The following is a 57292-nucleotide window of genomic DNA, read 5'->3' as shown; positions in this document are numbered from 1 at the left end:
TATTGTTCGTGGCGTGACAGCGCGTATCGAGCGAGTGGTGACCGAGGGCGTCGTCGACGTCGACGGCGTGGAGTACAAGGTCGAGAACAACACGTGGATCGTGGGTGACGACGACGAGGTGATCGTCGTCGATCCCGCACGGGACGCGGAGAAGATTCTCGAGCAGGTCGGCGAACGGGAGGTGCTGGCCGTCATCTGCACGCACGGCCTGCCCGACCACGTCGGCGCGGCGATCGAGGTGGCCAGCAGAGACGAGGCCGTCGTCGCGCTGCACCCCAAGGACAAGCCGCTGTGGCGGGAGACCTGGTCGGAGACCTGGCCGGACATCGACATGGAGGACGACGGCATCTTCGGTGTCGCCGACGTCCAGCTCGACGTCATGGAGACGCCCGGCGTCACCCCCGGCGGCGTCTCGCTGTACTGCGAGGCGCTCGAAGTGGTCTTCACCGGCAAGTCGCTGCAGGCCGACGGCCCCGGCAAGCTGGCCGGGGAGTACCCGCGGCTGGCCGACCAGCTGACCGCGATCGGCGGTCGGCTGTTCACGCTGCCGCATGCCACGCGCATCCTGGCCAACCACGGCGACGAGGTCACCGTCGGAGACCTGGAGCCCCACTTCGACGACTGGGTCTCCGGCTCGCTCACGCGGGTCGAGACCGGCGAGGTGGCCAACGAGGGGCCGCTGACCGACGCGTCCAAGATCGCCGGGATCAAGCTCAACCCGGACGACTGAGCGTGTACGACCAGCTTCCGCTGGAAGGGATGCCGCGGCGGCTCTACTCGTGCACGCCGTCGCGGCTCAACACGTGGCTCGACTGCCGCCGCCGCTACCGGTTCACCTATCTTGACCGGCCGCAGCCCGCCAAGGGGCCCGCGTGGGCGCACAACTCCGTGGGCGCCAGCGTGCACAACGCGCTGGCGGGGTGGTGGCGGGAGCCGTACGAGCGGAGGACGCCGCTGACGGCGGCGATCCTGCTCACCAACGGGTGGATCACCGAGGGCTTCAGGGACGGCGAGCAGTCGGCGCAGTGGCTTGGCCGGGCCCGCGACCTCGTTTCCGGATATGTCGCCACTCTGGACCCATCGGATGATCCGGTGGGCGTTGAGCGCACCGTGGCCACGCGGACCAAGGTCATCGCCGTCTCCGGCCGTATCGACCGCCTCGACCGGCGCGGTGACGAACTCGTCGTGGTCGACTACAAGACCGGCCGCCGGCCTCTCACCCAGGACGACGCGCGGTCCTCGCTCGCGCTGGCCATCTACGCGATCGCGGCGTCCAGGATGATGCGCACCCCGTGCTACTCGGTCGAGCTCCACCACCTGCCGACCGGCGAGATCGTCGAGTGGCGTCACACCGACGACACCCTGCGCCGCCACCTGTCGCGTGCCGAGGAGATGGCCGTGGAGGCCGCCGACGCCGACGAGCGCTACCGTGCGGCCCTTTCCGACGTCCCGGCGCCGCGTTCGGGCTCTGGCGCCGGTACGGCCGGCCGTACCGCACCCAGGACCCCGCGGCCCCAGGCCGACGGCCCGCTCCAGCCGGCCGCGAGCGGGCGGGCGACGGCGGTGTCGGCGGAGCTGGACGACCTGTTCGCGCCGAGCCCGGGGCCGATCTGCGGCTGGTGCGACTTTCGCCGCCACTGCCCCGAGGGCCAGGCGGTCGCCCGGGAACGCCGCCCCTGGGACGGCCTCGCCGACTGACATCTAAAGGAGCATCCTCCCCCAGCGACATCCCGGGCCGCATCGGTCTTCCAGGATGGGACCGGCCAGACATCCGATGATGAACGTGTGTGGGCGGCCTTTTGCCGGGATCGGGGGAAATTTCGGGCGATAGATCCGATCACAGGGATTGACGGAACGCCTCTGCCGAAGTCAGATCGTGGGTAACCCCCCCGTTTCGCACGGAAGGCAGGTGCACATGGCTCAGCCCAAGGACCCCGGCAAGAAGCAGCCGCCGAGGACCCACTCCAAGAAGGTCCGCACCCGCGGCGAGGAGACCACCTGGCACAAGCCCGACTACCAGGTCGTCGAGGCGTCGATGGAGATGTCCGCTTACTTCCTCGCCACCAGGTAACCGGACGCCATGCGCCTGCAGGTGCTCGGCACCGCCGCGGGCGGCGGCGTACCCCAGTGGAACTGCGCGTGTCCCGGTTGCGCCGGGGCACGCGCACACCCCGCCTGGCGCCGCCGTCACGCCAGCCTGGCCGTCCAGCTCCCCGGCCGTGCCGCCGTCGTCAACGCCACGCCGGACATCGCCGCGCAGATCGAGGACTGCCCCTGGTCGGCGCCCGACCGCGGCCACGCGCCGCTCGTGGTGCTCACCGACGCCGAGCTCGACCACACCCTCGGGCTCCTGCGGCTGCGCGAGGCCGCCTCCCTGGACGTCGCCGCCACTCTCCCGGTACGGCGGGCGCTGCGCCCGTTCGAGGAGATCCTGCGCCCGTACGCGCCCATCCGCTGGCACCCCATGGACACGATCGCCGAACCGATCCCGGTCTCCGCCAAACGCCCCCGCTACGCCGCCGCCGAGGAAACGGACGGCGCGTGGGTCTCGGCACTGAGGTTCACCGACGGCAGGTCGAACGTCGTGTACGCGCCCGCCATGGGAGTGTGGACACCGGAGCTGGACACCGCGTTCAGGGCCGCCGACTGCGTGATCATCGATGGTACGTTCTGGGACGACGAGGAGCCGCGCCGTACCGGCATATCCAGCAGGACGGCGACCGGCATGGGGCACCTCCCGATCGAGGACACCATGGAACGCCTCGCCGCGCTGCCCGGCCGCTGCCTGTACACCCATCTCAACAACACCAACCCCCTCGTCGACCCGGACGCGCTCCACCACAAGGTGCTGGCCGAGCTGGGCGTCGAGGTGGCAGCCGACGGAATGGTGATCGAGCTGTGAACTCCTTCGAGGCCGAGCTCCGGGCGGTGCCCGAGCAGCGCTACCACCACCTGCACCCGTTCAACCTGCGGATGCACGCGGGCGAGCTGTCCCGGGAGGAGCTGCGCGGCTGGATCCTGAACCGCTTCCACTACCAGCGCCACATCCCCGTCAAAGACGCCCACATCCTCGCCAAGCTGCCCACCTCGGACCTGCGCCGCACGTGGCTGCGCCGTATTCAGGACCACGACGGCAGGGCCCCCGGCGAAGGCGGGATCGAACGCTGGCTCCGTCTGGGCGAAGCGGCCGGACTCGACCGCAAGGAGCTGCTGTCGGGGGAAGGCGTCCTTCCCGGGGTACGGCTCGCCGTCGACGGCTACGTCAACCTGTGCCGCCACGGCACCCTGCTGGAGGCGGTCGCCGCGTCGTTGACCGAACTGTTCGCCCCCGACCTGATGCGCACCAGGATCGCCGCCTTCGAGAAGCACTACCCCTGGATCGACGCCGAGGGCCTTCGCTACTTCCAGATCCGCGTCCAGCAGGGCCGCCAGGACAGCGGAGAAGCTCTGGCACTGGTGCTCGGCTGGGCGCGGAGCCGTACGGACGAGGAGAAGGCGGTGGCGGCGCTGCGCTTCAAGTGCGACGTCCTGTGGGCGCTGCTGGACGCGGTGGACGGAGCCTACCGATGACCGACTGGCGCCCCGCCCTGTCCCGCTCGGCCATGCTGCGCCATTGTCCGGTACGGCAGGCCGAACTGCTCATCGTGCCCGAACGGATCGTGGTCCTGAACGACGAGGCGGCCGAGATCGTCGGCCTGTGCGACGGCAAGCGGACCGTGGCGGAGATCGTCGCGGAGTTTCCTGTGGAGGCGGGGGAGGACGTGACCGAGTTCCTGGACAGGGTGCACGCCGAGGGATGGCTCCAATGACCCGGCCCGCCCCCATCCCTCCCGCGCCTGGCCCGGCTGCCTCTGCCTCGCCCGCTCCCGGCCCCGCTGCCTCGGTCCCGCCCGCCCCCGGCGCATCCACCACCGCCCCGCCCCTCCCCGGCCCATCCACCACCGCCCCGCCGCTCCCCGGCCCAGCCGCCTCTGTACCGTCCGCCTCCCGCCCGGCTGTCTCGGTCCCGCCCGCGCCGGCTTCGAGCCCGAAGAAGGTGGCGCCGCCCTGGGCAATGCTGGCGGAGCTGACCCATGGGTGTCCGTTGCGGTGTCCGTACTGTTCCAACCCCACCGAGCTGGTGGCCAGGGCGGCGGAGCTGGAGACCGGGGAGTGGGCCCGGGTGTTCGAGGAGGCCGCGGCCCTGGGGGTGGTGCACGCGCACCTGTCCGGTGGCGAGCCGCTGCTGCGACGGGACCTGGTGGAGATCGTCGGGGTGGCGCGCGGGGCCGGGGTGTTCACTCAGCTGGTCACCAGCGGTGTCGGGCTGGCGGGGCGGCGGGTGGCGGAGCTGGCCGAGGCCGGTCTGCACAGCGTGCAGCTGTCGGTGCAGGCGGCTCAACCAGAGGAGTCCGACCGGATCGCGGGGCGGCGGAGCTTCATGGCCAAGGAGCTGGCGGCGGCGGCCGTGGTGGAGGCGGGGCTGCCTCTGGGCGTCAACGTGGTGCTGCACCGGCACAACCTCGACCGGATCGAGGACCTGATCGAGCTGGGCATCGCCTGGGGCGCGGAGCGGATCGAGCTGGCCAACACACAGTTCTACGGGTGGGGGTTACTCAACAGGGAGGCGCTCCTGCCGACAAGAGAGCAGCTTTCCCGCGCTGAGTCGATAGTCACGAAATATCGGGAAAAGACGGGTGTTGAGTTGATCTGGGTTGTTCCGGATTACTTCGACGGGGTGCCCAAGCCTTGCATGGGCGGGTGGGGTGCCATCTCGATCACCGTGGCGCCCGACGGGCGGGTTCTGCCCTGTCCCGCCGCCTATGATCTGCCGCTCGACCTGCCCAACGTCCGCGAGCATGCCCTGGGCTGGATCTGGGAGCGCTCCGCCGCGTTCAACGCCTACCGCGGCACCGCCTGGATGGCAGAGCCGTGCGCGAGCTGCCCGCGCAAGGAGCTCGACTTCGGCGGCTGCCGCTGCCAGACGTACGCGCTGACCGGCGACGCCGCCAAGACCGACCCGGCCTGCCGGCTCTCGCCCGACCACCATCTGATCACCCGGCTGACCGCCAGGGAGCAGCCGTTCGTCTACCGGGAGCTCAAGCGGCCGCCCAGCGCCGCGGATCCGTCAGGCCCTTGAGCCCCTTGCGGACGTCGTAGCCGAGCACGCCGAGCCGGTCGCGCGAGGCGTGCAGCATCCGCCGGGTCGACGGCATGAACGCGCGGTCGTGCACCGGCTCCGGCAACGCGTTCATCGCCAGGCTGAACGCCCGCAGCCCCGCGGTCACCGCCGCCCGCGGCGCCTCGGGCAGCGCGCGGTACATGCTCCGCGCCCACGACGGCAGCGTGTAGTAGCACAGGGCGCCGAAGGGGAAGTAGACCGGCTTGCCCGGCGAGAGCATCCGCATCTCCTTGGGCAGCCGGGGCCACAGCAGGAAGCGTACGGTGGCGGCCGACTCCTCGATCACGCGCAACTTGGGGCGGATCTCCTTGAAGTAGGCGGCCATCTCCGCCTGCGAGCCGGGCACGTCCTCCGGGTGCAGGCCGACGTAGGTGGCGCTCTTGCGCTGCTCGTGGAGGTACTGGTCGGCTTGGCGGTCGGTGAGGGCGAGGCCGCCCCGCCGTACCACCTCCAGGTAGGACGAGACCTCCGCGCAGTGCACCCAGAGCAGCAACTCGGGGTCGTCCACGCGGTGCGTGCGACCCTCGTCGGTGATGCGCAGTGAGCGGTGGATGTCGCGCACACGGCGGCCGATCGCGTCGGCCTCGGCCGGAGTGCCGAACGTGGTGCGGCCGACGAAGTCCGCGGTGCGGCGCAGGCGGCCGAAGGGGTCGTCCTGGAAGTTGGAGTTCTGCCAGACGCCGCGCATGGCCAGCGGGTGGAGCGCCTGGAGCATGAGCCCGCGTACGCCGCCCACCCACATGCACCGGTCGAGGTGGACCTGCCAGGTGGCGCTCTGCGGCCGCTGGACGACGATCTCTTCGATGCTCGCCATAGTAAGTAGATAATTACATGGCATTGGATCCTATGTCCAAGATGCCGACTCGGCGGCGTTCCAGAACCGCACGAGCGCCTGCGCGGTCGTCTCCGGGGCCTCCACGGAGGGGGAGTGGACCGCGCCGGGCACCACCATGCGCTCCGCGCCGAGCCGGGCCGCCATGTGACGCTGAATGTCGGCTGGCCAGCCGTCGTCGTGCTCGCCGAACAGCACGAGGGTCGGCACCTCGATCTGGCGTAGTTCCTCGGTGCGGTCGTGCATGGTCAGCACCTCCTCGGCCATCCGTGCCAGGCCCGTCGGCGAGTTGGCCAGCAGCCGCTTGCGCAGGAACGCCACGATCTCGTCGGGAACGCCGTTGGCCAGCGCCTCGGGTTCGATCCTGGTGTGCCAGATGTGTTCGAGGCCGTGCTCGGGAAGCTCCTTCATGATCTTGCGGCCGTTGTGGGCGCGCTGCCCGGTGATCGCCGAGGGGCCCGAGCTCATGAGCGTGAACGAGGCGAACTTGGTCCGCCCGTCGATCACCGCCTCGCGCGCCACCAGCCCGCCGAAGGAGTGGCCGACCAGGTGGACCGGCTCGCCATGGCCGACCACCTGCGCGATCGCGTCCACGTCGGCGCCGAGCGCGCCGCAGGTGTAGGCCTCGGGGTCGTCGGGGCCCGGCGTCTCGTACTGCCCGCGAAGGTCGATCGCCAGCACCCGGCGGCCCGACTGCGCCAGCGTCTGCATGACCGCGATGAAGTCTTCCTTGCTCCCGGTCAGCCCCGGCACCAGCAGCGCCGGCCAGCGCTCCACGACGCCGCTCACCGGCAGCGCCTCCAGGACCGCGAACGCGCCCAGCGGCGTCTCGATGCGCTGCGGGGCGACGCCAGGCGGCAGGTTCAGGAATCGCGGCGTACTCACGTGGGGCAACAATACCCAGAGGTCAAGGCGACAACACCGGCTAACCAGGTACGGCGGTGCGAGTTCTGGGGAGTTGTGAGGTATGAGCAAGGTTGAGATCCGGCCCGCGGACTCGTGGGCGGACGTGGAGAGCGTCTTCGGCCCCAACGGCGCGTACGGCGGCTGCTGGTGCATGTGGTTCCGCGCCACGAACGCCGGCTTCCGCGCCTGGCCCCAGGCGGAACGGCGCGAGCGCCTGCCCGTGCTCCTCGGAGACGACGAGCTGCTCACCGCCCATCGCGATCGCCGCTCCCGGCCGGCCGCCGGCGTCGGTGACACGGCCGAGCCCGCGTCACGCCAAGCGGGGCGGTTCTTACAGGCGGCGCAAGCCGTACCGGAACGAAAAAGGCGCGCGTCCCGGAAGGACGCGCGCCTGCGATCGGCGGGGTGGCTAGCCTGCCCGGCGACGGTTGCCGCCGCCACCACTTCCACCACGCGGGGAGCGGTTGCCACGGCGCTGGGCCTGGCGCTCCGAGGCCGCGGACGGGGCGATGTCGTCGTCGTCCGTGGCCAGGTCGGGTGACTGGAAGATCACCGTGAACGGGTTGGGCGGGATGATGCGCTCGTGCTCCACACGGACCTCCTGCACGCGCTCGGGCGCGCGCTCCGGTGCCCGCTCGGGCTCCGGCTCGGGCTCTTGCGCCTGCTCCACGACGGGGCGGGCCTGGGTGAGCGCGCTGCCGATGGCCTCGGCCGCGCCCCCACGGGAGCGGGTACGGCGAGCGGGCCTGACGGCCTCCTCCACCTCGGCGAGTACGTCACCGGCGACCGGCTCGGCGGCCACGGCGGCGATCTCGTCGTGAGAGATGATGGCCGGAGTCTCCTCGCTCCTGCGCGGCCGGCGGCGCCTGTCCATGCTCTCGCCCTCCACGATCTGCACAGTCTCCACGGTCTCCGCGACCTCGGTGGTCTCCTCGGCGGAACGGCCGGCACGCGTGCGACGGCGCTGGCGCGGCGCGCGAGGCGGGCGCTCTTCGCGCTCGTCCTTGCGGCCGTCACGCTCGTCCTTGCGACGGCTTCTGAGGCGGGACTTCCCGATCTCGCCCAGGTCTTCGAGCTGCTCGGCCGCGAGGCCGGCCCGGGAGCGGCTGGCGTGGGGCAGCACGCCCTTGGTGCCCTCGGGGATGCTCAGCTCGGTGAAGACGTGGGGCGAGGTGGAGTAGGACTCCTCGGGCTCGGCGAAGTCGAGTCCGAGCATGTTGTTGATCATCTTCCAGCGGGTCAGCTCCTCCCACTCGACGAACGTGACCGAGGTACCCGTCTTGCCCGCGCGGCCGGTACGGCCGACGCGGTGGACGTAGGTCTTGTCGTCGGTGGGGGCGTCGTAGTTGACCACGTGGGTGACGTCGTCGATGTCGATGCCCCGCGCGGCCACGTCGGTGGCCACCAGGACGTCGATCTTGCCGTTGCGGAAGGCGCGCAGCGCCTGCTCGCGCTGGCCCTGGCCCAGGTCGCCGTGCACGGCCGCCACCGCGAAGCCGCGGGTGTCGAGCTGCTCGGCGACCATGTCGCAGGCGCGCTTGGTCTCACAGAAGACCATGGTCAGACCGCGGCCGTCCGCCTGCAGCAGGCGGGCGACGATCTCGATCTTGTCCATGCGGTGCACGCGCCAGACGAGCTGGCGTACCTGCGGCGTGGTCTCGCCCTCGCCCGAGTCGTGCTCGGCGCGGACGTGGGTGGGCCGGTTGAGGTACTTGCGCGACAAGGCGACGATCTCGCCGGGCATGGTCGCGGAGAACAGCATCGTCTGCCGCTCGTCCGGGATCAGCTTGAAGATGCGCTCGATGTCGGGCAGGAAGCCCAGGTCGAGCATGCGGTCGGCCTCGTCCAGGACCAGCGAGCCGATCTGGCTGAGGTCGAGGTGCTTCTGCTTGACCAGGTCGAGCAGACGGCCGGGGGTGCCGACGATGACGTCGACGCCGGCCTTCAGGGCCTCGATCTGCGGCTCGTACGCGCGCCCGCCGTACACGGTGAGCACGCGGGAGCCGAGCTTGCCCGCGGCGGTCACGAGGTCCTCGCTGACCTGGATGGCCAGCTCGCGGGTGGGCACGACGACGAGGCCGCGCGGCTTCTTGCGGTTCTTGCGCGGCTTGCCGATGCTCTGCAGCATCGCGATGCCGAACGCGTAGGTCTTGCCGGTGCCCGTACGGGCCTGGCCGATGACGTCCTGGCCGCTCAGTGCGAGCGGGAGCGCCATCTCCTGAATCGGGAACGGTTGGATGATGCCCTCGGTCTCGAGCGCATCAGCGATCTCTGGTGTGACTCCGAGGTCTCGGAAAGTCGTCAGCGTGGCCTGCCTCAGTCTCAAATGAAGGCGGGCCTGCCGGGACCAGCGGGTCAGTTCAGTAACCAGGGTCCTCGCGGTAGAGCCAGCCCTCTCGCGTCATCGCGACCGCAGGCCCGGGGAGCGGGGAGCATCGGGAGAGAACCCCCCGAATTCACACAGTGCGGTCGCACTTTCACAGAGCAGTGTACTCGATACCACAACGCTGGCCGAGTTTGCGGATGTTCCCGAAGTACGCTGCCTTTCATGAATGAGTCCCTTGGTGTCGCGGATCTCCTTGGTGTACTGGCCTATGCGGAGTTGAGCGCCTTCCTGCAACTCACCGAAGATGCCGGGCAGTTCGCACCGACACTGAGCGACCGGGCCGGGCTGAGCGAGCTCGCCGTGTCCGAGTTCGGACACTTCCAGCTCGTCCGCGACAAGCTCATCGAACTCGGCGCCGACCCCGACCTGGCCATGTCGCCCTTCGTCGAGGCCCTGGACGGCTGGCACACCCAGACCCGGCCGGGTGACTGGCTGGAGGCGCTGGTCAAGGCGTACGTGGGCACCGGCATCGCCCTGGACTTCTACCGCGAGGCCGCCCGCCACCTGGATCCCTCGATCGCCCGGCTGGTCGACGAGGTCGTCGCCGACCAGGAGCGTTCGGAGTTCGCCGTCGAGCGGGTTCGCGCCGCCGTCGCGGCCGATCCGTCGGTCGCCGGCAAGCTCGCCCTGTGGGCCCGTCGCCTGGTCGGCGAGGCTCTCAGCCAGGGCCAGCGGGTGGCCGCGGCCCGTCCGGAGCTGGCACAGCTGCTCGTCGAGGCCGTGGCCGACGACCAGGCGGAGATCTCCCGCCTTTTCGCCCGCCTGACCGAGCAACACGGCAAGCGGATGGCCGCGCTCGGAATCTGATCCTGCGCTTAGGGCGGCGCGAGGGTACGAAACGGTTGTACCGTGCGGTCATGAGGGCCACGCGCCGCTACGGCAGTTGCTTGACCAGATGCGCGCAGAACCGCTGGACCGCACGACCCGTGATGCGCCGTCAAAGTGCCCAGTGCCCCGCTGTGGACCTACGACATGCGCCCCTGCCGCGACGGCGCGGCCGCTGGTGCCGATGGCGCTGCCCGTGACGTGTGGGAGGCGGTGAGCCGCCCCCCACACGGACGCCCCGTGGGGATCAGCGGAGGCCGACCGGCTAGAGCGTGCCGCCGAAGCCGACCGGGCGCTGCTCGTCCTCGCCGATCTCGACGAAGCCGAGGGCGGCCACGGGGACTATGACGCGCCTGCCCTTCGCGTCGGTGAGGGCGAAGACGCCACGCTCGGCGGCCAGGGCGTTTCTGATCTCGTCTTCCACCTGTTCGGCGGTGAGGTCGGTTTCGACAACGATCTCACGGTGTACGGAACGTACGCCGATCTTGACTTCCATCGTGGTGCTCCCTTTCGACGGGCCTGGGTCCATCGTCGTCGCTCCGCTCCACGGAAACGCGGGTAATCGCGTCCAGCGAACGGGTTACGCCGTACGCGGAAAACTCCACGCCGTACGGGGAGTCCTACGTCGTGCGGGGGAAGCCGCTGATTCCCCGCCAGGCCAGCCGCGCCATCAGCTGCTCGGCGGCGTCCTTGGGGATCGAGCCGTGGGTGGTCACCCAGTAGCGGGCGCTGACCTCGGCCATGCCCACCAGGCCGACGCCCAGCAGGTGCGCCTCCTCGCTGGAGCAGCCCGTGTCCTCCTGGATCACGGCGCTGACCATCTCCGCGCACTCGCGCAGCGAGCGCTCCACCCGCTGGCGGACCGGCGCCACGTTGCGCAGGTCGGACTCGAAGACCAGCCGGAACGCCTCACCCTGGCTGGAGACGAAGTCGAAGAAGGCGCTGAAGGTGGCCTGCACGCGCAGTTTGTTCTCGTGGGTGGAGGCCAGGGCCTCGCGGCAGCGGCCCACCATGTCGTCGACGTGGAGGTCGAGCAGCGCCAGGTAGAGCTCCAGCTTGCCGGGGAAGTGCTGGTAGAGCACCGGCTTGCTGACGCCCGCCCGGTCGGCGATCTCGTCCATGGCGGCCGCGTGGTAGCCGTTCTCGACGAACACTTCCTGCGCGGCGCTGAGCAGCTGCCGGCGGCGGGCGAGTCGGGGCAGCCGGGTGCCCCGGGGCTTGGCGTCCGGGGTAGCGGTCACGCGCGTCTCCAGTGGTCTTCGAACATCCGGGTTGGGACATCCTACGTGCGGGTAACCGCCCCGCGGGCGCGGGCGTCAGCGATAGTCGTCGTCATCGTCGTAGGTGACGACGCGGTCCTGCTCGGCGGCGTCGCCCGGGTCGACGTCGATCGGGTACTCGCTACGCCGGTCGTTCCCCGCCTCGTCGCGCAGCCGGCGGCGCTGTTCGGCGGCGTCGGCCTCCGGCGCCTCGGGCGAAAGCTCGTCATCCTCGTCGAAGGGGAGGTCGTCCCCACGTACGTCCATCTCCGACATCTCAGGTCCCCTTTTTCTGTGTGGACGGATCCAGCCTACGCTCAGGTGAAAAGGTCGCCATGTTCCTCCACGCGGGCGAGTACGTCGGCGGAGGTGAACACCAGGTCGTCCGGCCTCTCGCAGGCTTCGACCTCCGGCCACAGCAGCGGTGTCGAGACCGTCGGGCGCTGCCTGGCGCGCAGGGAGTACGGCGCGACGGTGGTCTTGGCCGGGTTGTTCTGGCTCCAGTCGATGAAGACCTTGCCGGGCCTGGCCTTCCTGGTCATCACGCTGACCACGAGCTTGGGCGCCTCCTTCTCCAGGAGCCTGGCCAGATCCTTGGCGTAGGCGGAGGGCTCCTGCCTGCCGTCCCACGCGGCGTACAACTGCATGCCCTTGTTTCCGCTGGTCTTGGGACGGGCGGTGAGGCCGTCGGCGGCGAGCACCTCGCGCAGCATGAGCGCCACCTGACAGCATTCGACGATCGTGGCAGGCGGGCCAGGGTCGAGGTCGAAGACGAGGGTGTCGGGGTCGATGGCCTCGCCGTCCTCGGTCACGCGCCACTGGGGCACGTGGAGTTCGAGCGCGGCCAGGTTGGCGTAGTAGACGAGGCTGGGCAGGTCCTCGATGACGGCGAAGTCGATGGTGTCGCGGTTCATGCTGCTGCCGGGGACGGGCACGGTGACGCGCCTGAGCCAGTCGGGGACGTGGCTGGGGGCGTTCTTCTCGAAGAAGTACTTGCCGTCCACGCCGTTCGGGTAGCGCTTGACGGTGAGCGGGCGGCCTTCCAGGTGCGGGAGCAGGACGGGGGCGACCCGCGAGTAGTAGTCGATGACCTCGGCCTTGGTGAAGCCGACCTCGGGGTAGAGCACCTTGCCGAGGTTGCTCAGGACGAGCTCGCGCCCGTCCACCCGCACGGGCGTCTTGGAGCTCACAGCTGTACCTCCGCGGGTATCTTGTCCGGTCGCAGTCCCCGCCAGACCGGGTGCCGCAGCCGTATCTCATCGGTCACCATCGTGTAGGCGACCTCCCCGACCAGATCGGGTCTAACCCAGTGATTGCGCCACGGGACCGGATTGACGAACGGGCTGCGCGCGATCTCCAGCGGCCGCAGCATCGCGAGGAGCTCGTCCAGCGTGGCCTCGGTGAACCCGGTCCCGACATGTCCCACGTAGGTGAGCCCCTCCCCGGTGAACACGCCCATGAGCAGCGAGCCGATCCCGCCCGCCCGGCGGCCCTTGCCGGGCTTCCAGCCGCCGACGACGACCTCGCGCGTGCTCAGGTTCTTGACCTTGACCCACCACGGCGTGCGCACGCCCGGCCGGTAGGGCGAGTCGAGCCGCTTGGCGACGACCCCCTCAAGGCCCTGCTCGTGCGTGGCGCTGAGCAGGTCGGAGTCTCCGGGGAAGTACGGCGGCGCCCCGACGTCCAGTTCGTCCAGCAGCGCCCGCCGGTCGCGGTAGGGCAGGTCGAACAGCGGCGTGCCGTCCAGGTAGAGCAGGTCGAAGGGCATGTACGTCACCGGGTAGAGCTCCAGCATCCTGGGCTCGGGATCGGTGAGGTGCATGCGCCGCTGGAGGCGTTCGAAGCTGGGCAGCCCCCGGTGGTCGAGGGCGACGACCTCGCCGTCGATGATGACGCCGCGCAGGCCGTAGGAGGAGATCTCGGGGTAGCGGCGGGTGTACTCGGCGCCGTGCCGGCCGGAGACCCGCAGGCCGCCGTCGAGGTGGATGAGCGCCCGGATGCCGTCCCACTTGACCTCGAGCCCATACAGCTCGCGTTCAGCGGGAAGATCCCCGGCCATGGCGAGCATAGGTTCGACCGGGTATGGCATTGGTTGGCCCATGACGGGTATGTGCCCATACGGTGAGCCCTGCTATCGATGAGGAGTGCCCATGCGCGCCATATGGAAAGGTGCGATCTCGTTTGGGCTGGTCACGATCCCGGTGAAGCTCTACTCCGCGACCGAGCAGAAGGACGTCACCTTCCACCAGGTGCACCGCGAGGACGGCGGCCGGATCCGCTACAAGCGCGTGTGCACGATCGACGGTGAGGAAGTGGCCTACTCCGACATCGCCAAGGGGTACGAACTGGCGACGGGCGAGATCGTCGTGCTCACCGACGAGGACTTCGAGGACCTGCCGCTGACCACCTCGCGGCGGATCGACGTGCTGCAGTTCGCGCCGGCCGACCAGATCGACCCGATCTACTTCGCCAAGTCCTACTACCTGGAGCCCGACGGGCAGGGCGGCAAGCCGTACGTGCTGCTGCGCACCGCGCTGGAGAGTTCCGGGCAGGTGGCGGTGGTCAAGGTGGCGCTGCGCCAGCGTGAGTCGCTGGCCACGCTGCGGGTGCGCGACGGGGTGTTCGTGCTGGAGACGATGCTCTGGCCCGACGAGATCCGTACGCCCGACTTCGGTTTCCTCGAAGAGGACATCGACGTACGGCCGCAGGAGCTCAAGATGGCCGAGTCGCTCATCACCACGATGGAGGCGGACTTCGACCCGACCGAGTACCACGACACCTACCGCGAAGCGCTGCAGCAGGTGATCGAGGCGAAGGTCGCGGGCAAGGAGGTCATCGCGCCTCCGGGTGGCGAGGAGGAGGCCGGGCCCGCCGTGGACCTCATGGCCGCCCTGCGGGCCAGCGTCGAGGCCGCCAAGCGCGAGCGGGGCGAGCCCGCCAAGCCCAAGAAGGCCGCATCCACCGCCTCGTCCGCCTCGTCCGGGAAGGACGAGAAGGAGGAGGCGGAGAAAGCCGCGCGCAAACGGAAATCCAGGAAATCCGCCTGAGCGCCGCTTTTCTCCGCCGCTCCGTCGCCAGGCTGGAAACATTTGTCTCCACACACATGTTGGGAGGGGGCCCCATTTCCTGGGGCCCCCTTTTTTTCTCTTGCGGGTGGCTTTCGTTACCAGACGAAGTGCCGCGTGCGAACGCAGCCGCGCTCGCGGTGGACCCTCCAGCCCCGCCAGTGCTTGAAGTTGAGGTGTGCCTTGTTGACGTAGTGGCCTCGACGAATGGCGCCCGCGGGGCCGGCGAAGAGGCAGCGACCGCGCCACTCCGAGAAGCCGACGCTGGAGGCGCTGGCGCTGATGCCGGCGCTGGAAGCGCTGGCGTTCGCGGCGGTGGTCGATCCGAGGCCCAGGACGCCGCCCGCAAGGGCGGTGCTGAGCGCAGCGGCCGTGAGCATCCTCTTGACTGTGGACATGATGTGCTTCCCCTTGACGGTCTCTTGCAACTTCAGGCACTCTGCCGGTTTTATCTGGCTAATGCCCGGGATGGTTCTTACTTCTAGAGCCATCCTGGTTGTCAGAATTTCCGACCATTCATGATCATAAACTGTGGCCGGGATGGTTTTGCCACTCATAAACCCTGAGATTGCATTTATTGATACGTCTTCTCACGCTATGTCCCGATTTGGGTAGGTGTGCAGAAAACGCTCGGGTGGGCCCGTGGGGATATGTCGGCATACGTCGGCGGAGGCAGAGGGCATGACGAGGCCGCGGAACCTCGGGGTTCCGCGGCCTGTCCTACGCCGGCCTCCTTAAGGCGGCGGCGCTACTGGAGCCACTTGTTCTTCGGGAAGTGCTTCGTGTGGCCCTTGGCGCAGAGGCCGGCGCCGCCCTTCTTGTACTTCTTGCCGGGGCAGAACTTCTTGTTCGCCCGCCAGTGGCCGGCGAAGAAGCGGGCGGTCGGCTTGTGGCTCTCCAGCTTGTACGAGCACTTCCTGCCGTTGAGCCAGCAGCGGTGGAACTTGGACTTGGCGGTCGTGACGCTGACGGCCGCGCTGGCGGCGCTGGTGGTGGTCACCGCTCCGAGGGCGAGCGTGCCGCCGGCGAGGGCGGTCGCGAGCGCCGCCGCCGCGAGCGTGGATTTGAACTTGGACATCGTGCTTCCCCCTGTTGGTCTGCACTCGTGTGCCCGGGCCGCAGAGATGACGCGACCTTGTTGGGCATCCTGCTGCCAGGATTTCCAGCCATTCATGCCCATAAACGGCAATCTATGCCTTTTATTCTCTATTTATGTGAGTTCGACTTGTTTTTAACTGTATGTGCAGTTTTATCCGTAAATGTCATGATTGGTGGCATGCACTCGGGGCGGGCGGCTAACGTGGAAGGGCCGAGGGAAGGGGCGTTTGCGTGAACCAGCAGCCGATTCCGCACTGGCCGGGACGCATGGTCGGCCCGGTGTACGTCCGCTCGACCCCCGAAGGGGCGCCGGACAAGGCCGTGTTCGTCCATGGGCTGGCGGGTTCGGCCACCAACTGGACCGACCTCATGGACGAGCTCAAGGACATCGTCACCGGCTACGCGCTCGACCTGCCCGGCGCCGGCTACTCCCCGGCCCCGGCCGACGGCGACTACTCCGTCGACGCCCACGCCCGCGCCGTCATCGGCCTGCTCGAAGAGGTCGGACCCGCGCACCTGTTCGGCAACTCACTCGGCGGCGCCGTCGCCGTCCGCGTCGCCGCCCTCCGCCCCGACCTGGTCCGCTCGCTCACCCTCGTCTCACCCGCGCTCCCCGACCTCCTGCCGAGGTACGGCCCCGCCCGCGTGGCAGCCGCCGCCACGCCCCGGATCGGAGAGTGGGTGGCGGGCAAGCTCACGCTCGTCCCCGCGGCCCAGCGGGTCAGCGCCTCGGTCGCGATGGTCTGGGCCGACGCTGGCAGGGTCCACCCCGACCGGCTCAGCGAGGCGGTCGAGGAACTGCGCCGCAGAGACGGCCTCTCGCACACCGCCCGCTCGATGATCGGCTCGGCCCGCGGCATCGTCGCCGAGTACTTCCGCCGCGGCGCCGACAACCTCTGGAACCAGGCGGCCCGCGTCACCGCGCCCACCCTGGTCATCTACGGCAAACTCGACCGGCTCGTCCGTCCCGCGATGGCCGCGAAGGCCTGCCGTACGTTCAGGCAGGTCAGGATGGTCCTGCTGCCGCGCGTCGGGCACGTCGCGCAGATGGAGCGGCCCGACGTCGTGGCCGCGGAGGCGCGTCGTCTGATCGGTGAGACGCGATTGGGGAATGCCCCACTCGCCAGCTAGGTTTCTACGAGAGATAAGAACCCCGAAACGGGAGCGTAGAACGTGTCGTTGCCACCGCTGGTCGAGCCGGCCGCCGAGCTGACCGTTGACGAAGTGCGCCGCTACTCGCGCCATCTGATCATCCCCGATGTGGGCATGGCCGGGCAGAAGCGGCTGAAGAACGCCAAGGTGCTGTGTGTCGGCGCGGGCGGCCTCGGCTCGCCCGCGCTGATGTACCTCGCCGCCGCCGGCGTCGGCACGCTGGGCATCATCGACTTCGACGTCGTCGACGAGTCCAACCTGCAGCGCCAGATCATCCATGGCCAGTCCGACGTGGGCCGGCTGAAGGCCGAGAGCGCAGCCGCCACGGTCAAGGAGATCAACCCGCTGGTGGAGGTCGTGATCCACAACGCGGCGCTGACCACCGAGAACGTGATGGACATCTTCTCCGGCTACGACCTCATCGTCGACGGCACGGACAACTTCGCCACGCGTTACATGGTGAACGACGCCGCGGTGCTGCTCGGCAAGCCGTACGTCTGGGGGTCGATCTACCGCTTCGACGGCCAGGCGAGCGTCTTCTGGGCCGAGCACGGCCCCTGCTACCGCTGCCTCTACCCGGAGCCACCGCCTCCCGGCATGGTTCCCTCCTGCGCCGAGGGCGGCGTGCTGGGCGTGCTGTGCGCGTCCATCGGCTCCATCCAGGTGAACGAGGCCATCAAGCTCCTCACCGGCATCGGCGACCCGCTGGTCGGGCGGCTGATGATCTACGACGCCCTGGAGATGAAGTACCGCGACGTCAAGGTCCGCAAGGACCCCGAGTGCGTCCTGTGCGGCAAGAACCCGACGGTCACCGAGCTGCTCGAGGACTACGAGGCGTTCTGCGGCACGATCTCCGACGAGGCCGCGCAGGCCGCCTCCGGCTCCACGATCACCGCGGCGGAGCTCAAGGAGATGCAGGACAAGGGCGAGGACATCTTCCTCATCGACGTCCGCGAGCAGGGCGAGTACGAGATCGTCGCCATCCCCGGCGCCACGCTGATCCCCAAGGGCGAGTTCCTCAACGGCTCCGCCCTGGAGAAGCTGCCGCAGGACAAGCGGATCGTGCTCCACTGCAAGTCCGGCGCGCGCAGCGCCGAGGCGCTGGCGATCGTGAAGAACGCCGGGTTCTCGGACGCCGTGCATGTGGGTGGAGGGGTCCTGAGCTGGGTAAAGACGGTAGACCCCAGCCTGCCGACATACTGAGTCCGGCATCTGGGGATGGCATTAGGTTCCCAGCATTAAGGTCGGTGCCGTGAGCAACGCCCGCCCCTGGCCCGCCCTCGTGGTGGCCTCCGTGCTGACTCTGGTCTGCGCGGTGGCCGCCGGAGTGGCGGCCAGCGCGGCGGGCACCGAACTGTCCAGGGGGCCGACCGCCGCCGAACTGGCCGCCGCCGCCAAACGCGAGGTGTCCGAGCGCTGGCGCACCTGGCAGGCGGGGAAGATCTTCCCCGCCACCCTCGCCTACTCCGCCGAGCAGGGCGGCCAGGAACGTGCCACCAGGATCGGCATCTCCCCGCAGACCGGCTGCCAGCAGGCCGTCGACAAGAAGGCCGTCAAGGCGCTGCGCTCTCACGGCTGCCGGGCCGTGCTGCGGGCCACCTACATCGACGCGCTCCAGGGCGTGGTCGTCACCGTCGGCGTGGTCGCGCTGCCCGACGAACTGCGCGCCTCCCGGGCCAAGGCCGCCTTCCCGCAGGGCGGCAAGGCGATGCCGGGACTGCGGCCCGTCGCCTTCCAGGGAACGGTGACCGACCGCTTCACCTCCGCGGTGCGCCAGGCGGGCTCGGTGCGGCAGGCGGGGCCGTACCTGGTGCTGACCACCTCGGGCCAGGTGGACGGGCGGCCGGCGCGCGCGGTCGGCGAGCAACGTCCGACGATCTTCGCCTTCGCCGCCGAGCTGTCCGAGCGGATCCTCGCCGACCTCAGCGAGCCGCGGATGCCCGAGTGCGGCGCCAGGGAGTGGCGGTGCTGACCGCCCCCACGGCCTTCGGTGGCACGGCCAGGGGTACGGCCCCGCCCCCCAGCGAGCCGGACCCCTGCGCCCCGGCACGACGTGACCCGGATCCCGGCGCGACGGTGTGTGCGCCGAGTCCCTGTGTGGCGGGACGTGATGGTGGGGCGCGGCGAGCGGCGGGTCGTGGGGGGCTGGTGGTTCGGCGGGGGGTCCTGCTGGTGGTGGCCGGGCTGCTGGTGGCGACTCCCGCGCCGGCGCTGGCCGATGACATCCGGGGCAGTCAGCAGCCGGTGATCAAGACCCTGGGACTGCCCAAGGCGTGGCGGACCAGCAAGGGCGCCGGGGTGACGGTGGCGGTGCTCGACTCGGGGGTCGATCCCGGGCACCGCGACCTGGCCGGGTCCGTGGTGACGGGCAAGGACTTCACCGCGGGCGCCAACCCGCCGGGCGTACCTCCGCGCAAGCTGCACGGCACCTACATGGCCTCCCTGATCGCCGGCCACGGTCATGGGCCCGGCGGCAGGAGGGGCGTGATCGGGGTGGCTCCGTCGGCCAGGCTGCTGTCGGTCAGGGTGATCCTGGAGGACGAGGAGCCGGGCTTCCGGGAGTTCAACACCGCGGAGCGCTTCGAGGACGTCGTGGCCAAGGGCATCCGCTACGCCGTCGACCAGGGCGCCGACGTGATCAACATGTCGATCTCCAAGGAGCTGGCGACCAAGGAGGAGCGGGCGGCGATCCGGTACGCGATCTCCAAGAAGGTCGTGCTGGTGGCGGCGGCGGGCAACGACGGGCAGCGTAAGCCGGACGCCAACGGGTTCGCGCCGTACTCGTATCCGGCGGCCTTTCCCGGCGTGGTGTCGGTGGGGGCGACGGATCGGGGGCTGCGGCGGGCGTCGTTCTCGAACTGGAACCCGTCGGTGCTGGTGGCCGCGCCTGGGGTGGACATTCTGGGCGCGGGGCCCGGCGACGAGTACTGGGTGGGCAAGGGGACGTCGCAGGCGACCGCGCTGGTCTCGGGCGTCGCCGCCCTCATCAAGGCCAAATATCCGGACATGTCGCCTGCACTCGTGGCCCAAGCCCTCACCGCGGGCGCCACCCGGCGGCCCCCGGGCGGCTACGACACCGGCACCGGGTTCGGCGTCGTCAACGCCGCGGGTTCCCTGGACGAGGCGGCCAGGCTGGCCGGCCATACCCAGACCGCCAAGGGCGCGCAGGCCCAGGACCCGGCCCGCCCGATGGCCGGCGGCCACGCAGGGCCGATCCAGGTGATCAACCGCGACCGCCGCGGCGTCACCCTCTACGGCGCGATCGCCGCCGCGGGCGCGATCGCCTCCGTCACCTCGCTCGGCGTTCTGGTAGCACTGGTAAGAAGGGCACGACGCGTCATACCCCAGCAGGACGCGTCATCCCGCCCCGGCGTGGACGCATGATCTCCCCTCCTCTGGGGACGAAATAGACACAAATGAGAATCGGTTCGGAAACGAGGCGGTGGTGAGGGCACGTAGGTCGAGCTCGGGACTGCCGCGAGCCGGGGGGAGCGACACACCGCGACGGGACAACCCGCTCGGAGCCGCCGCCGGCCGCCGCTCCCGCGTGCGCGCATGGCCCCCCGCGACGGGCGCCAAGGCCACCGCGGTGCGCGAGCGCGCCGAGGCCGCCGTGCTCCGGCAGGGCGTGCGCTACCGGACGATCTTCCGCGCCCTGCTGGCCGGGATCATCGCGCTGTCGGCGGTCATCGTGCTGACCGGCACCGTCGGACTGTTCTCCGAGACGCGGGCCCGCCCGCTCACCGTGGCCGAGCAGAACCGCTACAAGCAGGAGGAGATCGCCCGGCGCTGGCAGGCCTGGCCCGCCACGGGCGTGTTTCCCGAAGAGGTGAAGTACCTGGGCCTGGAGAAGGCCACCCAGTACGCCAGGCGCGTCGGCATCGCGCCGCAGGCCGGCTGCGACAAGGCCGTCGACCAGGCGGTCGCCGGGGTCCTGGCGGAGTTCGGCTGCGTGGCCGTGCTGCGGGCCACCTACGTCGACCAGACCTCCTCGTTCGTCATCACGGTCGGGGTCGCGGTGCTGAAGGACGAGGAGTCGCGGGCCTCGGTGACCGAGCAGCTCACGCTGGACGACCGGGTGGGCGTGCTGCCCGTGGCCTTCCCCGGCACCGTGACCGAGCGCTTCGGGGTCGAGCAGCGCCAGCGCAACGCCTGGGTGGGGGCCGGGCCGTACGTCGTCTTCTCCACCGCCGGTTACGTGGACGGCCGCACGCGCGCCGCCGTACCCCCTGAGGAGATTTTGCACAGCGAGCTCTGGCCGGCCGCCAAGTCGATCGGGAACCAGATCGCCTACTTCCTCGCCGACCCGCCCGCGGTCCCGCCCTGCACGCAGGGGAACGTGTGCTGAGCGCCGTCCGCCTGCTCGCGGCCGCCGCGCTCGCATTCTCGGGTACGGCGCCGCCGCCCGTCCGCACCCAGCAGGAGTGGGTCCTGGACGCGCTCAACGTCGAGCAGGCGTGGACCCTCACCAAGGGAGCCGACGTCGTGGTCGCGGTCGTCGACAGCGGCGTGGACACGAAGATCCAGGAGCTGAAGGGCAAGGTCACCGTCGGTCCCGACATGACCGAGCCCGCGCTCGACCGCCACCTGCCGCCGGGCAGGCACGGGACGGCCATGGCCGCGCTGATCGCCGGTTCCGGAGCCGACGGCGGGCTGGTGGGCGTGGCGCCGGAGGCGAAGATCCTGTCGCTGCCCCTGCCCGAGGAGGAGGACGGCCCGAACTTCCTGCCGCCCGCCCAGGAGCAGTCGGGGACCCGGGAGAGTCCGCTGGCCAGGGCGATCCGCTACGCGGCCAACCACGGCGCCAAGGTGGTGAGCCTGTCGCTGGGCGCCTACGGGCCGCACAAGTCGGAGCGTGAGGCGGTGTCGTACGCGCTGGGCAAGGGCGTCGTGCTGGTCGCGGCCGTGGGCAACGACGGGCAGACCAAGTACGCCAAGGACAACAGCACCTCCTACTGGAGTTTCCCCGCCGGGTACCCGGGCGTGATCGGCGTGGGCGCGGTGGACCGGCAGGGCCGGCGCGCGTCGTTCAGCAGCGACAACCTGTCGGTGCTGGTGACGGCGCCGGGCGTGGAGGTGCCGGTGGTGAAGGGCCAGGGCGACTACGAGCTGTCGTCGGGCACCAGTTCGGCGACGGCGCTGGTGGCGGGGGTCGCCGCCCTGATTAAGTCGAAATATCCGCAGATGTCGCCCGCGCAGGTGTCGCAGGCCATCGCCCTGAGCGCCCGGGGCAGACCGGCCGCCGGCTACGACGAGAAGGTGGGATTCGGCACCGTGGACGCGGCCGCCGCGCTCAACGCCGCCCAGCAGCTCTCCGGCCAGCGGCGCGAGGTCGACATGCCCTCCGGCCGGCACTTCGGCGAGGGCGAGGAGTCGCCCCAGCCGTCCCCGCCCGGCCCCGACCCGTGGCGCCTCTGGCTGTACGGCGCGGGCGTCATCCTGGCCCTCGTCACCTTCTGCGGCGCGATCATCGTGCTCAATCAGCGCAAGCGGTAAAGATCCGCTATGGTCGCGCGTCATGGGATACGAGCTACGCGTGGTTCGTGAGTCGCCACTGGCGTTCGCGGAGCTCGCGAAGGCGATCGCGCCGGCCGGATTCGAGCTGAGCGCAGCGGAGGAGATCCTCGCCAAACACGGCGGCGACGCCCATACCGTCGGCCGCTGGCGCGGTGAGATCGTCGGCGAGCCCGGCTCCGACTGGCACGTGGCGCAACTCGTCCGGCTGTCGTCCGTGCTCGGCGGCCGCCTGGTCGGCGAGGACGGCGAGGTCTACGCGCTGACCGACGGCGTCGTCGAGGTGATCGCCAACGGGAAGGCCGCCGAGATCGGCAAGTTCGACGAGATCGTCGCGGCGGGACCCGATTCATGGTGAACCCCTATGCCGAACGGGTCCTCGACGTCGTCGAGCGGATCCCGCCCGGCATGGTCATGTCCTACGGCGACATCGCCGAATATCTGGGCGAGGGCGGACCCCGCCAGGTCGGCCGGGTCATGTCCACGTGGGGCGGCGGCGTGCCCTGGTGGCGGGTGGTCCACTCCGACGGCACCGGTGCCCCTGACCACGAGGAACGCTGCCTGACGCACTGGCGCGAGGAGGGCACCCCGCTGCGCGGCGACCGCGTCGACATGCGCGAGGCCCGCTGGCACGGGGATTCAGCGGATTCTCAGGAAACCCGCTGAGCTGCGTATCCCCCCTCCGGGAGAATCCGCGGCATGTGATTCCCATTACCATGGCCTGAACAGCGACTGCGGGTCCGAAAGGCGGTGCCTTCCCAATGGCCACCGGCGTCACAGCCCAGGAGCGGCTGCGGGCTGTTCAGGACCTCTGCGACCGCGGGGAACCCTTCGAGGCGATCATGGAGGCGGCCCGGACCGCCGGGCCCGACCATGCCGCCGAGATCCTCAGCGGTCCGCTGGGCGCCAGGATGGACCAGGCGATCAAACGCGGAGCCGCGCGCAGGCGCGAGCTCGTCACCCTTCTGCGCCCCTATCTCGCCACCGTCGACCCCAAGGTCAAGCGCGAGCTCCCGGTGGCCCGCAGGCTTCTGTGCCACCTCATCGAGCACCGCGACCTCGACGAACTCGTCGACGGCGACGTCCTCACCACCGTGGTCGCCGCGGCGGCGGAGCCGTCCAAGCGCATCCGCAAGGGCCTGCGCTGGTACGCCGACCTGCCGCTGCGCGACGAACTGCCGCCCGCCCTCTACCGCCTGCGCCGCGCCGACCTGGTGCCGGTGACGCAGATCGACGACATCGTCTGGCGCGACGGCAAGCTGCTCGTGCGCGGCCATGCCTACCTCGCCGGGCTGTCGGTGCGCAGCCGCCGCTTCAACCGGGCCACCGTCGTGCTGCGCGGGCCGCGCTGGCTGCCGCCGGTGCGCATGCGCACCCGCCGCGTCCTCGCGCCCGAGGCCACGCACGCGGCGCGCGAGCCCGGATGCAACTACGACTGGTCCGGCTTCACCGCCGAGCTGAGTTCCTGGCCGCTGCGCTGGCGTGGCGGGGTCCGTGGGCTCGTGTCCGCGGTACGCCGCCGGATGCGGCACCGGCCGGCCGTACGCGACGCCACGACCTGGCGTGCGGAGATCGTCTTCTGGAGCCGCGGCGCCCGCGCCACCGGCCTGCTGCGCGGCGCCGCCGTGGGCCGCACCGAGCGTCCCGCCGGGCTCCGGGTCAAGCAGGGTCTCTGGGTACGCCCCGTCTGGACCTCCGACCGGGCCCTCCAGGTCGTCCTGCAGCCCAACAGGGCCGAGCTGACCAGCGTCAACGTGGACGGCGACCGGCTGGAGCTGAAGATCTTCCTGCCTGGCCGCAGCGTGACCAAGGGTCACGCCAGGCTCGGCGGGCACCGCATGGCCGCCGACTTCACGCCGGAGGCCGGCGGGACGCTGGTGACGGTCGGGCTGGCCGTACCGGCTCTGCTGCAGGAGAAGGACGGGCGGCGGCTGTGGGTCGAGCCCAAGGGCGACCCCGCGGCCTCCGTGATGCTCGGTGACGCGGCCGAGGTGCGCGCGACCGCGGACGACCGCGAGATCACCGTGCTCGCCGACCGTCGCGACCGCGTCGTCGTCTCCGCCCACCGCATCCGCCCGGTGCTCACCTCCGCGGTGTGGGAGGGCGAGCGGCTCGTGCTCCGCGGCAGCTACCCCGACGCGGCGGGCGCCCGCACGCTCACGCTGCGCCACCGTTCCGGCCTGACCTATACGGCCGCGATGGAGCGCTCCGAAGACCTGTTCACGGTACGGCTCGCGCCGGCGACCATGGACCGCTTCGGCGAGTCCGTGCCCCTGTCCTCCGGCACCTGGAACCTGTCCATGCGCCACCCGTCCGGCGAGATCGTCCCGGTGCGCATGGACCACGCCGCCCTCGGCGCCCTCGACGAGGACGCGCGCACGCTCGGCGGCCACGCCTTCCGCATGGTCTCCACCCGCTTCGACGTGCCCGTGGTGATCGCCGAGGAGGCGCGCCCCGCCGACGAGAAGGGCGTCGCGGGCACCCACGTGCTGCGCAGGGTCTTCTACCCGGCGCAGCGCACCGAGCCGCTCAACGACGCCACCGTCTACGTCGCCAACGACGGCCGCCTCTACTCCGACAGCGTCCGCGCCATCTACGAGGAGCGGCTGCGGCGCGGCGACGAGCGCGAGCACATCTGGGTCGTCAAGGACGGCGCCTTCGTCCCGCCCGGTCCTGCCACGGTCGTGCGCGCGGGCAGCAGGGAGCACCACGCGGCGCTCGCCCGCTCGCGCCACATCGTGACCAACGCGTTCCTGCCCGTCTGGTTCCGCTCCCGCGAGGACCAGGTCGTGCTGCAGACCTGGCACGGCACCCCGGTCAAGCACATCGGCAACGACCAGCCCCACATGACCCGTGACCCGCGCCCGCCGGTGTGGCATCGCCAGGCGGCCGAGGTACGCGGCTGGGACGTGCTGCTGTCACAGTCCCCCTGGGCGACGCCGGTGCTGCGCGAGGCGTTCGGCTACAAGGGCGAGGTGCTGGAGAGCGGCCTGCCGCGCAACGACGTGCTGTCCTCTCCCGAACGCGACCGGATGGCCGCGGAGATCCGCGCCCGGCTGGGGCTGGCGGAGGGCAAGCGCGTGGTGCTGTACGCGCCGACGTGGCGTGACTACGACCGCAAGAACGCGATGGTCAAGCTGGACCTGGCGAAGGCCAGGCAGTCGTTGGGGGCCGACCACGAGTTGCTGGTCAGGGGCCACCCGATGCAGGCGATGCCCGCCGTTCCCGACATCGCCCACGACGTCTCCACCTATCCCGACATGACCGACCTGTTGCTGGTGGCGGACGTACTGGTAACCGACTACTCCTCGTCGATGTTCGACTTCCTGGCGACGGGCAAGCCGATCGTGTTCTACGCGTACGACCTGGCGAAGTACGCGACGAGGAGAGGCCTGTACGTGGACCTGGAGGCACAGGCGCCGGGCCCGGTGCTGCCGACGTCGGGCGAGGTGGTGGAGGCCCTGCGCTCGATCGACACGGTGGCGGCCGAGTACGCGGACCGCTACGAGACCTTCCGCGCCACCTACGCCCCCAGAGACGACGGCAAGGCAACCGCCCGAGTAGTGGACCACCTCTTCTCCTGACAAGGGCAAGGTGGCCGCCACGCTCCCGCGCCTTCCAGGCCGAAGGCATGGTGGTCGCTGCGCTCCCGCGTGTCTCCAGCCGAGCCGCGGCCTCGGCCCCTGAAGGTCCTCGCTCCGCTCGGGCGCCTTCTTGCGCCGCTTTCGCCCGCGCCTGGCCAGGTCATGGCACGTCCTGTTGCTTGCCGGAGCGAGGCCGGGTACGGGCGGCGTGGCGGCGCGCACCTGGAGGCGATCAAGGAGTCACCGGCGGCAGCCATTTGGTCGGCGAATCTGCGCGTGGAAAGGCAGGGGGCGCGCCGTTCATCATGGAGTTGACGACCCCGTCGATCAAGGGACCGCCGCTCACACGGGATGCCGAGTGCCTTCGCGCCGACGCGTGGGGCGGGCTTCAGGTGGCGGGGTGCCACCGGCCCGCCTACTGGGGCGCAGCTTTCCCTTCTCCGGCACTTTCGCGTGTTTGGCCAGGACCTCCAGTGCCGCAACGACTTCCGGTGAGAGCGGCAAAGTGCCGGGCAGGGAGGTCGGCAACGGGGGCACGGCGGACTCGTCCAGGAGCTTGCCGATGGCTTGATGCGACATGCCCAGCAGGAAGCCGATATCCCGGTGGACATACCCGCGATTCGCGAGGGTGGCTACGGTCGTGCGCGTGGCTTCGGCGGCCTGCTGCCGGATGAGCTCTGCCGTGAGGCGTGCCCGCAAGGTTGCTTCCAGGGCGCGAGCTATCTCTTCGTCAGCGACTCGCACACAGAAATCAGCGTCGATCTTGTCGGGTTCGGTGTCGAGCATGGTGGCGACGAGGTCGCGGGCCATCTCCTCGGCCTGCTCCAGCCGCTTGACCTGGGTCGGGTAGGCGCGCTTGAGACCGGGGCCGGAGACGGTCAGCGCCCACCAGCCATCGGACCTCGTCGCGGTGATGGTGTAGATGTCGCGCTCGCTCACTGCTCCTCCTCCTGGTCCTTGGCGAGTTGGCGCATCCGCCGCTCCAGATCCCGCTTCTTCATCATGAGTCTAGGCTACCGAGGTTGCAGAGATCTAGGCAACCATGGTTGCAGTAATTGGCGCCGCTGGTTGCGGTGCCGCCCGAGCGCCCAGGGGCGACGTGTCTGGAGGGCGGCCTTGCTGGTTAGAACGGGAGGGACCTATGGGCGGTGGCGGGTCGGGGCGGTGGCACGGTCGCTGTCCCGGGTTCCCGATGGCGTCTTCTTGGGTGGTTTGAGGCGGGGTGGTTTGGGGGTTAGGGTGAGGATTTGTGACTGCCGGGTCGGCCATGGGCCATGAGCGAGAGAGGTACCCGGCCAAGGCGTGAGCGATGGGCGGGCGCGTAGCCCGCCTCATCCCGTCTTCGCCCCTACCTCTCATCGAAGCTCACACCCATGGAGAAGAATGCCGTTCGATTTCAACAAGCAGATCATCGAGGAGTTCCGGGCCAATCGTGGCCGGGTTGGGGGTCCTTTCGAGGGCGCTCGGCTGCTCCTTCTCACCACCACCGGGGCGCGTTCCGGTGGGCAGCACACCGTTCCGCTCGGGTACCTGCATGACGGGGGCGAGCAGGTTCTGGTCATCGCCTCCGCCAACGGGGCGGATCGTCATCCGGCCTGGTTCCACAATCTCGTCGCTGAGCCCGCCGTCAACGTCGAAGACGGGATCTTCACCTATGAGGCGCGGGCGACCGTGCTGGAAGGCGCGGAGCGGGAGGCGGCCTGGGCGCGGGCGGTCGAGGCCGATCCCGGGTGGGACGAGTATCAGGCGCGCACCTCTCGGGTGATTCCCGTGATCGCGCTCAAGCAGACCGGGGGCGGGCCGCCGCCGGCCTCGTCGTTCGGCGAGGCGCTGCGGATGATTCACGACGCCTTCCGGCGGGAACTGGTGCTCATCCGCAAGGAGGTCGCCGCGTCGGGGCCGGGGCTGGGGGCGCAGTTGCGGGTCAACTGTCTCACCTTGTGCCAAGGGCTGCACGTTCACCATTCGCATGAGGACGCGGGGCTGTTTCCCGCTCTTTCGGCGCGGTATCCGGAACTCGCCGAGGTGATGGATCGGCTCGGTGCCGAGCACGAGAAGGTGGCCGTGCTGCTGGCCAGGTTGCAGGAGGTCGTCTCGACCGAGAGCGCGGATACGTCGGCCGTGCTCAAGGAGGTCGAGGAGCTCGCCAGTGCGGTGGAGCAGCACCTCGACTACGAGGAGGAGCAGCTCATCCCGATTCTCGACGGGGCCTGACGTTCGCGCTGACGGGCCGGGTTCGCCATCCCGGCCCGTCGGGTTCCGGCTTCCGCGACGTCTTCAGGCGGTGGTGCCGGCGTCGACGGTGATGGCGGTGCCGGTGATGTTGCGGCCCGACGGGCCGGCCAGGTGGACGACGGTGGCGGCGATGTCGTCCGGGTCGACGTAGCGGCCCAGGGCCGTGAACGAACGTTCGGCGTCGGCGTCCGGGCCGTCGGCGGGGTTCATCTCGGTGTCCGTGGAGCCGGGATGTACCAGGTTGGCGGTGATGTCCAACGGGCCCAGATCGCGGGCCAGCCCTTTGGTGAGGCCGATGAGGGCGGACTTGCTCATCGAGTACAGGGTCCACCCGGCATAGGGGACGCGTTCCGCCAGGCTGCTGCCGATCGTGACGATCCGCCCGCCGTTCCGCATGTACGGCACCGCCGCCTGAGCCAGCAGAAACGCGGCACGCGCGTGGACCGCCATCGTGCGGTCGAGCTCCTCCAGCGTGACTTCCTCCAAGGGGCCGTAGGGGGCGATGCCGGCGTTGTTCACCAGGATGTCGAGCCTGCCCAGGATGCCCGCGGCGTGGTCGACGGCGGTGCGGAGGGCGCGTTCGTCCGCGGCTTCCGCCTGGATGGCGGTGCCGCGCCGCCCGGCCGCCTCGATGTCCTTGACCACGGCCTGGGCCTGGTCGGCGGCGCTGGCGTAGGTGATGGCGACATCGGCCCCGGCCGCGGCCAGGCCGCGGGCGATGGCGGCGCCGATGCCCCTGCTGCCGCCGGTGACGATGGCGGCCTTTCCGTGCAGCATGATGATCCTCCATAAACGGAATAGGTTCCGTTTTGACGATAAGCGGAATTGGTTCCGCTTGGCAAGGGGTCGATAGGGTGGCCGGGTGACGCAGGAGCGGGCCGACGCCGCCAGGAACCGGGCGAAGATCCTCGCGGCGGCGGCCGAGCTCGTCGCCGACAAGGGCATCGAGGGGCTGGGGATGGCCGAGGTGGCGGCCGCCTCGGGGGTGGGGGTCGGCACGCTGTACCGGCGGTTCGGGGACCGGTCCGGGCTCGCCTACGCGCTGATCGACGCCAAGGAGCGGGAGTTCCAGGAGTCGTTCCTGTCCGGGCCGCCGCCGCTGGGGCCCGGCGCGCCGTCGGGAGAGCGGGTCAGGGCGTTTCTGCACGGACTCGTCGATCGGACGTTCGCGCAGCTGGATCTGTTGCTGATGGCGGAGACGGCGGCGCCGTTCGCGCGGTTCGGTGGGGCTTATGAGGCCTATCACCGGCATCTGTCATTGCTCATCGCCGACGTCAACCCGGCCACCGACGCGCCCTTCGCCGCCGACGCCCTGCTGGCGCCGCTCGCCGCCAACCTCGTGATCCACCGCGCCCGCCGGCCCGCCGACCTCAAGTCCGGCCTCGACGAGGTCCTGCGCGGCGTCCTCGCGTCTCCGGCCTGATCCAGTCGGCTCAACCCGCCCCATCCGTTACGGCAAGCCGCCCCCACGCCACCCGCCGACCCTGGCGGGCGCCGATCGTGGGGGTCGCTTCTCACGTCGGACGTGGTCCCCGCCGTAACGGTCCCGTTGCCCGCCGGGCAGGGCGGCGGGCCGTACCGGATGAAGACAAGGGCGAGTGGCGGAGAAGGTGGGTGAGGGGCGGCGGGTTGGCGGGATATTGGGGGATTGGGCCGGTAGCGTGGGCGGACTCGTGGGGAGAACGGTCAAGGCGGCACGATCTACCCCTGTGGTCTGGTGGAATCTAGTGCTGTGAGTGGTCAGACCTGGCGGTTGGTGCGACGTGGGGGCGGGGGACCGGTTGAGGCCCCTGTGCTCGACGAGTACCAGCGTGCCGTGGTCGAACATCCCGGTGGGCCGATGCTCGTTCTGGCCGGTCCCGGTACGGGGAAGACGACCACTGTCGTGGAGACCGTCGTCGACCGGATCGAACGCCGCGGGCTTGATCCCGAGCGGGTGCTCATCCTCACGTTCAGCCGGAAGGCCGCCGGTGAGCTGCGGGAACGCGTCACCGGCCGGTTGCGCCGCACCACGCGTACACCGCTGGCCCTCACCTTCCACAGCTACGCCTACGCGTTGCTGCGGCGCGAGGCCCTGCGGGCGGGGATGGAGCCGCCGCGGCTGCTGAGCGGGCCCGAGCAGTTGCTGGAGATCCGCCGCCTGCTTCACGGCGAGTTGGAGGACGGCGCGCGCGAGTGGCCGCCGGCGTTGCGGGAGCCGCTGAAGACGCGCGGGTTCGCCGAGGAATTGCGCGACTTCCTGTCACGGGCGGGCGAGCGCGGCCTCGACGGCGACCGCCTGGTCGCACTCGGCTACCAGCACGGCAGGCCCGACTGGGTGGCCGCGGGCACGTTCTCGCTGCGCTACCAGGAGCGTTTCGACCTCGACCCCGAGCCGGTGCTCGACTACGCCGAGCTGATCAAGGCCGCGGCCGGCCTCCTGTCCGACCCCGACGTACGCCGCCGCGAGCGGGCCGCCTACGACATGGTCTTCGTGGACGAGTACCAGGACACCGATCCGGCCCAGGAGTACCTCCTGCAGCAGCTCGCCGGGGACGGCCGCGACCTGATCGCGGTGGGCGACCCCGACCAGTCCATCTACGGTTTCCGCGGCGCCGACGTCCGCGGCATCCTGCGTTTCCCGGAGCGCTTCCGCACCCTGGACGGCCGCGAAGCGCCCGTGGTCGCCCTTCGCGTGTGCCGCCGCAGCGGCGCCGACCTCCTGACGGCCTCCCGCCGCGTCGCCTCCCGCCTGCCCGCCGCCCCCACCCCCGACGCGACCCTCACCCCACCCGAGCCATCCGGTACGGCCCGGCCGCCCGCACCGGCGGCGAAGGAGCAGGACATCGCGTTCGAAACCCTGCTGACCGCCGGCCCGGCGGACGACGAGCCCGGCGCCCGTCGAGAACCCCCGGCCGAGGAATCGCCCACCCCGGTCGCCGTACCGAGGGAGCGGAAGGCCTGGGGACACCGGGACCTGATGCCTCTGGACGACGCCGAACCCGGCGAGGTCAGGGTCCTGCTGGCCGACTCCACGAGCCAGGAGGCCGCCGTGGTGGCCGACGCGCTACGCCGCGCGCACCTGATCGACGGCGTGCCGTGGCACCGGATGGCCGTGCTGGTCCGCTCGGCCACCCGGCAGGTGCCGTTGCTGCGCAGGGCGCTGGTGAGCGCCGGTGTGCCCACGATGGTGGCGGGCGACGAGGTGCCGATCGCCCAGGAGCCCGGGGTCCGGCCGTTGCTGACGATGCTCCGGATGGCCCTGTACCCGGGCGAGCTGGACGAGTCCGTGGTGGAGGAACTGCTCACCGGCCCGCTGGGCGGCACCGACATGATCGGTGTACGCCGCCTTCGCCGCGCCCTGAAAATCGCCGAAAACGAGGCCGCCGCCACCGAAGAGACCGCCACAGAAGAGGCCGCCGGTGAAGGCGTCTCCGGCGAAGAGGGGGCCTCCGGGGAGGGCTCCGGTGAAGGCGTCTCCGGGGAAGAGGAGGACGGGCCGGTGCGGTCTGTCAGGTCGTCGGGTGAGCTGCTCGTGGCGGCCGTCCTCGATGTCCGCGAACTGACCCGCGTAGAACCCCACATAGCCCACCCGGCGGAACGCGTAGCCCATCTCCTCCACGCCGCCAAAGAGGCCGCCAAGGCTCAGAGCACCGCCGAAGAGGTCCTCTGGGCGATCTGGCAGGGCAGCGGGCTGGCCGAGCGCTGGACCGACCTGAGTCTGTCCGGCGGCGCGAGGGGCGCCCAGGCGGACCGGGACCTGGACGCCGTGGTGGCGTTGTTCGATCACGCCGCCAGGTTCGTGGACCGCATGCCCAGGGCCGGCGCGGAGGTGTTCCTGGACGACATCGCCTCCCAGGAGATCCCCGGTGACACCCTGGCCGAACGCGCCCCGGACGGCGATGCCGTGCGGGTGCTGACCGCGCATCGCTCCAAGGGGCTTGAGTGGGATGTCGTGGTGGTGGCGGGCGTTCAGGAGGGCGTCTGGCCGGATCTGCGGCTGCGGGGCTCGATGCTGGGCGCCGAGGACCTGGTGGAGCTGGCCGAGGGGGCGCAGCCGAGTACCGCGTCCCTGGCCTCGAAGCTCTTGGCGGAAGAACGCCGCCTGTTCTACGTGGCCGCGACGAGGGCCAGGAAGAGGCTGGTCGTGACGGCGGTCGGCGGCGAGGACACCGACGAGCGGCCGTCGAGGTTCCTGGCCGAGCTGATGCCGGGCTCCGTGGGCACGGCGACGGTGGACGACCAGGCCCGGTGGCTGAACATGTCGGCGCTCGTGGCCGACCTCCGCAGCGCCGTAACAGATCCCACAAAGTCGGCAAAAATCCGGCAGAAGGCCGCGCAGCAACTCGCCAGGCTCGCCGCCGCGGGCGTGCAGGGCGCGCATCCCAACGACTGGTACGCGCTGACGCCGATCTCCGACGACCGCCCCCTCGGCTGGCCGGACGACATCGTGCGCATCTCGCCCTCGGCCGTGGAGAGCTTCACCAAGTGCGGCCTGCGCTGGCTCCTGGAGACGGCCGTCGGCGCCGCCGGGACGAGCAGCGCCCAGGGCCTCGGCACGGTCATCCACGCCCTGGCCGTGCTGGCCGCCACCGACCTGCCCAGCGAGGACCTCCTCGGCCGCCGCCTGGACGACATCTGGAGCGAACTGGACTTCGGCGGCGTCTGGTTCAACCGCAAGCAGCGCCAGGTGGCCGAGCAGATGATCGCCAAGTTCCTGCGCTGGCACAAGGAGAACCCGCGCGAACTGGTCGCACTGGAGGAGGCGTTCACGGCCACGGTCGGCGACGGCGTGCTGATCAAGGGGCGCGTGGACCGGGTCGAACGCGACTCCGACGGCAGGGCCGTCATCATCGACCTCAAGACCGGGTCGAGCAAGCCCAAGGCGGGCGACCTCGACCGCCACCCCCAGCTGGGCGTCTACCAGCTGGCCGCGCTGCTGGGCGCCTTCGCCAGGCACGGCATGACCGAGCCGGGCGGTGCCTCGCTGGTGCAGCTCGGCAAGGCGGGCGGCAAGAACGACGCGCTGGAGCAGGCGCAGCCCGCCCTGGCCGACGACCGGGACCCCACCTGGGCCAAGGACCTGGTCGACACCGTCGCGATCGGCATGTCGGGCCCGTTCTTCCAGGCGAAGGTCAACGACGGCTGCCGTACGTGCGCCGCGAGGGCCAGTTGCCCGGTCAACGACAACGGGGGCCAGGTGTGCTGAGTCCGGGAGAGCTCGCCGACAAGCTGGGCGTGCTGCCGCCGACTCCGGAGCAGGAGCATGTCATCCAGGCGCCGCTGGAGCCGATGGTCGTGATGGCCGGAGCGGGTTCCGGCAAGAGCGAGACGATGGCCGGGCGCGTGGTCTGGCTGGTCGCCAACGGGCTGGTGCGCCCCGAGAACGTGCTCGGCCTCACCTTCACCCGCAAGGCCGCCGCCGAGCTGGCCAACCGGGTGCGTGAGCGCCTCAACGGACTGGCGGAGGCCGGCCTGGTCGAGCCGTCGCTGCTGGACGACGAGCCGGCCGTCTCCACCTACCACGCCTACGCCGCCCGCCTGGTCACCGACCACGCCCTGCGGGAGGCGCTGGAGCCCACGATGCGCCTGGTCACCCCGGCCGTCTCGTGGCAGCTGGCCTCGCGGGTCGTGGCGATGTACGACGGGCCGATGGACAAGATCGAGCTGGGGCCGCCGTCGGTCACGGCCGCCGTACTGGAGCTCGCGGGAGAGCTGTCGGAGCACCTGCGCGCCGGCGGCGACGTGCGGGGGGTCGGCGAGTGGCTCGACGAGCAGTACGGCATGCTCCCCGCCAAGACCGTCGCGGCCCAGCGCAAGCCCATCGCGGTGCAACGGGCGAGAGAACAGCTCCTTCCCCTGGTGGCGGCGTACGAGCGGCTGAAGCGCGGCCGCGAGGTCATCGACTACGGCGACCAGATGTCCCTGGCCGCCCGGATCGCCGCCAAGCACCCCGAAGTCGGCCAGATCGAACGCGACCGGTTCTCCGTCGTCCTGCTGGACGAGTACCAGGACACCAGCCACGCCCAGCTCGTCCTGCTCAGGAGCCTGTTCGGCGGCGGTCACCCGGTCACCGCGGTCGGCGACCCCTGCCAGTCCATCTACGGCTGGCGCGGCGCCTCGGCCGGAAACCTGCGCCGCTTCTCCCAGGACTTCAGAACGGCCTCCGGCGACCGGGCTCCGGTGCGCCAGCTCTCGGTCAGCTTCCGCAACGGCGACCGCGTCCTCGACGTCGCCGCCCGGGTCCAGATCCCGCTGCGGATGGAAGCCAGGGAGGTCCCCGTCCTGGTGCCCGGCGCCAACCGCAAGGACCGCGGCCGCGTCACCTGCGCTTTCCACGAGACCGCCGAGGACGAGGCCGAGTGGATCGCCGAGGGCGTCAAGAAGATGCTCGGCCAGGAGGTGGCTCCCGACGGCCTGCCCTGGGGCGAGAAGGAACGCAAGAAGACCCTGGAGCTGCAGCCCCAGGACGTGGCGATCCTGGCCCGCAAGCGCTCGCAGTTCCCCGCCCTGCGCCGCGCTCTGGAGTCCCGCGACATCCCGGTGGAGGTCGTCGGCCTGGGCGGCCTGCTCACCGTCCCCGAGGTCAACGACATCGTCGCCACCCTCCGCGCCCTGTACGACCCGACGGCGGGAGACGCCCTGGCCCGGCTCATGGCCGGTCCGAGGTGGCGCATCGGCCCCGCCGACCTGCGCCAGCTCGGCGAGTACGCCCGCGAGCTCACCCGCGAGGCCAGGGAGGGCACGCGGCCGGAGAAGGACCCGCTCGACCAGGTGGTCGTGGACCTGGCCGAGGAACGCGGCAGCCTGATCGACGCCCTGGACGAGCTGCCCGACCGCGAGGAGTGGCTGGAGTCGTTCTCGCCGCTGGCCAGGAGCCGCCTGGTCGCGCTGGCCCACGAGCTGCGCCAGCTGCGCGCCCACACCGCCCAGCCGCTGCCCGACCTGATCACCGAGGTGGAACGGAAGCTCGGACTCGACATCGAGGTGGCCGCGCGCGGCGGCACGGTCAGCGCCTTCGCCGCCCGCGCCGACCTGGACGCCTTCCTGGACGCCGCCTCCCGCTTCGCCGGGGATGCCGAGGACCCGACGCTCGGCGCCTTCCTGGCCTACCTGGAGGCGGCGGAGAGCGAGGAGTTCGGCCTGGAGGCGGGGCGCGTCGGCGAGAGCAACAGCGTGAAGCTGATGACCGTGCACGCGTCGAAGGGCCTGGAGTGGCCGGTCGTGGTGGTGCCCGGCCTGTCGCAGCTGATCAGCTCGAAGGGCACGATCGCCACCGGCAGCATGTTCCCCGCGACACCGGTCACCAACAGCCGGTGGACGGACAACCCGCGCAAGCTCCCGTACCCCTTGAGAGGGGATGTCGCGGACCTGCCCCGGCTGGGCGGGCTGGGCAAGGAGGAGCTGACCGCGTTCGACGAGCGCTGCCGCGCGCGCGACCTCATGGAGGAGCGGCGCCTGGCCTACGTGGCGGTCACCCGGGCCCACTACCACCTGATCGCCTCCGGCTACCGCTGGGGCAGCGCCACCAAGCCGCTGGAGCCGTCGGACTTCCTGCTGGAGATCCGCGACACCAGCGACCGCGTGGCCTTCTGGGCCCCTGACCTGGCCGACGGAGCGACCAACCCGTTGCTGGACGAGCCCGCCGAGGCCACCTGGCCGGTGATACCGGAAGGCGACCGATACGAGGCCGTCCTGGACGGGGCCCGCCTGGTCGAGGACGCGCTGTCGGGCCGGCTCGACGCCGCGCCGGAGGAGCCGCTGAAGACGTTCGAGCAGGAGCGCGTCCGGGCCTGGGAGCGCGACACCGACCTGCTGCTGCGTGAACGCGAACTGTATCGGCGCGGCGGCGGCAGGACGGTCGAGCTGCCGTCGAAGCTGACCGTCTCGTCGCTGGTCACGCTGGCCGCCGACGCGAAGGAACTGGCCCGCAGGATCCGCCGCCCGGTCCCGGTCAAGCCCGCGCCGCTGGCCCGCCGGGGCACCTCGTTCCACCGCTGGCTGGAGACGCGCTGGGACCAGCAGCGCCTCATCGACGACTTCGAGATGCCCGGCCTGGACATCGTCGAGGAGGAGGCCGACGTACGGCTGGCCGAGCTGCAGGAACGCTTCGAGGAAAGCGAATGGGCCACCCGCAAACCCCTCGACCTCGAGGTCCCCTTCGAGACCATGATCGCCGACCGCCTGGTCAGGGGCCGCATGGACGCCGTCTTCCAGCTGCCCGACGGCACGTACGAGGTGGTCGACTGGAAGACGGGAGAACGCCCGGCGGGCAAGGCGGCCGCCGCCGCCTCCGTCCAGCTCGCCGCCTACCGCCTGGCCTGGTCACACCTGGCCAAGGTCCCCCTGGACCAGGTGGGTGCCGCCTTCCACTACGTCCGCCCCAACGAGACCGTCCGCCCGGTGAACCTCCTCGACGCGGACGGCCTCATCGCCCTCATCGAAGCCGTCCCCACCTCAGCCTGACAGGTAGTGGAACGTGGGTTTGGGGTGCATGAGGAAGTCGTGGTGGGAGATGTTCCAGGCGTAGGCGCCGGCCATGGCGAAGACCACGGTGTCGCCGACGTGGATGGAGGTGGTGACGGCTCGGGCGAAGACGTCCTTGGGGGTGCAGAGCTGGCCCACGACGGTTACGGGCTCGTCGCTCACGCCTGGACCGGTGCCGGTGGGGAGGACGGTGAAGGGCTGGTCGTGGCCCTTGGTGACGGGGGTTCTCAGGTGGTGGGTGCCGCCCAGCACGATCGCGTACGCCTCGCCGCGCACCCGCTTCACGTCCACGACCCTGGTCACGTAGTAGCCGCAGTACGCGGTCAGCGACCTGCCCGGCTCCACACGGACCGTCTGGCCGGGGGTGCGCAGGCGGCCCAGGCCGGTGCCGTAGGCGGGCCAGTCGAAGCGGGCGGCGGGGTCGTGGTAGTCCACGGCCATGCCGCCGCCCAGGTTCACCTCGCCGGGGTGGGTGGACAGCAGGGTTTCCGCCAGTTTCAGGAGCTGGTCGGCGTTCAGGCCGCTGGCCAGGTGGTAGTGGCGGCCGCGTAGCCGTACCCGGTCGTCGAACAGGGGCAGGCAGGCGCGCACGCCGTCGTCGTCCATGCCGAACGGGCCGCTCATCGTGAGGGCGGCGCCCTCGACGGGCAGGTCGGGGCTCACGCGCAGGAGGACGTCGGCGGCGCGGCCCGAGGCGAGCAGGCGGCGCAGTTCGCCGGGCGACTCCACGTGCAGGCGGTGGGCGGGCAGGAGTAGTTCCGCGTCGGTCTTGCCGGGGCCGCCGAGCGCCAGCGGCTTGTCCGGGAACAGGGCGCTGACGTGGGCGTGCTCGCCGCCCGATGAGACCTCGAAGCCGTCCACGTGGGGTTCGAGCACACGGAGCAGCGCGGGGTCGGGGTTGGCCTTGACCGCGTAGTAGAGCTCGATGCCGGGCAGCGCCCGGCGGACGGCCGTGGCGTGCGCGTCCAGGGCGGGCAGGTCGTAGACGTAGGCGGGCGCGGTGCCGGCGGCGGCCTCGGCGATCCGGGCCGCGTGCGTGAGGCTCATGCGAGCGGGTTCGCGATCGGAACGTAGCCGGCCGCGCGGTCGGCGGCCCTGGCCCAGCGCACCGACAGGTTGGCCTTGGCGGGCAGGGGCGCGCCGGCCAGCAGGTCCGACAGGGGCACGGGGTTGCCCAGGTCCGCGGCCACCTCGGCGATCACTTCCGCGGCGGAACGCCACAGGCGGGTCAGCGTCGCGTCGTCGGGCGCCACGCTGGCGGCGATCTCGGTGAGGTGGTTGACCAGCAGGCAGTAGGCGACCCTGGCCCAGCCGCGCTCGGCGTCGTAGGACAGGGCCTCCGCCACGCGGTCCGGCACCCCGGTCAGGTCGTGGCGGCCGGTGACCAGCTTGGTGCCCTCCAGGTCGCGGAAGACCGCCTCGGCGGGCAGCCCGTCCGCGTCGAGGCCGACCAGCACGTTCTGCAGGTGGGGCTCCAGGACCACGCCATGCCGGAAGTAGAGCTCCAGCACGGGCGGGACCAGCGCGGCGACGTAGGCGCGCCACCACGCGGCGGGGTCCGGCGTGCGGACGCCCTCGGTGGCCAGCGCTCCGGCCAGCACCGGCGTGACGCCGGGGGAGGTGACCGACCACGGGCTGGACCGCACGATCACGCCGAGCCCCTCCAGCAGCCGCGTGCCCAGGCCCGCGGAGCGGTAGCCGGGCTCGGGCAGCCATCGCGTCGCAGGGTATTTACCGGAAATTTCATCGAATATCGGGCCCAAACGGCGGTTCAGCTCCACCGCCCCCGCCAGCTCATACCAGGCGTTCTTCCGCACACAATTCGTGATCCGGACATCCAGCGAGAACTTCAGGCAGACCCCGAGATCCGGCGCGTAGACCGTCCGCACCGACGACGTGGGCACCACCACCGGCCCCGGACCCAGGTCCACCAGCCGGTCGTCGAAGACCGGGCCGAGCAGGTCGAGCTGCCACGGGTGCGCGGGCAGCAGCGCGTATCCGGGCGGCGCCTCACCCAGGCGGTCCAGCACGCCGGTCACACCCTCCTGCGCCACCACGTCGGAACGCACCCCCAGCAGCCGCACCGGGAACCGCGCGTGCGCCTCGGGCGCGTAGGCCAGCCAGTCGCGCCCGCCGCGCGCCTTCGGGCTCGGATGGAACGGATGCCCGTAGACCAGCGCCTGCTCCGAGGCCAGCCACGGGTCGGCGGGCGCGACCGCCTCGGCCCGTGCCCGCAGGATCGCCTCCAGCGCCTCGCGGCTGGCTGCCACCTGGCCGGCGAACTCGGCGTTCACCTCGCCGAGGCTCAGGTCGGATACGGCCCGCCGTACCAGCTCATCGGTGGTCAGGGGCACCCAGACGCCCTGCTCCAGCCGCTCGGGCGGGCCGGTGAAGCGCAGCGCGGCGCCGCCGCGCGTGCGTGCCCGCAGCAACGTCCCGCCCACCCGCAGCAGCAGGTACGGCGGCGCCGGCCACACCAGGCCGCGCGGCCCCGCCACTTCCCGCACACAGCAGCGCAGCAGCGCGGCCAGAGTCGCCTCCTCGGCCCGGGGAGGCGACGCGGCGGGGGAGTCGAGGACCAGGCTTTCCACGTCACGCTCTCCTCAGGTAGTTGGGCCCGCTGGCGCCGTAGTACTTGTTGACGTCGCGGGCGCCGGTGCGCTCCTTGGCCACCAGGGTGCCCGCGGTGATCATCGATTTCCCGGTGAGCCGGGCCGCGTCGAGCGTCCTGGCGCGCAGCAGCCGGGCCATGGGGTCCTCGCCGTGCTCGTCGAGCGCCTCGGCGAGGGTCTCGCGCAGCAGCCGGGCGGCCCGCTCGTGGGGCAGCGCCCCGAACGCGACCGCCGCGGCGGCCAGATGCAGCGTGATCGTCACGAACACGTCGGCCAGCGCGTGGGGGTCGTCGGTCAGCATGCGCCCGTCGGTGAAGGCGGGCGGCTCGACACCGGCCGCGCGCAGCCTCGCCGGCGAGGCCAGGAGCCCGTCGTTGTCCTTGACCAGCAGCTTCATGCCGTCGTCCGCGAACACGAGCGCGAGGTTCTGCTGGTGTGCCTCCAGCGCCACGCCGTGGCGGACGAACAGCCGCACGTTCCAGCGCAGCAGGACGCGCAGGTACTCGGGGACGACGTCGCCGAGCCGTTCGAGCACGGTCGGGGCGTTGAGCGCGGCGACCGGCACGATCCGGCCCTCCGGCAGCCGGCGGATCATCCACGCCAGGTACTCGTGCCCGGCGTGCGCGTAGGTCTGCTCGTCGGCCACCAGCACGTCGGGGTCGGCCAGCTCGCGGACCAGCAGCTCGGCCAGGGCGCCGTCACGCAGCGTCCCCGGCCTGATCGAGCGGCGGTTGCGCACGCCCAGCGTGCTGACCGGAATCGGCAGCTTCAGATGGGTACGCGCGTCCAGCTCGACGGTCCGCATCGACAACGTGGGCCGCACGATCGTCGGCCGCCCCTCGACCTCGCGCACCCCCTCGACCTTCAGCGCCTCCTCGATCGTCAGCGGGTGCACGGGGAACGGCTCGTCGTGGCCGGGCACCGTGACCCAGCGCAGCGCGAACGCGGGCCCGAACTCCGGCGCGTACGCCAGCAGGTCAGCGGCGCTCATCCCCACCCTGGCCCGCGAGGTCGGATACACCGGATGCTCCACGAACGCCGCCAGCGTCTCGTAGGACGGCTCGCCCGCCAGCACCCGATCGGCGTGCAGCGCGTGCAGCTCACCGGCCGCCAGCGCCGCCGCGCACTCGTCGGCGAAGGCCGCCACGCCCTGCGCGTCGGCCGGATCGGCCACCTCGGCCAGTGTGGCGAGCACCTGATCCAGCCGCAGGCGTTCCTCGGGGGCCACCACGAAGTCCTGGTAGAGCGACCCCGGCACCAGCCGTACGACCCTGCCGTCGGCCAGCGTCAGCCGCACGCCCTCCCGGGTCCTGCTCACCCGCCGCGACAGGCCGCCGTAGTCCTCGCGCAGCAGGGCGTCGAGAACGCGCGCTGACAGCCTGGCCTGAGTGGAGTCGAGAGTCACGCCGAGATCACCCACGGCCGCTCCGCCCGGTAGGCGTCCACCGCCGCCTCCACCCGGCGGCGGTCGGGGCCGACCGCGCGGATGACGCCCAGGTAGTCGCGGTTGGTGTGGGTTCTGGTGATCCGTTCTCCGGCGGCGCGCAGGGGGCGGTGCCAGAGGCGGACGCCGTCTTGGGAGCGTTCCTCCGCTCCGGGGGCCTCGGTGATCGTTCCGGACCGGTCGGCCACCAGGCTGACGGCGGTGCCGTACCCGGGAGCGGGGGGTGTCGCGGGAAGCCGCTCGCCCAGGTGCGCCCGCAGGATCCACTCGAACAGCGGGACGCCCAGGATGTCGCCGAGCAGGAAGTCGCAGTGGTCGCCGATCACCCGGTAGTTGACCTCGACGATGCGCGGTCCGGCCGGCGTGAGCACGTACTCGGTGTGGCAGGCCCCGAAGCCCGCACCCAGCGCCGCGAGCGCGGCCAGCACGTGCTCGTGCGGCCCGTCCGGCGCCCAGTCCAGCCGCTCCTCCACGAAGTGCGGCAGCGGCCCCAGCCGCGTCGCGTAACCGCCCAGCACCCGCGTGCCCGCCGCGTCGCCCAGCGTCTCCAGCGTGCGCAGCGGTCCCTCCAGATACTCCTCCGCGACCACGTACGCGCCCGGCCGCGCGCGCCGCACCGCCGCGACCGCCTTCTCCAGGTCCTTCTCCACCAGCATCACGTCCTCGCTGGCCACGCCCTCGCGGGGCTTCACCACCAAGGGGTACGGCAGGCCGCCGGGAACGGCGTCATCCGGACCCAGCTGAATCGAGAAGACCTCCTCCACCCCGGCCTCGGCCAGCTTCGCGCGCATCAGATACTTGTTCTTGGCCGACAGGCACGCCCGCCAGTCCTTGCCGGGCAGCCCGAAGTAGGCGGCGGCCAGCGCGGTCTCGGTCTGCAGGTGGTCGGAGTTGCTGAACAGGGCGTCCGGTCGCCCGAGGCGCGAGACGGCGTCGATGAGGGCGCGCGGGTCGCGCACGTCGCACGCGACCGCGTGCGGGTGCTGCTCGGGCCGGTCGGTCAGAATGGTGACCTTGCAGCCGAGCGCGCGAGCGGCCGGCAGGAATCCGTCGGTCACCGAGTCCGTCGGCTTGAGCGCCGTCATGAAGAGCCGCAAAACAGGGCACCCCCGGATCAGGTAAGGCTAACCTAACTCGGCGATGATAGTCCCGGGACGATCACCTCGTTGCCCCGACAGGCTAATCGGCGGACAAATGAGAGTCTTCTCATTCTCATCTCACCGACATCTCCTCCGCAGAGCCTACGGTCCTGTCATGACCCGTAGGACCACGCTCGTGGGAGCCACGGTCGGCGCGGTGCTCGCCGCGCTGGCCATGACCGTGGTGGTCAAAGCGGGCGCGGTGGAACCGGACCTCGGCGGCGAGATCATCGTCACCCCCACGGCCACCCCGCCGCCGCCCAGCCCGACGCCGACGATGACGCCGCGCCCGACCAGGGAACGCGCGACGCCCACACCGACCAGGAAGAAGACGAAAGCCGACCCGGTGCCACCCCCGTCGCCGACCAGGGTCCGCAGCGGGGATGATGATGAGGACGATGACGACGACTGAGCAGGCAAGGTGAGCGCGAGAGCCCGGATCGTAGGCTGGATGCTCTCGGTCGTGACCCTGGCGCTCGGCCTGTCGATCTTCGCCGCCTGGAACGTCCTGCTGACCCGGGTGGACGAGCGGATCGCGGCAGAGTTCAAGCACGAGTACGAGGAGCTGCGCGGCTACGCGGCCAAACCCCCGACCAACGACCTGGAGGACCTGCTGGTCGGCTACCTCCAGGTCAACGTCGCCGACCGGTGGGAGATGTTCTTCACCGTCGTGGACGGCCAGCCCCACCACAAGGGCCGGGCCGAGGCGCCCGCGCCCCTCGACGAGGACGCCGCCCTGGTCGCCCGCGTGGCCGAGGCCCAGCGCCCGGAGACCGGAGAGTGGCCGTCCAAAGCCGGTGAGGTCCGCTACGTCTCGATCCCCATCCAGATCAAGGGCGACCCGCGCCAGGGCCACTTCGTCATCGCGATCTTCTACGAGCACCACCGGCAGGAGGTCGTCGACGCCGTCCGTGTGCTCGCCTTCACCTCGCTGGCCGCGCTGGCGATGGCGGGCGCGGCCGGCTGGTTCGTCGCGGGCCGCGTGCTCGCACCGGTCCGGATGGTACGGCAGGCCGCCGAGCACATCAGCGACTCCAGCGACCTGACCCGCCGGCTCGACGTGGTCGGCAACGACGACGTGGCCGCGCTGGCCCGCACCTTCAACCACATGCTGGACCGGCTGCAACGCGCCTTCGAGGTGCAGCGCGAGTTCGTGGACGACGCGGGACACGAGCTGCGTACCCCGATCACCGTCATCCGCGGCCACCTGGAGCTGATGGGCGACGACCCGGCGGAGCGGGAGGAGACGCTCGCGCTGGTCACCGACGAGCTCAACCGCATGAACCGCATCGTCGACGACCTGCTCACGCTGGCCAAGTCGGAGCAGCCGGGCTTCCTGTCGCTGGAGGAGGTGGAGCTCGCCGACCTGACCGTCAGCGTGATCGCCAAGGCCAGGGCGCTGGGCGAGCGCGACTGGCGGGTGGACGAGGTGGCCGAGGCGCGCATCGTGGCCGACCGCCAGCGGCTCACCCAGGCGCTCATGCAACTGGCCGCCAACGCGGTCCGGCACACCCAGGAGGGCGCGCTCGTGGCCGCGGGCTCCGCCGTGGACGGCGACCGCGTCCGGCTGTGGGTACGCGACGGCGGCCCCGGAGTGCGGCCGGAGGATCGCGAGCGCATCTTCCAGCGGTTCGTCCGCGCGGGCAGCCGTTCCCACCAGGGCGCCGGGCTCGGGCTGTCCATCGTGCGCTCCATCGCCGAGGCCCACGGCGGCCGCGTCTGGGTGGAGGACGGCGCCCGCTTCGTCATCGAATTGCAGGTTGACGGAAAAGAGGTACGGGATTGAACCGGATACTCATCGCCGAGGACGAGGCCAGGATCGCCGCGTTCGTGGAGAAGGGGCTGCGGGGCAACGGCTTCGTGACCACCGTGGTGGAGGACGGCGAGGCCGCCTTCGAGTACGCCCGCAGCGGTGAGTTCGACCTTCTGGTGCTCGACATCGGGCTGCCGCTGAGCGACGGGTTCACGGTGCTGCGCAGGCTGCGGCAGGCCAGGGTGACGCTGCCGGTGATCATCCTGACCGCCCGTGACGGCGTGGCCGACACCGTCGCCGGGCTCGAAGGCGGGGCCGACGACTACATCCCCAAGCCGTTCGCCTTCGAGGAACTGCTGGCCAGGGTGCGGCTGCGGCTGCGTACGGAGCGCACACCCGAGGTGACCGTGCTGCGCGTGGGCGATCTGTCGCTGGACCTGCGCAGCCGCCGGGTGCACGTGGGCGGGCACGTGGTGGAGCTGTCGGCGCGGGAGTTCGCGCTGGCCGAGGTCTTCTGCCGCCACCCCGACCAGGTGCTCACCCGTGAGCAGCTGCTCAGCCACGTGTGGGGGTTCGACTTCGACCCCGGCTCGAACGTCGTGGACGTCTACGTGCGGTACCTGCGCAAGAAAATCGGGGCAGAACGGATCGAGACCCTGCGAGGTACTGGATATCGCATGAAAGCCCTCTAACGGCGGCCTCATGGGGGTCCCACCGCCGCTCGGGAGTCTGAGATCGGCAACGGAACGGACTCCCAGGAGGACGGCATGGAACTCAAGCGGATCCTGATCGCCATCGCGCTGATGTGCGGAACCGGAGCGGCGGGCGCCGGTCTCGTCGCGACCCCGGCCTCGGCCGCCCCGGCCGCACTGGCCCAGGCCGACGACGACGACCGAGACGACGACGATGACGACCGTCCCAGGGGCGGCGTGGACACCGGAGCGGGTGGCACCAGCGACGACGACGATGACGACGATCGCCCGAGGGGCGGCGTGGACACCGGAGCGGGCGGCACGCAGGCCGCCAACCCGGTACGGCTGCGCGTCCCCGCCATCGGCCTGAAGACGAAGATCATCCCGCTGGCCCTCGACAAGAAGGGCCGCCTGACCGCGCCCAAGCGCTACGACGTCGCCGGATGGAACCAGGCCGGCCCCGAGCCCGGCGAGCGCGGCCCCGCCGTCATCGCGGGCCACGTGGACTCCAAGACGGGCCCCGCGGTCTTCTACAAGGTCCGCGGCCTCGACCCCGGCGACAAGATCTACGTGGACCGCGCCGACGGCAGCACCAAGGCCTTCACCGTCCACCGCCTGGCCCGCTACCCGAAGACCGCCGTCCCCGGCCGCACGGTCTACGGCCAGACCGGCGGCGCCGAGCTGCGCCTGATCACCTGCGGCGGCGTGTTCGACAGGAAGAAGGGCAGCTACCGCGACAACATCGTGGTCTTCGCCCGGTGACAGCGCGGAGAGGCCGGGCCCGGCGATCCGGGCTCAGCCGCCCGACCAGAACAACCGCCAGACCGTGCCGGCGTCCCCGGCCATCGTGGCGAACCGCCGGACCCTCTTCCCGGTCAGGTCCACCACGTCCACCCGCCAAGGGCTGACCCCGTAGTCGTAGACCAGCAGGTGGTCCCGGCTGAACCACCCCCACACCTTCTGCTTGGCACTCAGCGGGAAACGCGAGACGCGTTTCCCGCTCTCGTGTTCCACCACGCAGACGGCGGGCCGCGCGCCGGCGCACCCGGCGGCCAGCAGCGGACCGTTGACCTCGGCCGTGAGGTTGTCCGCCGAGCGCACACCCTTCAGGGTCCGCGACAGCCGCCCGTCGAGCGTGTAGAGGCCGACCGGCCCGCCCCCGGTGACCAGGACGGTCCCGTCCGGGCCCCAGGCGAAGTCCGCCCCCTTGGTCAGGCCGCCGACCTCCCGCCGGGTGAACGCGCGGGCGGCCACGTCCACCACGGCGAAGCCGGTGGCCCTGCCGTCGGTGTCGGTGACGGTCAGCAGGACCCGCGAGCTGTCGCGTGCCCACGTCGGCCGCCTGACCAGCAGCGGCAGCTCCACGGTCGGCACCGCGAAGGCCGGTGTCAGCGTCCGGTCGGTGAACTGCACGGTGTTGTTGCCGTCGGGGGCGTACTTGGGCGTGGTGTAGACCGACGCGACCAGCTCGCCGTCGGGGGAGACGACCGCGTCGCGGTACTCGGGCAGGCGGACGAACTCCCGCGTCCCCGGCTTCCTGACGAACCCCGGATGCCGCAGCGACTCCTCCTTGACCGTGAACGAGGTCAGCCGGAGCGGATCGCGCGGGCTCTCGTAGAACGTGGCCGCGAGCTGCGGCACCGCGACCGGGGCTGTGTCGGCCGGCGGCGAACCGCTGACCACGGGCGACGGCACGACGGCCGCCGGGCTCGGCCGCGCGCCCGCCGACGGGGACGGCGGCCCGGCCGAGGGCCGCGTGACCAGGATCGTGGCGGTCACGGCCGCCGCCACGGCCAGCGCCGTACCCCCGACCAGGGCCGTGCGCAGGCGCCGGGGCCGGCGGGAGACCGCCAGCCCTTCCAGCAGCAGCCCTTCCGGAACCGAGTCGGGCCGCCGCTCCACCGGCCGTCTGGCGGTCCGCCCGACGTTGCCTCCGCTGCCGGGCGCCGGGTGGCCGAGCAGGCGCAGCAGCACCTGGCTGGCCCGCGGCCGCTCGGCGGGCTCCTTGGCCAGGCAGGCCGCCACGATCTCGCGCAGGTCCCCGTCGAGACCGTCCAGCTCGGGCTCCTCCGTCGCCAGCCGATGCATGATCGCCGGCACCGAGTCCTGCCCGAACGGCGCTCGCCCGGTCGCCGCGAAGACGATCGTGGCCGCCCACGCGAACAGGTCCGACGGCGGCCCCGCCAGCGCCTGCCCGAACTGCTCCGGCGCCATGTACGCCGGCGTCCCCACCACCCCGCCGATCGTCGTCTCACCGGAGGCCGCCCGCGCGATCCCGAAGTCGATGACCCGCGGACCCTCCCTGCTCAGCAGCACGTTGGCCGGCTTGAAGTCACGGTGCACGACCCCGGCCCTGTGGATGGCCGCCAGCGCCGTGACGGTGCCGACCGCGAGCCTGCGCAGCTCCCGCCCGCCGATCGGGCCGCGCTCGCGCACGCTCGCCTGCAGCGTCGGCCCCTCGATGAACTCGCTCACGATGTACGGCACGCCGTTCTCACTGCCCGTGCCCAGCACCAGCGCGGTGCAGAACGAGGCCACCTCCGGCAGCACCTCCGCCTCGCGCAGGAACCGGGCGACGGCCTGCGGATCGGAGACCCGGTGCAGCACCTTGATGGCGACCTTCTCACCCCCGGGCCCCTGCCCGAGATGGACCACGCCCTGGCCGCCCGAGCCCAGCGTGCCCAGGATCCGGTACTCGCCGACGTGTTCCAGGACGCTCATGTCAGTACCTGTCGAAGCGCAGGTCCGACAGCTCGTCCTTCACGGCCCTCAGCTCGGCCAGCTTGCGCGTCACCTTGCCCCTGAGATCGACCGCCTGCACGATCATCTTCTTGCCGGTCACCCGGCCCACGATCAGGTTGTCCTCGTCGTACCAGCCGTACATGTAGCCGGGGCTGGGCGGCACGCTGGTGAGCCTCTTGCCCGTCTCGGTGTCCCAGATGCAGCTGGTCAGCTGTTTGGCGCAGCTCGTGGTGACCAGCCGCTTGCCGGAGGGGGAGAACGGCGTCTGCCCGATCGGCCGGCCCACCCAGTGCATGGAGCGCACGACCTTGCCGGTCAGGTCCCGGTAGCGGATGCCCTCGCCGTTCTCCGGCGTCATGTACCCGGAGGCGATGAGCTGGTCGCCGGGCGCCCAGCGGTAGTAGTAGCTGGTGCGCTGCTCCGGCGCCTGTTTCCTGAACATCGCGACGTCCTCGGCGTTGGCCGTCTCCACGACGGTGGCGCGGCGCCGTTCGACGTCGATGAGGATGAAGCCCCGCACGTAGGCGGCCTGGACCTGCTCGTCGCGCTCCAGCATCGACAGCAGCAGCGTACGGCTGTCGCGCGACCACTGCGGCGACACGCCCCAGCGCGGGTTCGTCACGGTCGGGACGGTGAACTTCTCGCCGGTGACCCGGTCGGTGAAGCTCACGTCCAGGCGCTCGGCGGTCAGGATGTGCAGCTCGTTGACGGTGGCCGTCCACCGGTTGTCCGGGGAGACGGGGGAGGAGATGTTGTCGCCGCCGGTCCTGGCGAACGCCGTGCCGTCGAGCGTGCGCGCGTAGGCGACGGAGTCGCCGCCGTTCTGACCGACGTGGTACGAGGTGAGGCGGACCTGGTCGGCCGCGTTCTCCCAGAGTGTGCCCGCGCCGTCCGGCAGGGCGATGGTCCGGGTCACGGGCACCGGCTTCGGCGCGGCGGGTGTCGCGGGGGTGGCGGAGGCCGGCCGGGACGGAGTGCCGGCCGCGACCGGTTCCGCGCTGACCGTCCTGGGGGTCAGCAGGTAGCCGAGGGCGCCGGAGGCCAGCACGATGGCGACGGCCGCCGCGGTGAGCAGCAGCGCGCGGGGACGCCGCCGCGGCGGTTCCGGCGTGTCGGGCAGCGCGGTCTCCAGAGCGCCGGACTGGCCGAGCAGGCGCAACAGCGCCTCCTCCGCCGCTGGGCGGTGCTCCGGGTCCTCGGCCAGGCAGTCGGCCACCAGCTCGCGCAGCTCGCCTTGGAGGGCGCCCAGGTCGGCGGCGCCGTACCGGCGGCGTTTGTCGACCTCGCCGAAGGGGTCGCGGCCGGTCGCCGCGTAGGCGACCAGCGCAGCCCAGGCGAACATGTCGGCCGACTGCCCGCCCTCCCCGGCGGGCGTGCCGCGCAGCACGTGCGTGCCGTCCGCGCCGAGCACGACCGTGTGCGGGCCCAGATCGCCGTGGTGCCCGCCCGTACGGTGCACGGAGGCCAGCGCGGTCAGCACGGCCAGCGCGAGCCGGTGGGTGGCGTTGGGCGACAGCGCGCCGCCCTCGGACACCGCCTGGGCCAGCGTCCGTCCCTCCGCGCGGTCGGTGACCAGGATGCCGGAGTCCATGCCGGTCACCTCCGTGTGTAGACGTAGATCAGGTCGTCGCGGTCGTCCTTGCCGGCCAGCTCGGCCATCACCCTCTGCGTACGGCCGCGCAGGTCGATGGCGATGATCCGGTGCACCGCCCTGTCCTTGTCCCGGGGCTCGGTGATGATCAGATGGCTGTCGTCGTACCAGCTCAGCAGCGTGCCGCCCTTGGCCCCGTAGATGGCCACGCTCTCCTGGCGACCCCAGTTCTGGGTGTTCCAGAGGCAGAAGCTGCCGCCGCTCGGGCACAGCGTCAGGAACGAGGCGCCGGAGGGCGAGAAGCTGCGCCGTCCCCAGAGCTGGCCGACCCAGTGCCTGGTCCACAGCTCGCGCCCGGCCAGGTCGCGGGCCTTGAGACCCCAGCCGCTCTCGCTCCGGTAGTCGATGACCACACCGGAGGAGTCGGGCAGCCAGGCGTAGATCCGCTCGGCCTTGTCGTCGGTGGGTACGGGGGTGACGCTTCTGGAGGCCGGGTCGACCAGCACGAAGCCCAGGGCCAGCTCGGGATCGCCGCCGTCGACGATGCTCAGCAGCAGCCGCTTGGAGTCCGGCGACCAGGTCGGGAGGGCGAGCTTGCCCTTGACCTCCGGCGTGAGGGCGTACTGCTCCTTCGTCCTCCTGTTGACCACCGTCAGCGTGGGCTCGGCGTAGATCGCCAGCCACTGGCCGTCGGGGGAGAAGCCGAGGTCGGCGCCGGGCGTCTTCAGCTTGGTGAAGGTGTCGCCCTCGCGCACGTACGCGTCCTTGCCCACCCGGTAGGCGCTCAGGACGACCGGGTCGTCCGGGCTCTCGTGCAGCGTCAGGCCGAGGCCCGCGGCCTTGACCGTCTTGGTGGGCTTGGGCGGCGGGCTGGGGTCGGGCGCCGCCGTACGGACGTCCGGGGAAGGCGAGGCGGGACCGGGCGCCGGAGCCGCGGACACGACCTTGGCCGGCGCCGGGGCCGGTCGGGTCACCCGCGCGACGGCGTGCCCGCCCGCGGCCGACAGGACCGCCAGCGCGAGCGCCGCGGCCACCAGCACCGGCGCCCTGGACCGGCGCCGCGGCTCCTCCTCCTGCACCGGCGGCAGGTCGGTCAGCATGGAGTGGCCCACGAGCCGCATCAGCGCCTCGCTGGCCGAGGGCCGCGCCGCCGGATCCTTGGCCAGGCACGCCGCGACGATCGCCCGCGGCGGATCGGCCACGCCACCGAGGTCGGGCTCCTCGCGCAGGATGCGGTTCATGGCGGCCGACATCGAGTTGGAGTGGAAGGGCGGCTGCCCGGTGGCGGCGAACACCACGGTCGAGCCCCACGCGAACAGATCGGCGGACATGGGGAACAGCTCGCCCGCGAACTGCTCGGGCGCCAGGAAAGCGGGTGAGGAGACCTGCTGGGTGGCGATCGCCGACCCCGACTCCACCGCGGCGCCGACTCCCGCGTTGATCACCCGCGGACCGTCCGGCCCGAGCACGACGTTGTCGGGCCGCAGCGCCCCGTGCGCCAGCCCCGCCTGATGGATGGCGGCCAGCGCGGTCATCGTCGCGATGGCCAGCCGATGCAGCGCCGCGCCGCCCAAGGGGCCGTCCTCGATGACGGCCTGCTTGAGGCTGACCCCGTCCACGAACTCCGACACGATGTACGGCCGCGCCCCCTCGATCCCGGCGTCGAGGACCATCGCGCTGTGGAAGGCGTCCACGCGCTTCAGCCCCTCGGCCCGTTCCAGGAAGCCCTCCGGATCCTCCAGATCGGTATGGAGCAGCTTGACCGCCACCCGCTCGCCGTCCGGGCCGCGTCCCGCGTAGACCACGCCGGCCGGTCCTTCAGCGAGAACGTGCTCCAGCGTGTAGTCCCCGAGTTGCCGCGGGTCTCCTAAAGGCATCGATCGAGAGCCTCCGATCTTCACGATGCTGCGAGCCAATTATGTGGTTACGGGGGATTCGGCCGGAAGTGCGGCGGCGAGGCTTACCCGAACCTGGCGTCGTAGGATGTCTGCGACTTTGGGGAGGGTGTGTCCGGCGTGGATACAAGGGCTGAAGAACAACTGATCGGGCCACTATTGCTGGCGCGCGGCACCATCGACAGGTCCTCGACACTGCGCGGCGACCGCGCGTGGCTGGAACGTGCCTGGGCCGACCCGGCCACCAGAGTTCTGGTCATCGACGACGGCCACACACTCGTCCGCCGCACCGGCGAGGACGTCGAGGCCGTGCTGTACACGACCGGGGAAGCCCCCGAGGGCGAGCGCTATCTGCTGGGCGTCGAGGACGGCACCGCCTACTTCGCCGTCGCCGCGCCCCTGCCGGGGATCGACGCCGAGCTTAACGGCCGGGCGACCGTGCCCATGAGCCTGCGCGACACCCCGGAGGGCCAGCCGGTCGTGGCCGGGCTGCGCCAGGTCGGCGGGCTGCTCGGCGACCGGGACGCCGGTCTGCTGGTCTACGCCGTGGCCCTGGAGGCCTGGCACACGACGCACGAGCACTGCCCGCGCTGCGGGAGCCGTACCCGCGTCGAGGGGGGCGGCCACATCCGCGTCTGCCCCGAGGACGGCTCACAGCACTTCCCGCGCGTCGACCCCGCGGTGATCATGCTGATCCGCGACGAGGAGGACCGCTGCCTGCTGGCCCGCGGGCCGCAGTGGCCGGAGGGGCGGCTGTCGATCCTGGCCGGGTTCGTGGAGCCGGGGGAGTCGCTGGAGCACGCCGTCGTGCGCGAGGTGGCCGAGGAGGTCGGCATCGCCGTCACGAACCCGCGCTACCTGGGCAGCCAGCCGTGGCCGTTCCCGCGCAGCCTCATGCTCGGCTTCTTCGCCGACGCGATCACCACGACGCTCACCCCGGACGCCGACGAGATCGCCGAGGCCAGGTGGTACTCACGCGTACAGCTCGCCGAGGCGCTGGCCTCGGGCGAGCTGCGGCTGCCGCCGCCGGTCTCGATCGCCAGGCGGCTGATCGAGACCTGGTACGGCGACCAGCTGGTCGGTGACTGGTAGGTACCTTCAGGCGGCCTGGAGGAGTGCCTTCACCTCGCGCGCCGACGGGTTCGTGCGCACGACCCGGCCCTTGGGGGTCTCGATGACGACCGTCGGGACGACCTGGTTGCCGTTGTTCACGCTCTCCACGAACGCGGCGGCGGTGGGGTTCGCCTCGATGTCGACTTCGCTGAAGCTGATGCCTTCGCGGGAGAGCTGAGACTTCAGCCTCTTGCAGGGGCCGCACCAGGTGGTGGTGTAGACCGTCAGCGCCATGAGGGTTCCTTTCGGTAAACAGGCGCTCGGTGCAACAACGCCGGGCGCCCGCGTAATCCCTCGTGATCCGGTGGGGTTAGCCGACGCGGTCGGTGATCCACTGCTGGACGCGCTCGGCCACGCCGGGCTCGCGGAAGAGCGGCGCGCTGTGCTGGGAGCCGGGCTGGGTGACGACCGTCACGTCCACGCCCACCTGGCCCAGCATCGTCTTGAGCAACTCGCTCTGCACCGGCGGCACGAACTCGTTCTCCGAGTGCAGCATCAGCATCGGCGCGTCCTTGGCGCTGGCGTGCCAGGGCACCTCCATGCTGGCCCAGACCCGCGAGCACTTGCCCTTGGGCTCGCAGCCGCCGGCCAGCCGCATGGCCGCCACGCGCAGGCGGCGCTTGTTGACGTCCGTGGTCTTGGCGCCGTCGGAGAAGGCGCGCAGCGGCGAGATCACCGGTGACAGCCCCACGACGCCCTTCAGGCCGGGCACGCCGTTGCCGTACGTGCCGACGGCCGCGGCGATGTGGCCGCCCGCGGAGAAGCCGACCACCACGAACTTGGCCGGGTCGAACGACCAGCGCCCGGCGTGCTTGCGGGCCACGGCGATCGCGGAGAAGGCGTCACTGCGCTGCGCCGGCCAGGCCTCCTGGCCGGACAGGCGGTAGTTGAGGTTGAAGACCGTGTAGCCCATGTCGGCGTAGGTGCGGGCGATCTCCGTCATGTACCTCTTGTCGCCGCCGGACCACCAGCCGCCGTGGATGAGGAAGACGCCGGGCCGCTTGGTGCCGTCGGCCGTCCACCACACGTCCATGTCCTGGTTGCGCTGGTGGCCGTAGTTGACGCTCTCCGCGGACAGGCCGCCGAGGCCGTTGGAGTCGACCGGGAAAGGGTCCTTGGCCGTCTCGGCGGCGGCCGCCGCCGGTGTGAGCGCGATCGCAGCGGCGAGCGCGCTCGCGAAAACCGCAGTTCGCACGGCCTTCCCTTTCCCCCATGCAGTTGGTCGTGCCCCATTGTGAGGGAATTGACCTGTTCTTTGCATCTCGGTGATGTGAACGGGTGACGGGCGGCATGTTGCCAGAATGGAGCCCTTCACCGCCACCGGCTGGGAGGATGATGAGGTGAACAGCGTGGACGACGTGCTCGCCGGGCTCGACCCGGAGCAGCGAGCGGTGGCCGAGGCCGTGCGAGGTCCGGTGTGCGTGCTGGCCGGCGCGGGCACCGGGAAGACCAGGGCGATCACCCACCGCATCGCCCACGCCGTACGGAGTGGGTACGTCGACTCCTCCAGCGTGCTCGCCGTGACATTCACCACACGCGCCGCCGGGGAGCTCAGGCAGCGGCTGCGCGCGCTCGGCGCGCCCGGCGTCCAGGCCCGCACCTTCCACGCCGCCGCGCTGCGTCAGCTCACCTACTTCTGGCCGAGGGTCATCGGCGGCGACGCGCCGTCGGTGATCGAGTCCAAGCTGCCCGTGCTGCGCGAGGCCTGCCGGATCACCCGCACCAGCCCCGACGTCCTGCGCGACCTGGCAGGCGAGGTCGAGTGGTCCAAGGTCGTCCAGATCGCCCCCGAGGACTACACGGCCGCCGCCGCGAAGTTCAACCGCACGCCACCGGTGCCCGTCGAGGAGATGGCGCGCGTCTACGACGCCTACGAGCAGATCCGGCGCGAGCGGCACCTGGTCGACTTCGAGACCATCCTGGAGCTCACCGCCGCGGTCATGACCGAGCACCAGGAGGTGGCGGCCCAGATCCGCCAGCAGTACCGCTACTTCGTCGTCGACGAGTACCAGGACGTCAACCCGCTGCAGAAGCTCCTGCTCGACACCTGGCTCGGCGGGCGCGAGGACCTGTGCGTGGTCGGCGACCCCAACCAGACCATCTACTCCTTCACCGGCGCCAGCCCCCGCTACCTGACCGGCTTCGCCGTCGAGCACCCCGACGCCGCCGTCATCAAGCTCGTGCGCGACTACCGCTCCACGCCGCAGGTGGTCGACCTGGCCAACCTGGTCATCGCCAAGGGCCGCTCGGCCCACCGCCTGGAGCTGATCGCCCAGCGAAAGGACGGCCCCAAGCCCGTCTTCACCGAGCACGACGACGAGCCGGCCGAGGCCGCCGGGGTCGCCCGCGCCATCCGCAAGCTCCTCGACAAGGGCGTGGCCGCCCGCGAGATCGCCGTCCTGTTTCGGGTCAACTCCCAGTCGGAGGCCTACGAGGAGGCCCTGTCCAAGGCCGAGATCTCCTACGTCCTGCGCGGCGCCGAGCGCTTCTTCGAGCGCCCGGAAGTGCGTCAGGCCGTCGTACTGCTGCGCGGCGCCGCCCGCTCGGAGTCCGGCGAACCCCTGGCCGGCGAGGTCCACCACATCCTGACCGGGATCGGGCTCACCCCGGCCGCGCCCGGCGGCGGCAAGGCCCGCGAGAAGTGGGAGTCGCTGCGCGCCCTGGCCGACCTGGCCGAGGACATGGCCGCCAACGGGGCCGACCTGCCCGCGTTCGTGGCCGAACTGGAGCGGCGCGCCGGCGAGCAGCACGCGCCGCCGGTCGAAGGCGTCACGCTGGCCTCGCTCCACGCCGCAAAGGGCCTGGAATGGGACGCCGTCTTCCTCGTCGGCCTCACCGACGGCATGATGCCGATCATCTACGCGGAGTCGGCCGAGCAGATCGAGGAGGAGCGCCGCCTCCTGTACGTCGGCATCACCAGGGCCCGTGAGCACCTCTCGCTCTCATGGGCGCTCGCCCGCGCCCCCGGCGGCCGCAAGGGCCGCCGCCCCTCCCGGTTCCTCGACGGGCTGACCGGCCGCCCGGCCACCACCGCCCGCGCCGCCGCCGCGCCCACGCCGTCGCGCGAACGCCGGCAGGTGGCCGCCCCCGTCTCCTGCCGCATCTGCGCCCGCAACCTCGCCACCGCGGCCGAGCAGAAGCTGGGCCGATGCTCCAGCTGCCCCGCCGACTTCGACGAGGCGTTGCTGGAAAGCCTCAAGTCCTGGCGCACCACCACGGCCAAGGAGGCGAAGATCCCGCCGTACGTCGTGTTCACCGACGTGACCCTCCAGGCCATCGCGGAGCGCGTGCCGCGCACCGACTCCGAACTGCTGTCCATCGCGGGGATCGGCAAGGTCAAGCTGGACAAGTACGGCGAGGCCGTACTCGGTCTCTGCCGTGGCGCGTGATTTTCCCGACACGGCGGGCGGGTTCCTGACGCGGCAGGTGGCACGTCAGACTTATGGTGATACGGCCAGCCGCTAGGGAGAGACACGTGAACGAGGCGCTGAAGGAGCTGCTCGATCTGCTCGACCTTGAGCAGATCGAGCTGGACATCTTCCGCGGCCGCAGCCCGGAGGAGCGCATCCAGCGCGTCTTCGGCGGCCAGGTGGCGGCGCAGGCGCTGGTCGCCGCCGGGCGTACCGTCCCGGACGACCGCCACGTGCACTCGCTGCACGCCTACTTCATCCGGCCGGGCGACCCCGCCATCCCGATCGTCTACAACGTCGAGCGGGTCCGCGACGGCCGTTCCTTCGCCACGCGCCGGGTGGTCGCCATCCAGCACGGCAAGGCGATCTTCACGATGTCCGCGTCGTTCCACGTGCCCGAGGAGGGCTGGGCGCACCAGGCGGCCGCGATGCCGACGGTCCCCGACCCGGAGACACTGCCCACCTTCCAGGACAAGCTGTACGACCTCGTGGGCGACGAGCCCGGCTGGAAGGACTGGCTGTCCAAGCCGCGCCCCGTGGACGCACGCTACGCCTCCCCGCTGACCTTCGAGGCGTCCAGGAACCCGGAGCTGATCAGCGCCGAGACCAACGTCTGGTTCCGCTACGACGCGGAACTGCCCGACGACCCGCTCCTGCACGTGGTGCTGGCCGCGTACGCCTCCGACTTCACGCTCGTCGACACGATACTGCTGGCGCACGGCCTGTCCTGGGGCACCTCCAACGTCATGGGCGCCTCCCTGGACCACGCCATGTGGTTCCACCGCCCGTTCAGGTCCGACGACTGGTTGCTCTATGCTCAGGAGTCCCCCTGGTCAGGGGGAGCCCGGGGCCTTGCCCGCGGACAGATGTTCACCTCATCAGGAGACCTCGTCGTCTCGGTGGTGCAGGAGGCCATGATCCGCGAGATAAAGTCACAAAATCCCAGGTAGAAAATAAGTTGCCCCTTCCCGGCTTCCCGGTTTAGGGTCATGGTCAAGCGAGTCGGACACTCCTGTCCGACGATCCCAGAACGGAGGTGAGTCCCGGTGATCAGCATCAAGATGTCGGCCACGCAGTGGCTCGCTTCCGCACGTCGTGACTCGGTCAGGCTCGTCGATGGGCCGGCCAGATTGCGACCGGAGCAGTCTGTCTTCGGCCAGGAGCCCGCCTTCTACGCCCACGCCGGGCTCGAGGCCGTCCTGGTTCACGGAGCAGGAGTGGCTCCGTCCGCCCTGGTTCACGGAGCAGAAGTGGCTCCGTCCGCGCCTGCCATCGCAGGTGCCCCGAGCATCGTGCCGACTCAGCAGAACACCAAGGGTGGTCTGTGCGGTCCGCAACCCTGGAGGGATGCGCCGGTCATAACCTGACCGGCACACAAGCAGCCCCCAGGCCGCGGATCCGCACATCGGATCCGCGGCCTCTTTGTTTGTCCGTGATCCCCCACCACCTACGAGGTGCCCGAACAAGATCACCGAGATCGAAAACAAGAAGGAGACGCAGATGGGGGCGAAGACGATCATGGACCTGATCGACGAAGCCAAGATCCCCTGCCGTGCCAACCCCGACCTGTGGTTCGCCGAGTCGCCGGAGGACGTCGAGTTCGCCAAGGCGCTCTGCGGTGGCTGCCCGATCCAGAAGGCCTGCCTCGACCGCGCGCTCGAGCGTGAGGAGCCGTGGGGCGTCTGGGGCGGCGAGCTCATCCTCAGGGGGACCGTAGTGCCCCGCAAGCGGCCCCGCGGGCGTCCCCGCAAGCACCCGGTCGCTGCCTGATCCACCCACCCCGTCCCTACTCAAGAAAGGCATCTCACCGAAATGAACATCCTTCCCACCAGGAGCTTTGAAATGCCATATCTGTTCCAGAACATGGTTAACGACCGAATACAAACCCTCCACCGAGAGGCGGAGGAGCAACGCCTGATCAACCGGATCCGCCGAGTAGAGCGCGCCCGGAAGAACGTGCAGCGGGCTCATGACCGCTTGCGTGTGGCGTTGACCCGAGGAGTCTGACCCAGGAGGTCCTGCCGCCGGCGCAGGACCTCCACCGAGGTCTCCTTCTCACGAAGGGCCCGGAAGCCAACAACAAGGCTTCCGGGCCCTTCGCCCACTAACTCCCAAACCCCCAACCACCCCACCCCCGAATCCTCCCAACCACCCCCATCACCCAGCCCCGCCCAGGCCGGCACCCTCCCCAGTCCAGGTGGGCACCCAGCCCAGGTCGGCACCCAGTCCAACCCAGGTCGGCACCCAGTCCAACCCAGGTCGGCACCCAGCCCAGCCCACGTCGGCGCACACAACCCCAGCCGATGTGACCCCCGGCCCACGCCTAGTGCTGTGACCGGAAATGATCGCCGGGTTGGCGGGTAGGTCGCTCCTGCCGGTTGGATGGACTGATCACGTTCAATCGGTGCTCGGGAGGCC

The 57292-nt window shown here is 71.0% G+C and carries 51 protein-coding genes; 30 read left to right on the top strand and 21 right to left on the bottom strand.

The window, feature by feature from the left end; translation table 11 throughout:
* Nucleotides 1-13 precede the first annotated feature (13 nt).
* From ACIBI5_RS27140 to pqqE, 7 genes are all read left to right on the top strand, one after another.
* Nucleotides 14-730 carry an MBL fold metallo-hydrolase gene (locus ACIBI5_RS27140; protein WP_397251412.1) on the top strand — a complete coding sequence of 239 codons (717 nt, stop codon included), beginning with the start codon at nucleotides 14-16 and terminating at the stop codon, nucleotides 728-730.
* A 2-nt stretch (nucleotides 731-732) separates the two neighbouring features.
* Nucleotides 733-1698: a RecB family exonuclease gene (locus ACIBI5_RS27135; RefSeq protein ID WP_397251410.1), complete on the top strand. Its 966-nt coding sequence runs from the start codon at nucleotides 733-735 to the stop codon at nucleotides 1696-1698.
* A gap of 217 nt (nucleotides 1699-1915) precedes the next feature.
* Nucleotides 1916-2071, top strand: a complete 156-nt coding sequence (locus tag ACIBI5_RS27130) for a pyrroloquinoline quinone precursor peptide PqqA (RefSeq protein WP_184967953.1) — start codon at nucleotides 1916-1918, stop codon at nucleotides 2069-2071.
* Between the two features lie 9 nt (nucleotides 2072-2080).
* Nucleotides 2081-2902 (top strand): pyrroloquinoline quinone biosynthesis protein PqqB, encoded by an 822-nt coding sequence (gene pqqB / locus ACIBI5_RS27125; protein ID WP_397251408.1) that lies wholly within the window; start codon nucleotides 2081-2083, stop codon nucleotides 2900-2902.
* Nucleotides 2899-3570: a pyrroloquinoline-quinone synthase PqqC gene (pqqC, locus tag ACIBI5_RS27120; protein ID WP_397251406.1), complete on the top strand. Its 672-nt coding sequence runs from the start codon at nucleotides 2899-2901 to the stop codon at nucleotides 3568-3570. The genes pqqB and pqqC overlap by 4 nt, the downstream gene beginning before the upstream one ends.
* On the top strand, nucleotides 3567-3809 hold the full coding sequence (gene pqqD, locus ACIBI5_RS27115; protein WP_184967959.1) for a pyrroloquinoline quinone biosynthesis peptide chaperone PqqD: 243 nt from the start codon (nucleotides 3567-3569) through the stop codon (nucleotides 3807-3809). Before pqqC ends, pqqD begins: the two co-directional genes overlap by 4 nt.
* Entirely contained in the window at nucleotides 3797-5119 is a 1323-nt protein-coding gene (pqqE, locus tag ACIBI5_RS27110; protein WP_397251404.1) for a pyrroloquinoline quinone biosynthesis protein PqqE, read from the top strand. Before pqqD ends, pqqE begins: the two co-directional genes overlap by 13 nt.
* Here the strand turns inward: pqqE and ACIBI5_RS27105 are convergent.
* The 3 genes from ACIBI5_RS27105 to ACIBI5_RS27095 form a co-directional block, all read right to left on the bottom strand.
* Complete coding sequence (locus tag ACIBI5_RS27105; RefSeq protein WP_397251402.1) at nucleotides 5079-5975, bottom strand: oxygenase MpaB family protein; 897 nt, start codon at nucleotides 5973-5975, stop codon at nucleotides 5079-5081. The genes pqqE and ACIBI5_RS27105 overlap by 41 nt on opposite strands.
* Before the next feature lie 30 nt (nucleotides 5976-6005).
* On the bottom strand, nucleotides 6006-6878 hold the full coding sequence (locus ACIBI5_RS27100; protein ID WP_397251400.1) for an alpha/beta fold hydrolase: 873 nt from the start codon (nucleotides 6876-6878) through the stop codon (nucleotides 6006-6008).
* 430 nt (nucleotides 6879-7308) lie between these two features.
* Nucleotides 7309-9114, bottom strand: coding sequence for a DEAD/DEAH box helicase (locus ACIBI5_RS27095; protein WP_397251398.1), 1806 nt, complete (start codon nucleotides 9112-9114; stop codon nucleotides 7309-7311).
* 333 nt (nucleotides 9115-9447) lie between these two features.
* On the opposite strand from ACIBI5_RS27095, the gene ACIBI5_RS27090 reads away from it, so the two are divergent.
* On the top strand, nucleotides 9448-10092 hold the full coding sequence (locus ACIBI5_RS27090) for a ferritin-like fold-containing protein (RefSeq protein WP_397251396.1): 645 nt from the start codon (nucleotides 9448-9450) through the stop codon (nucleotides 10090-10092).
* A gap of 283 nt (nucleotides 10093-10375) precedes the next feature.
* On the opposite strand, the gene ACIBI5_RS27085 is transcribed toward ACIBI5_RS27090, so the two are convergent.
* From ACIBI5_RS27085 to ligD (ACIBI5_RS27065), 5 genes are all read right to left on the bottom strand, one after another.
* A complete protein-coding gene (locus ACIBI5_RS27085) occupies nucleotides 10376-10606 on the bottom strand; it encodes a DUF3107 domain-containing protein (RefSeq protein WP_379610535.1) in 231 nt (76 codons plus the stop codon).
* 124 nt (nucleotides 10607-10730) lie between these two features.
* On the bottom strand, nucleotides 10731-11351 hold the full coding sequence (locus ACIBI5_RS27080; protein ID WP_184967972.1) for a TetR/AcrR family transcriptional regulator: 621 nt from the start codon (nucleotides 11349-11351) through the stop codon (nucleotides 10731-10733).
* Nucleotides 11352-11426: 75 nt separating this feature from the next.
* Nucleotides 11427-11636, bottom strand: coding sequence for a hypothetical protein (locus ACIBI5_RS27075; protein WP_397251394.1), 210 nt, complete (start codon nucleotides 11634-11636; stop codon nucleotides 11427-11429).
* A 50-nt stretch (nucleotides 11637-11686) separates the two neighbouring features.
* Complete coding sequence (ligD, locus tag ACIBI5_RS27070) at nucleotides 11687-12559, bottom strand: non-homologous end-joining DNA ligase (protein WP_397251392.1); 873 nt, start codon at nucleotides 12557-12559, stop codon at nucleotides 11687-11689.
* Entirely contained in the window at nucleotides 12556-13437 is an 882-nt protein-coding gene (gene ligD, locus ACIBI5_RS27065) for a non-homologous end-joining DNA ligase (protein WP_397251390.1), read from the bottom strand. Before ligD (ACIBI5_RS27065) ends, ligD (ACIBI5_RS27070) begins: the two co-directional genes overlap by 4 nt.
* A gap of 82 nt (nucleotides 13438-13519) precedes the next feature.
* Here ligD (ACIBI5_RS27065) and ACIBI5_RS27060 point away from each other — a divergent pair, with 82 nt between their 5' ends.
* Entirely contained in the window at nucleotides 13520-14416 is an 897-nt protein-coding gene (locus ACIBI5_RS27060; protein ID WP_397251388.1) for a Ku protein, read from the top strand.
* Between the two features lie 116 nt (nucleotides 14417-14532).
* On the opposite strand, the gene ACIBI5_RS27055 is transcribed toward ACIBI5_RS27060, so the two are convergent.
* Complete coding sequence (locus ACIBI5_RS27055) at nucleotides 14533-14991, bottom strand: hypothetical protein (protein ID WP_397251386.1); 459 nt, start codon at nucleotides 14989-14991, stop codon at nucleotides 14533-14535.
* Nucleotides 14992-15182: 191 nt separating this feature from the next.
* Entirely contained in the window at nucleotides 15183-15512 is a 330-nt protein-coding gene (locus ACIBI5_RS27050) for a hypothetical protein (RefSeq protein WP_397251384.1), read from the bottom strand.
* Between the two features lie 251 nt (nucleotides 15513-15763).
* Here ACIBI5_RS27050 and ACIBI5_RS27045 point away from each other — a divergent pair, with 251 nt between their 5' ends.
* The 9 genes from ACIBI5_RS27045 to ACIBI5_RS27005 all read left to right on the top strand — a co-directional run bounded on the left by ACIBI5_RS27045 (nucleotide 15764) and on the right by ACIBI5_RS27005 (nucleotide 25782).
* On the top strand, nucleotides 15764-16663 hold the full coding sequence (locus ACIBI5_RS27045) for an alpha/beta fold hydrolase (RefSeq protein ID WP_397251382.1): 900 nt from the start codon (nucleotides 15764-15766) through the stop codon (nucleotides 16661-16663).
* A 42-nt stretch (nucleotides 16664-16705) separates the two neighbouring features.
* Nucleotides 16706-17887 (top strand): adenylyltransferase/sulfurtransferase MoeZ, encoded by a 1182-nt coding sequence (gene moeZ, locus ACIBI5_RS27040; protein ID WP_397251380.1) that lies wholly within the window; start codon nucleotides 16706-16708, stop codon nucleotides 17885-17887.
* A gap of 49 nt (nucleotides 17888-17936) precedes the next feature.
* Entirely contained in the window at nucleotides 17937-18656 is a 720-nt protein-coding gene (locus ACIBI5_RS27035) for a hypothetical protein (protein WP_397251378.1), read from the top strand.
* Between the two features lie 176 nt (nucleotides 18657-18832).
* A complete protein-coding gene (locus ACIBI5_RS27030; protein WP_397251376.1) occupies nucleotides 18833-20068 on the top strand; it encodes a S8 family serine peptidase in 1236 nt (411 codons plus the stop codon).
* 163 nt (nucleotides 20069-20231) lie between these two features.
* Complete coding sequence (locus tag ACIBI5_RS27025; protein ID WP_397251374.1) at nucleotides 20232-21032, top strand: hypothetical protein; 801 nt, start codon at nucleotides 20232-20234, stop codon at nucleotides 21030-21032.
* The gene (locus ACIBI5_RS27020) at nucleotides 21026-22180 is read left to right on the top strand and encodes a S8 family peptidase (RefSeq protein WP_397251372.1); all 1155 of its coding nucleotides are present in this window, start codon (nucleotides 21026-21028) and stop codon (nucleotides 22178-22180) included. The genes ACIBI5_RS27025 and ACIBI5_RS27020 overlap by 7 nt, the downstream gene beginning before the upstream one ends.
* A 22-nt stretch (nucleotides 22181-22202) precedes the next feature.
* Nucleotides 22203-22556, top strand: a complete 354-nt coding sequence (locus ACIBI5_RS27015; protein ID WP_397251370.1) for a hypothetical protein — start codon at nucleotides 22203-22205, stop codon at nucleotides 22554-22556.
* Nucleotides 22550-22864 (top strand): MGMT family protein, encoded by a 315-nt coding sequence (locus ACIBI5_RS27010; protein WP_379610521.1) that lies wholly within the window; start codon nucleotides 22550-22552, stop codon nucleotides 22862-22864. Before ACIBI5_RS27015 ends, ACIBI5_RS27010 begins: the two co-directional genes overlap by 7 nt.
* Nucleotides 22865-22959: 95 nt before the next feature.
* Entirely contained in the window at nucleotides 22960-25782 is a 2823-nt protein-coding gene (locus ACIBI5_RS27005) for a CDP-glycerol glycerophosphotransferase family protein (RefSeq protein ID WP_397251368.1), read from the top strand.
* A gap of 342 nt (nucleotides 25783-26124) precedes the next feature.
* On the opposite strand, the gene ACIBI5_RS27000 is transcribed toward ACIBI5_RS27005, so the two are convergent.
* Complete coding sequence (locus ACIBI5_RS27000; protein ID WP_397251366.1) at nucleotides 26125-26721, bottom strand: hypothetical protein; 597 nt, start codon at nucleotides 26719-26721, stop codon at nucleotides 26125-26127.
* Between the two features lie 444 nt (nucleotides 26722-27165).
* Here ACIBI5_RS27000 and ACIBI5_RS26995 point away from each other — a divergent pair, with 444 nt between their 5' ends.
* Nucleotides 27166-27996 (top strand): nitroreductase/quinone reductase family protein, encoded by an 831-nt coding sequence (locus ACIBI5_RS26995; protein ID WP_397251364.1) that lies wholly within the window; start codon nucleotides 27166-27168, stop codon nucleotides 27994-27996.
* 63 nt (nucleotides 27997-28059) lie between these two features.
* Here the strand turns inward: ACIBI5_RS26995 and ACIBI5_RS26990 are convergent, their stop codons facing one another.
* Entirely contained in the window at nucleotides 28060-28794 is a 735-nt protein-coding gene (locus tag ACIBI5_RS26990) for an SDR family NAD(P)-dependent oxidoreductase (RefSeq protein ID WP_397251362.1), read from the bottom strand.
* 85 nt (nucleotides 28795-28879) lie between these two features.
* Here ACIBI5_RS26990 and ACIBI5_RS26985 point away from each other — a divergent pair, with 85 nt between their 5' ends.
* The 3 genes from ACIBI5_RS26985 (at nucleotide 28880) to ACIBI5_RS26975 (ending at nucleotide 36462) form a co-directional block, all read left to right on the top strand.
* A complete protein-coding gene (locus ACIBI5_RS26985) occupies nucleotides 28880-29440 on the top strand; it encodes a TetR/AcrR family transcriptional regulator (protein WP_397251360.1) in 561 nt (186 codons plus the stop codon).
* A 369-nt stretch (nucleotides 29441-29809) separates the two neighbouring features.
* Nucleotides 29810-33205: a UvrD-helicase domain-containing protein gene (locus ACIBI5_RS26980; RefSeq protein ID WP_397251358.1), complete on the top strand. Its 3396-nt coding sequence runs from the start codon at nucleotides 29810-29812 to the stop codon at nucleotides 33203-33205.
* Nucleotides 33199-36462 carry a UvrD-helicase domain-containing protein gene (locus ACIBI5_RS26975; RefSeq protein ID WP_397251356.1) on the top strand — a complete coding sequence of 1088 codons (3264 nt, stop codon included), beginning with the start codon at nucleotides 33199-33201 and terminating at the stop codon, nucleotides 36460-36462. Before ACIBI5_RS26980 ends, ACIBI5_RS26975 begins: the two co-directional genes overlap by 7 nt.
* Here ACIBI5_RS26975 and ACIBI5_RS26970 read toward each other — a convergent pair.
* From ACIBI5_RS26970 to ACIBI5_RS26955, 4 genes are read right to left on the bottom strand one after another with little or no spacing between them, the layout of a single operon-like run.
* The gene (locus ACIBI5_RS26970; RefSeq protein ID WP_397251354.1) at nucleotides 36454-37530 is read right to left on the bottom strand and encodes a type III PLP-dependent enzyme; all 1077 of its coding nucleotides are present in this window, start codon (nucleotides 37528-37530) and stop codon (nucleotides 36454-36456) included. The two genes, ACIBI5_RS26975 and ACIBI5_RS26970, sit on opposite strands and share 9 nt — an antisense overlap.
* A complete protein-coding gene (locus ACIBI5_RS26965; protein ID WP_397251352.1) occupies nucleotides 37527-39074 on the bottom strand; it encodes an IucA/IucC family protein in 1548 nt (515 codons plus the stop codon). The genes ACIBI5_RS26970 and ACIBI5_RS26965 overlap by 4 nt, the downstream gene beginning before the upstream one ends.
* A gap of 1 nt (nucleotide 39075) precedes the next feature.
* The gene (locus ACIBI5_RS26960; RefSeq protein ID WP_397251350.1) at nucleotides 39076-40515 is read right to left on the bottom strand and encodes an IucA/IucC family protein; all 1440 of its coding nucleotides are present in this window, start codon (nucleotides 40513-40515) and stop codon (nucleotides 39076-39078) included.
* Nucleotides 40497-41636: a siderophore biosynthesis protein gene (locus tag ACIBI5_RS26955; protein ID WP_397251348.1), complete on the bottom strand. Its 1140-nt coding sequence runs from the start codon at nucleotides 41634-41636 to the stop codon at nucleotides 40497-40499. The genes ACIBI5_RS26960 and ACIBI5_RS26955 overlap by 19 nt, the downstream gene beginning before the upstream one ends.
* Nucleotides 41637-41793: 157 nt before the next feature.
* Here ACIBI5_RS26955 and ACIBI5_RS26950 point away from each other — a divergent pair, with 157 nt between their 5' ends.
* From ACIBI5_RS26950 to ACIBI5_RS26935, 4 genes are all read left to right on the top strand, one after another.
* Nucleotides 41794-42090 carry a hypothetical protein gene (locus ACIBI5_RS26950; protein ID WP_397251346.1) on the top strand — a complete coding sequence of 99 codons (297 nt, stop codon included), beginning with the start codon at nucleotides 41794-41796 and terminating at the stop codon, nucleotides 42088-42090.
* A gap of 39 nt (nucleotides 42091-42129) precedes the next feature.
* On the top strand, nucleotides 42130-43464 hold the full coding sequence (locus ACIBI5_RS26945) for an ATP-binding protein (protein ID WP_397251344.1): 1335 nt from the start codon (nucleotides 42130-42132) through the stop codon (nucleotides 43462-43464).
* On the top strand, nucleotides 43461-44123 hold the full coding sequence (locus ACIBI5_RS26940; protein ID WP_397251342.1) for a response regulator transcription factor: 663 nt from the start codon (nucleotides 43461-43463) through the stop codon (nucleotides 44121-44123). Before ACIBI5_RS26945 ends, ACIBI5_RS26940 begins: the two co-directional genes overlap by 4 nt.
* Nucleotides 44124-44198: 75 nt before the next feature.
* Nucleotides 44199-44885, top strand: coding sequence for a class F sortase (locus tag ACIBI5_RS26935; protein WP_397251340.1), 687 nt, complete (start codon nucleotides 44199-44201; stop codon nucleotides 44883-44885).
* A gap of 33 nt (nucleotides 44886-44918) precedes the next feature.
* On the opposite strand, the gene ACIBI5_RS26930 is transcribed toward ACIBI5_RS26935, so the two are convergent.
* Genes ACIBI5_RS26930 through ACIBI5_RS26920 form a run of 3 tightly spaced genes read right to left on the bottom strand, consistent with a single transcriptional unit; the run spans nucleotide 44919 to nucleotide 50333 of the window.
* Nucleotides 44919-46844: a protein kinase gene (locus ACIBI5_RS26930; protein ID WP_397251338.1), complete on the bottom strand. Its 1926-nt coding sequence runs from the start codon at nucleotides 46842-46844 to the stop codon at nucleotides 44919-44921.
* A 1-nt stretch (nucleotide 46845) separates the two neighbouring features.
* Nucleotides 46846-48456: a hypothetical protein gene (locus tag ACIBI5_RS26925; protein WP_397251336.1), complete on the bottom strand. Its 1611-nt coding sequence runs from the start codon at nucleotides 48454-48456 to the stop codon at nucleotides 46846-46848.
* Between the two features lie 5 nt (nucleotides 48457-48461).
* A complete protein-coding gene (locus tag ACIBI5_RS26920) occupies nucleotides 48462-50333 on the bottom strand; it encodes a protein kinase (RefSeq protein ID WP_397251334.1) in 1872 nt (623 codons plus the stop codon).
* Between the two features lie 138 nt (nucleotides 50334-50471).
* Between ACIBI5_RS26920 and nudC the strand changes: the two genes are divergently transcribed.
* Nucleotides 50472-51443: an NAD(+) diphosphatase gene (nudC, locus tag ACIBI5_RS26915; protein ID WP_397251332.1), complete on the top strand. Its 972-nt coding sequence runs from the start codon at nucleotides 50472-50474 to the stop codon at nucleotides 51441-51443.
* A gap of 6 nt (nucleotides 51444-51449) precedes the next feature.
* On the opposite strand, the gene ACIBI5_RS26910 is transcribed toward nudC, so the two are convergent.
* Both ACIBI5_RS26910 and ACIBI5_RS26905 read right to left on the bottom strand, forming a co-directional pair.
* On the bottom strand, nucleotides 51450-51698 hold the full coding sequence (locus ACIBI5_RS26910) for a glutaredoxin domain-containing protein (RefSeq protein ID WP_184968030.1): 249 nt from the start codon (nucleotides 51696-51698) through the stop codon (nucleotides 51450-51452).
* A gap of 76 nt (nucleotides 51699-51774) precedes the next feature.
* Complete coding sequence (locus ACIBI5_RS26905; protein WP_397251330.1) at nucleotides 51775-52659, bottom strand: alpha/beta hydrolase; 885 nt, start codon at nucleotides 52657-52659, stop codon at nucleotides 51775-51777.
* Nucleotides 52660-52765: 106 nt separating this feature from the next.
* On the opposite strand from ACIBI5_RS26905, the gene ACIBI5_RS26900 reads away from it, so the two are divergent.
* The 3 genes from ACIBI5_RS26900 to ACIBI5_RS26890 all read left to right on the top strand — a co-directional run bounded on the left by ACIBI5_RS26900 (nucleotide 52766) and on the right by ACIBI5_RS26890 (nucleotide 56644).
* The gene (locus ACIBI5_RS26900) at nucleotides 52766-54853 is read left to right on the top strand and encodes an ATP-dependent DNA helicase UvrD2 (RefSeq protein WP_397251328.1); all 2088 of its coding nucleotides are present in this window, start codon (nucleotides 52766-52768) and stop codon (nucleotides 54851-54853) included.
* Between the two features lie 86 nt (nucleotides 54854-54939).
* Nucleotides 54940-55824, top strand: coding sequence for an acyl-CoA thioesterase (locus tag ACIBI5_RS26895; RefSeq protein WP_397099407.1), 885 nt, complete (start codon nucleotides 54940-54942; stop codon nucleotides 55822-55824).
* 550 nt (nucleotides 55825-56374) lie between these two features.
* A complete protein-coding gene (locus ACIBI5_RS26890; RefSeq protein WP_184968169.1) occupies nucleotides 56375-56644 on the top strand; it encodes a WhiB family transcriptional regulator in 270 nt (89 codons plus the stop codon).
* The last annotated feature ends 648 nt before the right edge of the window (nucleotides 56645-57292 follow it).

The organism is Nonomuraea sp. NPDC050540 (assembly GCF_044457485.1).
Taxonomy (GTDB): Bacteria; Actinomycetota; Actinomycetes; order Streptosporangiales; family Streptosporangiaceae; genus Nonomuraea.
The sequence above is the reverse complement of the archived record's forward strand: the minus strand, read 5'-3'. Positions and strand labels throughout refer to the sequence as shown.

Bases quoted from the DNA above. Each gene is read 5' to 3' on its own strand.
- ACIBI5_RS26920 (WP_397251334.1), bottom strand. From the start codon at position 50,333: ATGCCTTTAGGAGACCCGCGGCAACTCGGGGACTACACGCTGGAGCAC.
- ACIBI5_RS26945 (WP_397251344.1), top strand. From the start codon at position 42,130: ATGCTCTCGGTCGTGACCCTGGCGCTCGGCCTGTCGATCTTCGCCGCC.
- ACIBI5_RS26930 (WP_397251338.1), bottom strand. From the start codon at position 46,844: ATGAGCGTCCTGGAACACGTCGGCGAGTACCGGATCCTGGGCACGCTG.
- ACIBI5_RS27085 (WP_379610535.1), bottom strand. From the start codon at position 10,606: ATGGAAGTCAAGATCGGCGTACGTTCCGTACACCGTGAGATCGTTGTC.
- ligD (WP_397251390.1), bottom strand. From the start codon at position 13,437: ATGCTCGCCATGGCCGGGGATCTTCCCGCTGAACGCGAGCTGTATGGG.
- ACIBI5_RS27090 (WP_397251396.1), top strand. From the start codon at position 9,448: ATGAATGAGTCCCTTGGTGTCGCGGATCTCCTTGGTGTACTGGCCTAT.
- ACIBI5_RS27095 (WP_397251398.1), bottom strand. From the start codon at position 9,114: ATGGCGCTCCCGCTCGCACTGAGCGGCCAGGACGTCATCGGCCAGGCC.
- pqqB (WP_397251408.1), top strand. From the start codon at position 2,081: ATGCGCCTGCAGGTGCTCGGCACCGCCGCGGGCGGCGGCGTACCCCAG.
- ACIBI5_RS27015 (WP_397251370.1), top strand. From the start codon at position 22,203: ATGGGATACGAGCTACGCGTGGTTCGTGAGTCGCCACTGGCGTTCGCG.
- ACIBI5_RS26925 (WP_397251336.1), bottom strand. From the start codon at position 48,456: ATGGACTCCGGCATCCTGGTCACCGACCGCGCGGAGGGACGGACGCTG.
- ACIBI5_RS26900 (WP_397251328.1), top strand. From the start codon at position 52,766: ATGGAGCCCTTCACCGCCACCGGCTGGGAGGATGATGAGGTGAACAGC.
- ACIBI5_RS26890 (WP_184968169.1), top strand. From the start codon at position 56,375: ATGGGGGCGAAGACGATCATGGACCTGATCGACGAAGCCAAGATCCCC.
- ACIBI5_RS26950 (WP_397251346.1), top strand. From the start codon at position 41,794: ATGACCCGTAGGACCACGCTCGTGGGAGCCACGGTCGGCGCGGTGCTC.
- ACIBI5_RS26995 (WP_397251364.1), top strand. From the start codon at position 27,166: ATGCCGTTCGATTTCAACAAGCAGATCATCGAGGAGTTCCGGGCCAAT.
- ACIBI5_RS27105 (WP_397251402.1), bottom strand. From the start codon at position 5,975: ATGGCGAGCATCGAAGAGATCGTCGTCCAGCGGCCGCAGAGCGCCACC.
- ACIBI5_RS26935 (WP_397251340.1), top strand. From the start codon at position 44,199: ATGGAACTCAAGCGGATCCTGATCGCCATCGCGCTGATGTGCGGAACC.
- ACIBI5_RS27005 (WP_397251368.1), top strand. From the start codon at position 22,960: ATGGCCACCGGCGTCACAGCCCAGGAGCGGCTGCGGGCTGTTCAGGAC.
- pqqD (WP_184967959.1), top strand. From the start codon at position 3,567: ATGACCGACTGGCGCCCCGCCCTGTCCCGCTCGGCCATGCTGCGCCAT.
- ACIBI5_RS26990 (WP_397251362.1), bottom strand. From the start codon at position 28,794: ATGCTGCACGGAAAGGCCGCCATCGTCACCGGCGGCAGCAGGGGCATC.
- ACIBI5_RS26910 (WP_184968030.1), bottom strand. From the start codon at position 51,698: ATGGCGCTGACGGTCTACACCACCACCTGGTGCGGCCCCTGCAAGAGG.
- ACIBI5_RS27060 (WP_397251388.1), top strand. From the start codon at position 13,520: ATGCGCGCCATATGGAAAGGTGCGATCTCGTTTGGGCTGGTCACGATC.
- ACIBI5_RS27075 (WP_397251394.1), bottom strand. From the start codon at position 11,636: ATGGACGTACGTGGGGACGACCTCCCCTTCGACGAGGATGACGAGCTT.
- ACIBI5_RS26970 (WP_397251354.1), bottom strand. From the start codon at position 37,530: ATGAGCCTCACGCACGCGGCCCGGATCGCCGAGGCCGCCGCCGGCACC.
- pqqE (WP_397251404.1), top strand. From the start codon at position 3,797: ATGGCTCCAATGACCCGGCCCGCCCCCATCCCTCCCGCGCCTGGCCCG.
- ACIBI5_RS27130 (WP_184967953.1), top strand. From the start codon at position 1,916: ATGGCTCAGCCCAAGGACCCCGGCAAGAAGCAGCCGCCGAGGACCCAC.
- ACIBI5_RS27055 (WP_397251386.1), bottom strand. From the start codon at position 14,991: ATGAGTGGCAAAACCATCCCGGCCACAGTTTATGATCATGAATGGTCG.
- ACIBI5_RS27010 (WP_379610521.1), top strand. From the start codon at position 22,550: ATGGTGAACCCCTATGCCGAACGGGTCCTCGACGTCGTCGAGCGGATC.
- ACIBI5_RS27050 (WP_397251384.1), bottom strand. From the start codon at position 15,512: ATGTCCAAGTTCAAATCCACGCTCGCGGCGGCGGCGCTCGCGACCGCC.